This is a genomic window from Streptomyces sp. NRRL F-5630 (assembly GCF_000719475.1).
Lineage (GTDB): Bacteria > Actinomycetota > Actinomycetes > Streptomycetales > Streptomycetaceae > Streptomyces.
In genome coordinates this window covers 1-57671 of the sequence record NZ_JOGO01000022.1, presented here as the reverse complement: position 1 = coordinate 57671, position 57671 = coordinate 1, and the positions used below count along the sequence as shown (strand labels likewise).

Sequence of the window (57671 nt, the reverse complement as noted above, 5' to 3'; positions counted from 1 at the left end):
ATCATCCGCCCGACCGGCCTCGTCGACCCCGAGATCGTCGTCAAGCCCACCGAGGGCCAGATCGACGACCTCGTCCACGAGATCCGCGAGCGCACCGAGAGGGACGAGCGCGTCCTCGTCACGACGCTCACCAAGAAGATGGCCGAGGACCTCACCGACTACTTCCTCGAACTCGGCATCAACGTCCGCTACCTGCACAGCGACGTCGACACGCTGCGGCGCGTCGAGTTGCTGCGCGAGCTGCGGGCCGGGGAGTACGACGTCCTCGTCGGCATCAACCTGCTCCGCGAGGGCCTCGACCTCCCCGAGGTCTCCCTCGTCGCGATCCTCGACGCCGACAAGGAGGGCTTCCTGCGCTCGGGGACCTCGCTCATCCAGACCATCGGACGCGCCGCCCGCAACGTCTCCGGGCAGGTCCACATGTACGCGGACAAGATCACGCCCGCGATGGAACGGGCCATCGACGAGACCAACCGGCGCCGCGCCAAGCAGATCGCGTACAACACCGAGCGCGGTATCGACCCGCAGCCGCTGCGTAAGAAGATCAACGACATCGTCGCCTCGATCGCGCGCGAGGAGGTGGACACCGACTCGCTGCTCGGTACGGGGTACCGGCAGGGCAAGGAGGGCAAGGCCGCCAAGACGCCCGTGCCCGCGCTCGGCGGCAAGGCGACGGCCGACACGGGCAAGGCGGCGAAGGGCAAGGGCAAGAAGGGCAAGGCCGCGAGCGTGCCGACCGACCAGCCGGGTGCCGCTCTCGCCCAGCAGATCGAGGAGATGACAGACCGGATGCGGGCCGCCGCCGCCGACCTCCAGTTCGAGGTGGCCGCCCGGCTGCGCGACGAGGTCTCCGAAATGAAGAAGGAACTGCGGCAGATGAAGGAGGCGGGGGTCGCCTGAGGGATACGGGGCTGCGGGGCCACGACGGGCGAGGGCGTGCCGCCCGTAGGCGCCCCCTCGGGCGTCCGCAGCTCCGAGGGGGCGCCGCCGGGCGGTTCCGTTCCTCGCTGACCGCCGCCGAACCGCGTCCCTCGGGCGGATGATCCGGGCCCTGTGGCTGACCGGGTCATCCGCCCGGGTCACACGGTCCGCCTCCGTGTCCCGGGACGGCCACAATCCGTCGTGCGGGGGCTGCGCCGGGGCCCGCCGTCGTGCGAGGGTCGTGGGGGCGCTCTACGGGGGAGCGCTCTGTGACGCAGCTCGGAAGGTGGGGACACATGACGGTCAACTTGGCCAAGGGACAGGGCATCAGCCTGGAGAAGGGTGACGGAGGAGCGCTGACGGCGGTCCGGATGGGGCTCGGCTGGCAGGCCGCGCCCCGCAAGAAGGGACTGCTCGGGTCGCTCATGCGGCCCCGGGAGATCGACCTGGACGCCTCCGCCGTGCTCTTCAGCGGGAAGAGGTCCGTCGACGTCGTCTTTTTCCAGCACCTGACGAGCAACGACGGCTCGATCCGGCACACCGGGGACAACCTCGTCGGGGGAGCGGGGCAGGGGGACGACGACGAATCGATCCTCGTGGACCTCCAGCGGGTGCCCGCCGAGATCGACCAGATCGTCTTCACGGTGAATTCCTTCACCGGCCAGACCTTCCAGGAGGTCCAGAACGCCTTCTGCCGGCTCGTCGACGAGACGACGGGGCAGGAGCTGGCCCGGCACACCCTGGCGGGCGGCGGCCCGTACACCGCGCAGATCATGGCGAAGGTGCACCGCGCCAACGGCGGCTGGCGGATGACCGCGCTCGGCACGCCCGCCCAGGGCCGCACCTTCCAGGACCTCGTCCCGGCGATCCTGCCGCTGCTCTGAGAGCCCGGCGCCGCGAGCGCGCGCACCCGGTAGCCCCGGCGCCGCGAGCGCGCGCACCCGGAAGCCTAGGCGCCGCGAACGAGCGCACACGGAAGCCCCGGCGCCGCGAGCGTGTACATCCGGAAGCTCCGGTGGCGCGAACGCGTGAATCCGGGAGCCCCTCGCCGAGGGGCTCCCGGAGCGGGAAGCCCCTGCCGCGCGTGCGGGGGAGCGGCGAGGGAACAGGCGGGGGGCCGGCTTTTCAGTACCGCCTCCCACCTGCACCTTTTGGATTCCCTTTACCTAAGCCTTTACATCTCTTGGGTATCCCCGTACCTTGTGAAGAGCGGAGGGGAGTACTCCTCAAGCGGCGTACCCGTCAATACGGACCGTTCAGGTCCCGGGGCGTCGGCCACGCGCCCGAGCGGCTGTGGTGGAAGAGACCTCCGGCAGCGACGAGCTGATCGAATGCCGTGACGTACTGCCGGAGGCGCAGTGAACATCTCTCTCACCGTGTGGCTGATCACGATCGTGGCCCTGCTGGCCATGATCGCGGTCGACTTCCTGATCGGACGCAAACCCCACGAGGTCTCCCTCAAGGAGGCCGGGATCTGGACGGTCGTCTGGATCGCTCTCGCCTGTCTCTTCGGCATCGGGCTGCTCGTCTTCGCCGGGGGTAGCCAAGGCAGCGAGTTCTTCGCCGGGTTCATCACCGAGAAATCGCTCAGCGTCGACAATCTCTTCGTCTTCGTGCTGATCATGGCGAAGTTCGCGGTTCCGGCGAAGTTCCAGCAGCGGGTGCTCCTCGTCGGCGTGCTCATCGCGCTGGTCCTGCGGACCCTCTTCATCCTCGCGGGCGCCGCGATGATCGAGAACTTCTCGTGGATCTTCTACCTCTTCGGCGCCTTCCTCCTCTACACCGCCTGGAAGCTCATCAAGGAGGCGCGCGAGGAGGACGAGACCGAGGAGGAGTTCGAGGAGAACAAGCTCCTCAAGTCCCTGGAGACCCGCTTCGGCGTCGCCGACAGGTACCACGGCACGAAGCTGTTCGTCCGGCAGCACGGCAAGCGGATCATGACGCCGATGCTCGTCGTGATCCTCGCCATCGGCACGACCGACATCCTCTTCGCCCTCGACTCCATCCCGGCGATCTTCGGGCTCACCCAGGACCCGTACATCGTCTTCACGGCGAACGCCTTCGCGCTGATGGGGCTGCGCCAGCTGTACTTCCTCATCGGCGGACTCCTGAAGAAGCTCGTCCACCTCAGCTACGGCCTGTCGATCATCCTCGGCTTCATCGGGGTCAAGCTCGTGCTCCACGCCCTCCACGAGAGCGGTGTGCACGTCCCGGAGATCCCGACGAGCGTCTCGCTCGGCGTCATCGTCGCCGTCCTCGCGGTCACGACCGTCACGAGCCTGCTCGCCACGCGCAGGCAGCGCGAGGCCGACAAGGCCGCAGGGACCGGTGCGGAGCACGCGGCGGTGGGCGCGAGGGCCGAGCGGCACGAGCACACAGACGCGGCCCAGCCGTCCAGGGACGGGGACGACGGGGCCGGACCGAGGCGCTGACCGTACGCGGCACGCCTCGCGCGTGGTCCTCGCCCGCCATGGGGACGGGCGGGGACCACGCTTCTTCACACCCGGGGCCGGCGTGATAGACCTCGGTCCAGCGTCAGCCCCGGACCGGAGGACCACCCCCCATGCGGCACACCTTCACGACCGCCCCGCTCATGGTGCTCAACGGGCCCAACCTGAACCTCCTCGGCAAGCGGCAGCCCGAGGTGTACGGCACCGACACGCTCGCCGACGTCGAGGCGCTGTGCGCCCGTACCGCCGAGAAGCTGGGGGGCCGCACGGACGCCCGGCAGAGCAACCACGAGGGCCAGCTCGTCGACTGGGTGCACGAGGCGCGCGAGCACCACTGCGGGATCGTGATCAACCCCGCCGCGTACTCGCACACCTCCGTGGCCCTCCTGGACGCGCTCCAGGCGTGCGAGGAGCTCCCCGTCGTCGAGGTCCACCTCTCGAACATCCATCAGCGCGAGCCGTTCCGGCACCACTCCTACGTCTCGCTGCGCGCCGACGCCGTCATCGCAGGCTGCGGCCTTCAGGGGTACGGCTTCGCCGTCGAGCGGGTCGCGGCGCTGCTGGGCTGAGCACCGCCGGTAGGGGCGCCTCCCCGTCCCCTACGGGCAGTAGCGCGCGCCGGGCGGCACCCGTGCCTCCGCCCGTAGACGTCACCGGCCCCGCCCGCCGGTTGTCACCAGCCCCGCGCCCGCCACTCCCCGAGGTGGGGGCGCTCGGCGCCGAGCGAGGTGTCGTCCCCGTGGCCCGGGTAGACCCAGGTCTCGTCCGGCAGGGGCGCGAAGAGGCGCTCCTCCACATCGGTGATGAGCTGCTGGAAGGCCGCCGCGTCGCCGCGCGTGTTGCCGACCCCGCCGGGGAAGAGCGAATCCCCCGTGAAGAGGTGCGGGGCGCCCTCCGGGTCGTCGTAGACGAGCGCGACCGAGCCGGGCGTGTGGCCCCGCACGTGCCGTACCCCCAGCTCCACGCGGCCGACCCGCACCACGTCCCCGTCGTCGAGCGGGGCGTCCGTGGGCACGGGGATGCCCGGCACGTCCTCGCGCCCGGCGCAGGTCAGCGCCCCGGTGGCCGCGACGACCTCCGCGAGCGCCTGCCAGTGGTCGGGGTGCTGGTGCGTCGTGACGACCGTGCGCAGCCCGTCGGGGCCGATGAGCCGGAGGAGGGTCCGCGGCTCCGCCGCCGCGTCGATCAGCAACTGCTCGCCCGTCTCCCGGCAGCGCAGCAGGTAGGCGTTGTTCTCCATGGGGCCGACGGCGATTTTGGAGATGATCAGCTCGCCCAGTTCGTGCGCCTCGGCGGGCCCGCCCACCCGCACCTTTCCGCTGTACGTCATGCGGCCCACCCTAGGGCCTGTCTTCCGTCTCGCCTCTGCCCCGCGCGACGCCCGGTACGCGCTCTCGCCGCACCGGCCGAAATCCGAAGTACAGACCCCATGGCGTCCCACCGACAGCCACCGGGAGCGCCCGTGACGGCGGTGTCCCGCGCGCCGTTGTGACGGTGGGCACAGCCCGCGCCGTCGCGAGCGCGGCCCCCGCCGGGGCGCCCTCCGTCAAGCCTTGTCCGCTGCCCCGACTCGTACGAGTGAAGAAGCCCGGAGGCGGCCCAGAATCGAAAGTGCGTGCTATACGCTCGGAGGTGCGGTCACGAGGCATGCTGGAGGGGACGACCGGGACGGGGTGACGAGCCCCGTGGAAGCCGCGTGGAATCAGCACGGTTCCGCCGGTGTTCCCGACAGGGACGGTGGCGGCGCCCTCGCGCAGCGTCCCGTCCCCGTGACAGTCCATCGCCGAGGCGGCGCGCGCGGGCCGGACCGGAAGGTCCCGTACGTGAGCACAGACCCGTCCGTGCCCGATGGCCCAGACATTTTCCGAAGCGGGGTGCGCCCGGCTTCACCGATCAGAAAGGTGCGGACCGGCGTGGCCGACCGTCTCATCGTCCGTGGAGCACGCGAGCACAATCTGCGGAACGTCTCGCTCGACCTCCCCCGGGACTCCCTGATCGTCTTCACGGGACTCTCCGGCTCGGGCAAGTCATCCCTCGCGTTCGACACGATCTTCGCCGAGGGGCAGCGGCGTTACGTGGAGTCCCTCTCCTCGTACGCCCGGCAGTTCCTCGGCCAGATGGACAAGCCGGACGTCGACTTCATCGAGGGGCTCTCGCCGGCCGTCTCGATCGACCAGAAGTCCACCTCGCGCAACCCGCGCTCCACGGTCGGCACCATCACCGAGGTCTACGACTACCTCCGCCTGCTCTTCGCGCGCATCGGCAAGCCGCACTGCCCCGAGTGCGGTCGCCCCATCGCGCGCCAGTCGCCGCAGCAGATCGTCGACAAGGTCCTCGGCCTGCCCGAGGGAAGCCGCTTCCAGGTCCTCTCGCCGCTCGTGCGCGAGCGCAAGGGCGAGTTCGTCGATCTCTTCGCCGATCTCCAGACCAAGGGCTACAGCCGCGCCCGCGTGGACGGCGAGACCATCCAGCTCAGCGAGCCGCCCCAGCTCAAGAAGCAGGAGAAGCACACGATCGAGGTGGTCGTGGACCGCCTCACCGTGAAGGAGAGCGCCAAGCGCCGCCTTACCGACTCGGTCGAGACCGCCCTCGGTCTCTCCGGCGGCATGATCGTGCTCGACTTCGTCGACCTCGACGCCGACGACCCCGAGCGCGAGCGGATGTACTCGGAGCACCTGTACTGCCCGTACGACGACCTCTCCTTCGAGGAGCTGGAGCCCCGCTCCTTCTCCTTTAACTCGCCCTTCGGCGCCTGCCCCGAGTGCACCGGCATCGGCACCCGCATGGAGGTCGATCCCGAGCTGATCGTCCCCGACGAGGACAAGTCCCTCGACGAGGGCGCCCTCCACCCCTGGTCGCACGGGCACAGCAAGGAGTACTTCGGCCGCCTCGTCGGCGCGCTCGCCGACGCCCTCGGCTTCCGCACCGACATCCCCTGGGCCGGACTGCCGCAGCGCGCCAAGAAGGCGCTGCTGCACGGCCACCGCACCCGCATCGAGGTCAGCTACCGCAACAGGTACGGCCGCCAGCGCACCTACACCACCGCCTTCGAGGGCGCCGTGCCCTTCGTCAAGCGACGCCACTCCGAGGCGGAGAGCGACACGAGCAGGGAGCGCTTCGAGGGCTACATGCGCGAGGTGCCCTGCCCGAGCTGCCACGGCACGCGGCTCAAGCCGATCGTGCTCGCGGTCACCGTCATGGGGAAGTCCATCGCCGAGGTCTCCGCGATGTCCATCACCGACTGCGCGGACTTCCTCGCCGAACTGCGGCTCGACGGGCGGGACAAGAAGATCGCCGAGCGGGTGCTCAAGGAGGTCAACGAACGGCTGCGCTTCCTCGTCGACGTCGGCCTCGACTACCTCTCGCTCAACCGGGCGGCGGGCACGCTCTCCGGCGGCGAGGCGCAGCGCATCCGGCTCGCGACGCAGATCGGCTCCGGACTCGTCGGCGTCCTCTACGTACTCGACGAGCCCTCCATCGGGCTGCACCAGCGCGACAACCACCGGCTCATCGAGACCCTCGTGCGCCTGCGCGACATGGGCAACACGCTCATCGTCGTCGAGCACGACGAGGACACCATCAAGGTCGCCGACTGGGTCGTCGACATCGGCCCGGGCGCCGGAGAGCACGGCGGCAAGGTCGTGCACAGCGGGGAACTCCCCGGCCTGCTCAGCAACAAGGAGTCGCTGACCGGGCAGTACCTCTCCGGGCGGCGTGCCATCGCCGTCCCCGAGGCGCGGCGTCCCGCCGACCCGAAGCGGAAGCTCACCGTCTTCGGCGCGAAGGAGAACAACCTCCGCGACATCGACGTCTCCTTCCCGCTCGGTGTCCTCACGGCCGTCACGGGGGTCTCCGGCTCCGGCAAGTCCACCCTCGTCAACGACATCCTCTACACGCACCTGGCCAGGGAACTGAACGGCGCCCGTTCGGTCCCCGGGCGCCACACCCGGGTCACCGGCGACGACCTGGTCGACAAGGTCGTGCACGTCGACCAGTCGCCCATCGGCCGCACCCCCCGCTCCAACCCCGCCACGTACACGGGTGTCTTCGACCACGTCCGCAAGCTCTTCGCCGAGACGACCGAGGCGAAGGTGCGCGGTTACCTGCCGGGCCGCTTCTCCTTCAACGTCAAGGGCGGCCGGTGCGAGAACTGCTCCGGTGACGGCACGATCAAGATCGAGATGAACTTCCTCCCGGACGTCTACGTGCCGTGCGAGGTCTGCCACGGCGCCCGGTACAACCGGGAGACCCTGGAGGTCCACTACAAGGGCAAGTCCATCGCCGAGGTCCTGGACATGCCGATCGAGGAGGCGATGGACTTCTTCGAGGCCGTCCCCGCGATCGCGCGCCACCTGCGCACGCTCAACGACGTCGGCCTCGGCTACGTCCGGCTCGGGCAGTCCGCGCCGACCCTCTCCGGCGGCGAGGCGCAGCGCGTCAAGCTGGCGAGCGAACTCCAGAAGCGCTCCACGGGCTCCACGGTCTACGTCCTCGACGAACCGACCACGGGGCTGCACTTCGAGGACATCAGCAAGCTGATCAAGGTGCTGTCCGGACTGGTCGAGAAGGGCAACACGGTGATCGTCATCGAGCACAACCTCGATGTGATCAAGACTGCGGACTGGGTCGTCGACATGGGTCCCGAGGGCGGCAACGGCGGGGGCATGGTCGTCGCCGAAGGCAGCCCCGAGGAGATCGCCGAGGAGCCCGAGAGCCACACGGGCCGCTTCCTGAAGGAGGTGCTCGGTACCCCGGCGGCCGGCGCGCCCGCGCGCAAGGCGGCCCCGCGCAAGCGGGCCGCGAGCAAGACGGCCGGGCAGATCGTCACGGGCCAGGGCGCCGCGCGCAAGGCGGCGGCCCCGCGCGCGACGAAGGCGGCCAAGACGGCCAAGTCCGCGACGGCGAAGCGGGCGACGGCGAAGGACTGAGGCCCTCGTCGAAGGAGGAAGGCTGCTCCGAAAGCGGGGTGGGAACGGCACACGCGGTATGTGCTCTCCCCACCCCGCTCTCCCATCGGCCCCGGGCGCTCGCGCGCGGGAAAACGCGTCAGTCGAGGCCGAGTTCGCGGGCGTAGGGGGGCTGGGCGCCCGCCCGGGAGCAGGTGAGGGCGGCGGCGCGGGCCGCGAAGCCCAGCACGTCCCGCCAGCCCTCCTCACCGAGCGTCGCCACCGCGTCGCCACGCAGCGCGCCGAGCGCGGCGAGGCGGTGCAGCAGCGCCGCGTTCACGGTGTCTCCCGCCCCGATCGTGTCCACGACCTCGACAGGCACCCCCGGCACGGAAAACCGCTCACCCTTACGGGTGGTGACGTGCAGGCCCTCCCCGCCCCGCGTCACCACGACGGCGGCCGGACCCGCCGCCGCCCACCCCGCCACGTCGTCCCCCAGCCATGCGGCGTCCTCCTCGGAGAGCTTCAGCAGATCGACGTACGGGAGCCAGTCGAGGAAGCGGGCCCGGTAGGCGTCGGGGTCGGGGATGAGCCCGGCCCGGATGTTCGGGTCGAGCAGCGTGAAGACCCCCGCCCGCGACTGCCGCCGCAACAGCTCCTCGTACGCGCTCGCGCCCGGCTCCAGAACGAGCGAACAGGTCCCGAAGGAGATCGCCCGCACTCCCTCGGGCAGCGTCTCCGGCACACTGAAGAGCCGGTCGGCCGTGCCCTCCGCGTAGAAGGTGTAGCCCGCCGAACCCTGCGCGCTGAGCGTCGCCACCGCGAGCGTCGTGGGTTCGGGGCCGCGCTGCACGGGAGCGGTGTCGACGCCGGCCGTGCGCAGCCCTTCGAGCAGGGCCGTGCCGAAGCCGTCCGTCGACAGGCGCGAGCAGAAGGCGACCTCGTCGCCGAGCCTGCCGAGCGCGACCGCGGTGTTGTACGGACCACCGCCGGGACAGGGCACCAGCGGGGCCAGCGGCCCCTCTTCCGCGGGCCCCGAGGGGCGCGGCACGAGGTCGATCAGGGCCTCTCCAGCGACGAGGAACACAGGAAATCCTTTCGCCCGGGACGATGCCGGGGGAGGGAGGTGCGAACGGGCCGCACCGAGTTTTCCACAGCACCAGGTGACTCGTCCGATGATCAACCCGGGTTCTCCACAGGCGGAGCCGGGGCCGCCCGGAGTGTCACAGTGCGCAAGTAGGGTGTGTGACATGGCCGATCCGTCCAGCTACCGACCCGCCCCGGGACAGATCCCGGACTCGCCGGGCGTCTACCGATTCCGCGACGAGCACCGCAGGGTGATCTACGTCGGGAAGGCCAAAAGCCTGCGCCAACGCCTGGCGAACTACTTCCAGGACCTGGCCAACCTCCACCCGCGCACCCGCACGATGGTCACGACCGCGGCCTCGGTGGAGTGGACGGTGGTCTCCACGGAGGTCGAGGCGCTCCAGCTGGAGTACTCCTGGATCAAGGAGTACGACCCCCGGTTCAACGTCAAGTACCGCGACGACAAGAGCTATCCCTACCTCGCCGTCACGATGAACGAGGAGTTCCCGCGCGCGCAGGTCATGCGCGGCGCCAAGCGCAAGGGCGTGCGGTACTTCGGTCCCTACGGGCACGCGTGGGCCATCCGCGACACGGTCGACCTGCTCCTGCGCGTCTTCCCCGTACGCACCTGCTCCGCCGGGGTGTTCAGGAACGCGGCCCGCACCGGACGCCCCTGCCTCCTCGGCTACATCGACAAGTGCTCGGCCCCCTGTGTCGGCCGCGTCTCGCCCGAGGACCACCGCGCTCTCGCCGAGGACTTCTGCCACTTCATGGCCGGTCACACCGGCACCTATCTGCGCCGCCTCGAAGAGCGCATGACCGAGGCCGCCGAGGACATGGAGTACGAGCGCGCCGCGCGGCTCCGCGACGACATCGGCGCCCTCACCCGCGCCATGGAGAAGAGCGCCGTCGTCCTCGCGGACGCCACCGACGCCGACCTCATCGCGCTCGCCCAGGACGAGCTGGAGGCCGCCGTGCAGATCTTCCACGTGCGCGGCGGGCGCGTGCGGGGGCAGCGCGGCTGGGTCACCGACAAGGTCGAGGCCGTCACCACGGGCGACCTCGTCGAGCACGCGCTCCAGCAGCTCTACGGCGAGGAGCGCGGCGACGCCGTGCCGAAGGAGGTCCTGGTCCCGGCGCTGCCCGATCCGGTGCAGCCCGTGCAGGAATGGCTCAGCGAGCGGCGCGGGGCACAGGTCTCGCTGCGCGTGCCCCAGCGCGGCGACAAGCGCGCCCTGATGGAGACCGTCGAGCGCAACGCGCGGCAGTCCCTCGCCCTGCACAAGACCAAGCGCGCCTCCGACCTCACGACCCGCTCCCGTGCCCTGGAGGAGATCGCCGCCGCGCTCGACCTCGACGGCGTTCCGCTGCGGATCGAGTGCTACGACATCTCGCATCTCCAGGGCGATGACGTGGTCGCCTCGATGGTCGTCTTCGAGGACGGGCTCGCCCGCAAGAGTGAGTACCGGCGCTTCCAGATCAAGGGCTTCCAGGGCCAGGACGACGTGCGCTCCATGCACGAGGTCATCACCCGCCGCTTCCGCAGGTACCTCGCCGAGCGGGAGAAGACGGGGGAGTGGACGGCGGAGGAACTGGACGGCCCGGTGGAGCCCGGCGGGCTCGACGAGGACGGGCGTCCCAAGCGCTTCGCCTACCCGCCGCAGCTCCTCGTCGTCGACGGCGGACAGCCGCAGGTCGCCGCGGCGCGCCGGGCCCTCGACGAACTCGGCATCGACGACGTCGCGGTCTGCGGGCTCGCCAAGCGCCTGGAGGAGGTCTGGGTCCCCGGCGAGGAGGACCCCGTCGTCCTCCCGCGCAGCAGTGAGGGCCTCTACCTGCTCCAGCGCGTCCGCGACGAGGCGCACCGCTTCGCCATCACCTACCAGCGCAGCAAGCGCGCCAAGCGGTTCCGGGCCGGCCCCCTCGACGAGGTCCCCGGCCTTGGCCAGGCCCGCAAGCAGGCGCTGCTCAAGCACTTCGGTTCGGTGAGGAAACTGCGGGCCGCGACGATCGAGCAGATCTGCGAAGTCCCCGGCATAGGCCGCAAGACCGCCGAGACGATCCTCGCCACCTTCGCCCGCAGCGAGCCGGGCGCCCCCGCGGTCAACATGACGACGGGCGAGATCCTGGACGACGGCTCCGAAGACGTCACGAGCGAACAGCCCGGTCCGGACGACGAGGACGCGGCGGGGAACGACGACAAGGCGGCGACGGAACACGCGGAGCCGTCGGACGACGAGGCGGGGGACGCGGCAGGCGGGACGGCCCCGGCCGTCGACCACGAACCGGCGGAACCAAGGGAGCCGGAACAACCGCGGGGCCCGGGGCGTACGGACGGCGCACCGCGCGGGGCCGGGGAGTACGGACCTGCCGACGCGGCCGGGAGCGGCGGTGAGCGCGAGCCGGGGACGGACGCGGCCGAGCCGGGGGAGCGGCCGGGGCCGGAGGAGCCGACCGGTGGCGCCATGCCGGAGGAGCGCCCCGGGACGGCGGACGACGGGACCGCCCCTGGCGGGACGCCCGAGACGGGGAGTACGGGGCCGGAAGGCTCCGGAGCCGGCCTCGGCGCACAGAACAGCCTTGCGTCGGGTGACGAGAGCTTCACGCACCGTGAGCGAGGGGGAGAGGGAGCGCGGGAGACCGCTCCGGAGGGCGGCTTCGCGTCGCGGGAGACGCCAGGGCGTTCGACGTGGGAGGCTTCGGCGAGCACGATGGAGTACGGAACTTCTCCGGGAGGACCCGGCGACGAGGACGTCTCCGCGGGCCCCGGCGCCCCCGCGGACCGGAACGGGCCCGCCCCGGAGCACGGCTCCCCGGGCGACCGGCCCGCGACAGAGGCGACGGAGCACCCGCACCCCGCCCCTGACCAGGGCGGACACCCGGACGGCACAGGCGAAGGCACCCCTGGCCCGTCCTCCGGTGAGCGGCGGGACGACGCGGACGACGACGGCCGTACGACGGACGGGGGCAGAACAGATGCAGCAGGAAGAACGGGACGGAGCGCGACAGGTGAGCACGGCCACGAGCAGTGAACCGGGGAAGGCGGAGGAGACCCCGATCCCCGAGCTGGTGATCATCTCCGGCATGTCCGGGGCGGGCCGCAGCACCGCCGCCAAGTGCCTGGAGGACCTCGGCTGGTTCGTCGTCGACAACCTGCCACCCGCGCTCATCCCGACCATGGTCGAACTCGGCGCCCGCTCCCAGGGGAACGTCGCCAGGATCGCCGTGGTCGTGGACGTCCGGGGCAGACGTTTCTTCGACAACCTCCGCGAATCGCTCGCCGACCTGGAGAGCAAGCACGTCACGCGGCGCATCGTCTTCCTGGAGTCCTCCGACGACGCCCTCGTGCGCCGGTTCGAATCGGTGCGCCGCCCCCACCCGCTCCAGGGCGACGGCCGCATCGTCGACGGCATCGCCGCCGAGCGCGACCTCCTGCGCGAACTCCGGGGCGACGCCGATCTCGTCATCGACACGTCGAGCCTCAACGTCCACGAGCTACGCGCGAAGATGGACGCCCAGTTCGCCGGCGAGGAAGAGCCCGAACTGCGCGCCACGGTCATGTCGTTCGGCTTCAAGTACGGGCTTCCGGTCGACGCGGACCTCGTCGTGGACATGCGCTTCCTGCCCAACCCGCACTGGGTCCCCGAGCTGCGCCCGTTCACCGGGCTCAGCGAAGAGGTGTCGAACTACGTCCTCAGCCAGCCCGGCGCCAAGGAATTCCTCGACCGCTACACCGAGTTGCTCCAGCTCGTCGCCGCGGGCTACCGGCGCGAGGGCAAGCGGTACGTGACCATCGCCGTCGGGTGCACCGGCGGCAAGCACCGGTCCGTCGCGATGGCCGAGAAGCTCGCCTCCCGGCTCGTCTCCGAAGGAGTGGAGACCGTGGTCGTCCATCGGGACATGGGCCGCGAATGAACCCACGCCCGCGCCGCGTCCGCCGCCTGCGCCGACAGGAGGGCGGTCCCGCGCCCCGCCCCCGGCGCCGCGGCACCCAGCCGAAAGTGGTCGCGCTCGGCGGCGGCATGGGACTCTCCGCCTCCCTCGCCGCGCTGCGCCGTATCACGGGCGAGCTGACCGCGGTCGTCACGGTCGCCGACGACGGCGGCTCCAGCGGTCGCCTGCGCGACGAACTCGGCGTGCTGCCCCCCGGCGACCTGCGCAAGGCGCTCGCCGCGCTGTGCGGGGACGACGACTGGGGGCAGACCTGGTCGCGGGTGATCCAGCACCGCTTCGCGAGCCAGGGCGAACTGCACGGCCACGCCGTCGGCAACCTCCTCATCGTCGCGCTGTGGGAACAGCTCGGCGACCACGTCGCCGCCCTCGACCTCGTCGGCACCCTGCTCGGTGCCCACGGCCGGGTGCTCCCGATGTCCGCCGTGCCGCTCGAACTCCAGGCCCTGGTACGGGGGCACGATCCCGCGCGGGCCGAGGAGGTCCAGCTGGTGCGCGGTCAGGCGACGGTGGCGCTCACGCCCGGCGAGGTGCAGTCCGTGCACGTCGTCCCCACCGACCCGCCCGCCGTGCCCGAGGCGGTCGAAGCGGTGCTCGACGCGGACTGGGTCGTGGTCGGTCCCGGGTCCTGGTTCTCCTCCGTGATCCCGCACCTGCTCGTGCCCGAACTCCTCGACGCGCTCACCAGGACCAGGGCCAGACGGGTGCTCTCGCTCAACCTCGTTCCGCAACCGGGAGAAACCGAGGGCTTCTCCCCGCAGCGTCATTTGGAGGTTTTGGCCCGACACGCACCTAAACTCACCTTCGACGTGGTGCTGGCCGACGAGGCAGCCGTACCTGACCGCGCCTCGCTCGCCGAGGCCGCAGAGCGGTTCGACGCAACGGTGGAGCTGGCCCCGGTCGCCCGGCCCGACGGCGTTCCGCGGCATGACCCGGAGCTGCTGGCAGCCGCGTACGACCGTATTTTTCGGATGCATGGAAGGATCGGCCCATGGCGATGACGGCGGCGGTCAAGGATGAAATCTCGCGGCTCCCCGTGACCCGGACCTGCTGCCGGAAGGCGGAGGTCTCGGCTGTCCTGCGCTTCGCCGGCGGGCTGCACCTGGTGAGCGGGCGCATCGTGATCGAGGCGGAGCTCGACACGGGCATCGCGGCCCGGCGGCTGCGCAAGGACATCCTGGAGATCTTCGGGCACGCCTCGGACCTCGTGGTGATGGCGCCGTCCGGACTGCGGCGCAGCTCCCGTTATGTCGTCCGGGTGGTCAGCGGCGGCGACCAGCTCGCGCGGCAGACCGGCCTCGTGGACGGCCGGGGGCGCCCCATCCGGGGCCTGCCGCCGCAGGTCGTCTCGGGGGCCACGTGCGACGCGGAGGCCGCGTGGCGGGGGGCCTTCCTCGCGCGCGGCTCGCTCACGGAGCCGGGCCGTTCCTCGTCCCTCGAGGTCACCTGCCCCGGTCCCGAGGCGGCGCTCGCGCTCGTCGGCTCCGCGCGGCGGCTCCAGATCGCGGCGAAGGCGCGCGAGGTGCGGGGCTCGGACAAGGTCGTCGTACGGGACGGGGACGCCATCGGCGCGCTGCTCACCCGCCTCGGGGCGCACGAATCGGTGCTCGCCTGGGAGGAGCGCAGGCTGCGCCGCGAGGTGCGGGCCACGGCGAACCGGCTCGCCAACTTCGACGACGCCAACCTGCGCCGCTCCGCCCGCGCGGCGGTCGCCGCGGGAGCGCGCGTCGGACGGGCCCTGGAGATCCTCGGCGAGGAGGTGCCCGAGCACCTCGCGGCGGCGGGCCGGCTCCGCATGGAGCACAAGCAGGCGAGCCTCGAAGAACTCGGCGCGCTCGCGGACCCGCCGCTCACGAAGGACGCCGTCGCGGGCCGCATCCGCCGGCTCCTCGCGATGGCCGACAAGCGCGCGACCGATCTCGGGATTCCCGGCACGGAGTCGTCGCTGACGGAGGAACTGGCCGACAGCATCGCGGGCTGAAGCGATGGCGGCCCGTCACCACGCGCGGCGGACAAGCTCTGCGAGCCGTCCCGCGCTGGGCGTGTGACGCGCCATCACCGGGCTAGTGGCGCATCGGCGCCGGGCATGTGGCGCCGCCTCACCGGGCCCGGTTCGCCTGAGGCCGCATACGCCCCCGTCGTCGCGCGGCGGAGCCCGGGTCTGCTCACCGGTCTCCTCGACCGGTCCGGCCGCGCCCCGGTCCCACGCCGTCCCGCTGCGAGCGCCCCGGTCCCCGCGTCGTCCCGCGGCGAGCGCGCGGGGACGAGGGGCGGACCGGGGGCGCGCGTACCGGGGGCCAGCGCCTCCCGGCACGTACGCACCCGGAGCCGGCACCTCGGGGCGCGTACGTACGAGGAGCCGGTATCCGGGCGGACGCTCAGGCGTTCCAGCCCCCGTACGGCACGGTGATCAGCTCCATGGCGTGGCCCGAGGGGTCCATGAAGTACACGCCGCGACCACCGTCGTTGTGGTTGATCGTGCCGGGCCGCCGCTTGTGGGGGTCGGCGTAGTGCGTGATGCCGCGCCGCGTGATCCGCTCGTACGCCGCCGTGAACTCCTCATCGGAGACCAGGAAGGCGTAGTGCTGCGGGGTGATCCGGTCCGCCGGGATCGCGGCGAAGTCCAGGGTGACGCCGTTGCTCAGGGCGACGGCGACGAAGGGGCCCCACTCGGCGGTGATCTCCAGGCCGAGCAGGCCGGCGAAGAACTCCGCGGACTCCCGGTTGTACCGGGAGTGGACGATGGTGTGGTTGAGGGCGACAGACAAGGGATGCCTCCGAGGGCGATTCCCGACACCTCCATGCCTCACCCTGCCGGTGACCGGCACGCGATGTCGTCGTAGACCGTAGCCGTGGTCCCGCGCCGCGGCAATGCGGTCGCTCCCGGCTTAAAGCGGACTCCTGACGGTAATCCGTCCGGATGACCCGGCTCTTGCTCCCGCCGGAAATTCGCTGTGCGGGTGCGAGCGGTATTCCAGAAGAGTTCCGTGCTCATTTCCGTATCAGTGGCGCTCCTTTGTGCGCACGAACGAGCGGGAAGCGGAACGAGTGAGCGCAACGTGTTCGGAATTCGGTCACGGGTCCGTTCCTGGAACTCGGAGGCCCGGCATCGGCGCAGGTCGGAAGGGGTGGTGGCGGGAAGGGAATGGCGAGGTTCCGCTTCTTCGGGCGGGACGCAGGTGGCCTGTTCCGCACGTGGCGGGGAATGAGCGGAGGGGGAAGGGTGGCGCGTTACCCGCGGGTAGAAGGCGTCCCGCTCCCCGAGCCATGCTCAATGTCACCCGGCAGGCCCATGCGAGGTAGGGTCGGAGGCGGTCGGGGACATCCCATACAACTCGCCGGCGTCGAAAACCGGCGTACCAACGAGGAGATCGGTTCGTGACGATCCGCGTAGGCATCAACGGCTTCGGCCGCATCGGGCGCAACTACTTCCGCGCGCTGCTCGCGCAGGGTGCGGACATCGAGGTCGTGGCTGTCAACGACCTCGGTGACACCGCGACCACCGCCCACCTGCTCAAGTACGACACGATGCTCGGCACCCTGGGCGAAGAGGTCTCGCACACCGCCGACACCATCACCGTGGGTGCGCGCACCATCAAGGTGCTCTCCGAGCGCAACCCGCAGGACATCCCGTGGGGCGACCTGGGCGTCGACATCGTCATCGAGTCGACCGGCATCTTCACGAAGAAGGCCGACGCCGAGAAGCACATCGCGGGCGGCGCGAAGAAGGTCCTGATCTCGGCCCCGGCCAAGGACGAGGACATCACGATCGTGATGGGCGTCAACGAGGCGCAGTACGACCCGGCGCAGCACAACGTCATCTCGAACGCCTCCTGCACCACCAACTGTGTGGCTCCGATGGCGAAGGTTCTCGACGAGAACTTCGGCATCAAGAAGGGCCTGATGACGACGGTCCACGCGTACACCAACGACCAGCGCATCCTTGACTTCCCGCACAAGGACCTGCGTCGTGCCCGTGCCGCCGCCGAGAACATCATCCCGACCACGACGGGTGCCGCGAAGGCCACCGCGCTGGTCCTCCCGCAGCTCAAGGGCAAGCTCGACGGCATCGCGATGCGCGTGCCGGTCCCGGTCGGCTCGGTCACCGACCTCGTCGTGACCCTCGACCGCGAGGTCACGAAGGACGAGGTCAACGCCGCGTTCGAGAAGGCCGCGCAGGAGGGCCCGCTCGCCGGTCGCCTCGTCTACACCGCCGACCCGATCGTCTCCTCGGACATCGTCGGCACCCCCGCCTCCTGCACCTTCGACTCGGAGCTGACCATGGCCGAGGGCAACCAGGTGAAGATCATCGGCTGGTACGACAACGAGTGGGGCTACTCGAACCGCCTCGTGGACCTCACGGTCTTCGTCGGCGAGAAGCTCTGAGCCGACGAGCAGTACTGATCGCGGGCCGCTGAGGCACCTCGATGCGGACAGGGTCCGGGCGGCGCGACTCGCGCGGCACGGGCCCTGTCCCCGTGCGGGGACCACGGCACCGGGCCCCGCGTCCCGCCGACGGGCCGGAGCCGCCCCGTACGCGCCGCGCCACCGCACAGGCGACGCGGCGGTCCCGGGCCGGGGACCGTCCCGCCCGGCGGCGCGGCGGGGCCCCGCACCTGTGCCGGAGAGAGGGCCAGCACCCCTGCCCGAGCGTCGCCCCCACACCCGTGCCCGAGCGAGGCGCGGGCCCGTAGCGCGACGGGGCGCCGCCCCCGCGCAGTCCGTGCGGCCGGTGCGCCGCCCCCGCGCAGTCCGTGCGGCCGGTGCGCCGCCTCGTACTGTGCCGCCCCGCACCGCGGCGCCCGGAAAGGCGTCCGGTGTCGCTCGTCCGGGGGACCGGGCGGCACGGCGCGGGCGGCGGCGCCCTACGCTGCCTCTCGCGGCCGGCCCCGCCGCCCCGCCCGCCACCGTCGGCGCGCCCTCCGCCACCGCCAGCCAGCCAAGGAGTCTGCAAGTCCCATGAAGACGATCGACGAACTCATCTCGCAGGGAGTGTCCGGCAAGCGGGTCTTCGTCCGCGCCGACCTCAACGTGCCCCTCGCGGACGGTGTCATCACCGACGACGGCCGTATCCGCGCCGTCCTGCCGACCCTCACCGCGCTCGTCGAAGCCGGTGCCAAGGTCGTCGTCGCCTCGCACCTCGGCCGTCCCAAGGGCGAGCCGGACCCCGCCTTCTCGCTGCTGCCCGCCGCCGAGCGCATCGGTGAACTGCTCGGCCGTCCCGTCGCCTTCGCGCAGGACACCGTGGGTCCCGCCGCGCACGAGGCCGTCGACGGCCTGGAGCCCGGTCAGCTCGCCGTCATCGAGAACCTGCGCTTCAACCCCGGCGAGACGAGCAAGGACGACGCCGAGCGCGGCGACTTCGCCGAACGGCTCTCGCACCTCGCGGACGTCTACGTCGGCGACGGCTTCGGCGCCGTGCACCGCAAGCACGCCTCGGTCTACGACCTGCCGAAACTCCTGCCGCACTACGCGGGTTACCTCATCGCCACCGAGGTCGGCGTCCTGAAGAAGCTCACCGAGGACGTCCAGCGCCCCTACGCCGTCGTCCTCGGCGGCGCGAAGGTCTCCGACAAGCTCGGCGTCATCGACCACCTCCTGGAGCGCGCCGACCGCATCCTCGTCGGGGGCGGCATGGTCTTCACCTTCCTCGCCGCCAAGGGCCACGAGGTCGGTGCCTCGCTCCTCCAGGAGGACCAGATCCCGGTCGTCCAGGAGTACCTGAAGCGCGCCGCCGAGAAGGGCGTCGAGTTCGTGCTCCCGAGCGACGTCGTCGTCGCGCGCAGCTTCCCCGACCTGAAGGCCAAGGCGCCCACCGCGCACGAGACGGTCGCCGCCGACGCCATCCCGGGCGACGGCATCGGTCTCGACATCGGCCCCGAGAGCCAGGCGCTCTACGCCGCCAAGCTCTCCGACGCGCGGACCGTCTTCTGGAACGGCCCGATGGGCGTCTTCGAACACCCCGACTTCGCCGCCGGTACCCGCGCCGTCGCCCAGGCGCTCGTCGACAGCGAGGGCTTCACCGTGGTCGGGGGCGGCGACTCGGCCGCCGCCGTCCGTATCCTCGGCTTCGACGAAAGCGCTTTCAGCCACATCTCGACCGGCGGTGGCGCGAGCCTCGAATATCTTGAGGGCGCAAGCCTGCCCGGCCTCGCCGCACTGGAGGACTGAACACCCGTGACCACCCGCACTCCGCTGATGGCGGGCAACTGGAAGATGAACCTCAATCACCTCGAGGCCATCGCGCACGTCCAGAAGCTCGCCTTCGCCCTCTCCGACAAGGACTACGAGACCGTCGAGGTCGCGGTCCTCGCGCCCTTCACCGACCTGCGCTCCGTGCAGACCTTGGTCGACGGCGACAAGCTGAAGATCAAATACGGCGCCCAGGACGTCTCCGCGCACGACTCGGGCGCGTACACCGGCGAGATCTCCGGTGCCATGCTCGCCAAGCTCAAGTGCGCCTACGTCGCCATCGGGCACTCCGAGCGGCGCCAGTACCACCACGAGACCGACGAACTCGTCAACGCCAAGATCAAGGCCGCCTACAAGCACGGCCTGACCCCCATCCTCTGCGTGGGCGAGGAGGAGTCGGTCCGCGAGGCCGGGGAGCACGTCGCGCACACCCTCGGCCAGGTCGAGGCCGCCCTCAAGGACCTGCCCGCCGAGCAGGCCGCCACGATCGTCGTCGCCTACGAGCCCGTGTGGGCCATCGGCACCGGCAAGGTCTGCGGTCCCGATGACGCGCAGGAGGTGTGCGGGGCGATCCGCGGCAAGCTCGCCGAGCTGTACGACCAGGAGCTCGCCGACGCCGTGCGCATCCAGTACGGCGGCTCGGTCAAGGCGGCCAACGTCGCCGAGATCATGGCGCGCCCCGACATCGACGGCGCCCTCATCGGCGGTGCCTCGCTCGACACCGACGAGTTCGTCAAGATCGTCCGCTTCGGCGAGCAGTGAGGGCCCGCCCCGCCGCCCCTCGGACCGCGGCCGTGAGCTGCGGTGAGTAGGCGCCGGGGCGGATCACCAGTACCCTGACGGGGGCCGGACCGCGTCCGCGCGGCGCACCGGCCCCCGTCCTCCGCCAAGAGACGGCTCCGCCCCGGCGGGGACCTCTCCGAGAAGTTCGCTGAAAGTAGGGTCAAGCCGTGGTTATGGGGTTCTCGATCGCCCTGATCGTCTTCAGCCTGCTGCTGATGCTGCTCGTGCTGATGCACAAGGGCAAGGGCGGTGGCCTCTCCGACATGTTCGGCGGCGGCATGCAGTCCTCGGTCGGCGGTTCCTCGGTCGCCGAGCGCAACCTCGACCGGATCACCATCGTGCTCGGGTTGTGCTGGTTCGCCTGCATCGTCGTGCTCGGGCTGCTGATGAAGTTCGACAGCTGAGAGACGAAGTACACCCTCCGGGGAGTGAGCGCTACGTGACCGGTACGGCGTCGAAGGACGCGGCCTATCATGGTGACTCGCGCCCCGGGTGGGTGTAACTCCCTTCCGGGGGTGCGCGTTGGGCCTTGTACGTACACCTCGTACGTGCACGAGGCGCCCGCGGCGGAGCGTGTGACCCGGTGACGGGTGCGGCGCCCCGCGGCACCATCACGCAGGGAGTTACGACCGTGGCAAGTGGCAACGCGATCCGGGGCAGCCGGGTCGGGGCGGGCCCGATGGGTGAGGCCGAGCGCGGCGAGTCGGCCCCGCGCCTGCGCATCTCCTTCTGGTGCGCCAACGGGCACGAGACACAGCCGAGTTTCGCGAGCGACGCGCAGGTCCCCGACACGTGGGACTGCCCCCGCTGCGGTTTCCCGGCGGGGCAGGACCAGGAGAATCCTCCGGACCCGCCGCGCAACGAGCCGTACAAGACCCACCTCGCGTACGTACGCGAACGGCGCAGCGACGCGGACGGCGAGGCGATCCTCGCGGAGGCGCTGGCGAAGTTGCGCGGCGAGATCTGAGGCGGAACGCGGGCGACCGGACGCGGGGAAGCGGGCCGGGGCGGAACGGACGACGACGGCCGGGCACTCCCAGGTGCCCGGCCGTTCCCGTACCCGGGGCCGGGCCTTCGCTGTTTCCGCAGGTCAGGGCGATTGTCAGTGGTGCCCGTTACGGTCTGCGACAGACGAGAGGCCGTGCGTACCGTGGCGCGCGGCCCGGGAGCGGACGGGGGCCGGTGCCGTGGCGGAGACGAGGGTGGGGGGAGCGCGCGAGAGCGCGCCCGCCTGGCGGGGCGGGTTCGGGCGGTTGTGGGGCGCGGCGGCCGTGTCGTCGTTCGGGGACGCCGTACGGGCCGCCGCGCTTCCCCTGCTCGCCACGACACTCACGCGCGATCCGCTGCTCATCGCGGCCGTCTCCGCCTGCGGATACCTGCCGTGGCTGCTCTTCGGGCTGCTCGGCGGGGCGCTCGCCGACCGGCTCGACCAGCGGCGCGCGATGGTCGCCGTGGATCTCGTACGGGGCGTGCTCGTCGCGGCCTTCGCGGTCGTCGTCGCGACGGGGCACGCCTCGATCGGGCTGCTCCTCGTCCTCGCCTTCGCGCTCACGAGTATGGAGACCCTCTTCGACAACGCCGCCACCGCCCTCCTGCCCGCGCTCGTCCCCCCGGAACAACTGGGGCGCGCGAACAGCCGGTTGATGACCGGGCAGCAGCTCGTCAAGACCGTCGTCGGACTCCCGGCCGCGCCCCTGCTCCTCGCCGGAGGCGCCGCGCTGCCCTTCGCCACCGACGCGGCGAGCTACCTCCTCGCCGCCGCGCTCGTCGCCCCGCTGCGCCGCGTCCTGCCCGGACGGCCCCCGAGACCGGCCGGCTCGACGCTGCGCGCCGAGATCGGCGAGGGGCTGCGCACACTCGCCAGGGACCGGGTGCTGCGCGGTCTCTGCGCCGCCACGACGCTCTGCAACGTCGGCGTGGCCTCGCTCGTGGCGACCCTCGTCCTGGTGAGCGGTCGCCATCTGCGCCTCGACGACAGCGGGTACGCCCTGCTCCTCACCGCGTACGGGGTCGGGGGCATCGGCGGCGGCCTGTTCGCCACGCGGCTCGCGCGCCGCCTCGGCCAGGCCCGCGCCGTGCTCCTCGCGGGCACCGGGCAGATCCTGTGCCTCCTCGTCCTCGGCCTCGCTCCCGGCGGGCTCGTGGCCGGGGCCGCCTTCGCCGTCTTCGGCTGCCTCGGCATGGTGTGGAACGTCAGCTCGCGCACCCTCATGCAGCGCGCCGTGCGACGGGAACTGCTCGGCCGGGTCTCCGCCGCCTTCCGCACGTGCGCCGTCGCCGGGGCACCGCTCGGCGCGCTCCTCGGCGGGGCCGCCGTGCGCGGGTGGGGACCGGGGGCCCCGCCCTACCTCGCCGCCGCGTTCTTCGTGCTCGCCGTCCTCGCCCTGCTCCCCGCCGTGCGGAGGGTGGGGGAGGGGCCGGCCGGGGAATCAGCGGACGGCTCGCCGTTGCTGACGAAGAAGGACACCGCCGTTGCCGGGGTACCCGCATCGCGCGGTGGCCAAGACGCCCCTGGCGACACCTGATCGTTTAGGTTGGGGCCGGCGGGGCGGTACGTACGGACGAGAGAAGGCAGAAGTCCCTGATGAACGCGGAAAGCCGGACCCGGCTCAACCAGACGCCCGAGTGGAACGCTCTCGGCAAGCACCGGGAAGCCCTCGGCGAGGTGCGGTTGCGGGAGCTGTTCGACGCCGATCCCGAGCGGGCCTCGCGGTACCGCCTGACGGCCGGTGACCTGTATCTGGACTACTCCAAGCACCTCGTGACGGACGAGACCCTCGACCTGCTGCGTCAGCTCGCGCGGGCCACGGGCGTCGAGAAGCTGCGGGACGCCATGTTCCGGGGCGAGAAGATCAACACGACCGAGGACCGCGCGGTGCTGCACACCGCGCTGCGCGCCCCGCGCGACGCCGTGATCGAGGTCGACGGCGAGAACGTCGTGCCCGCCGTGCACGCCGTGCTCGACAAGATGGCCGCCTTCGCGGAACAGGTCCGCTCCGGGGCCTGGACCGGGCACACGGGCAAGCGCATCAAGAACGTCGTCAACATCGGCATCGGCGGCTCCGACCTCGGTCCCGCGATGGCCCACGAGGTCCTGCGCCCCTACACGGACCGCTCGCTGACCGTCCGCTTCGTCTCCAACGTGGACGGCGCCGACCTGCACGAGGCCGTGCAGGGCCTCGACGCGGCCGAGACGCTCTTCATCATCGCCTCGAAGACGTTCACGACGATCGAGACGATCACCAACGCGACCTCCGCGCGCTCCTGGCTCCTCGACGCGCTCGGCGCCGGGCAGGAAGCCGTCGCGAAGCACTTCGTCGCCCTCTCGACCAACGGCGAGAAGGTCGCGGACTTCGGCATCGACACGGCCAACATGTTCGAGTTCTGGGACTGGGTCGGCGGGCGGTACTCCTACGACTCCGCGATCGGCCTCTCGCTCATGATCGCGATCGGCCCGGACCGCTTCCGCGAGATGCTCGACGGCTTCCACCAGATCGACGAGCACTTCCGCACCGCCCCGATCGAGGAGAACGCGCCCTTCCTCCTCGGCCTGCTCGGCATCTGGTACGGGAACTTCCACGACGCGCAGTCGCACGCCGTGCTCCCGTACTCGCACTACCTCTCGAAGTTCACCGCCTACCTCCAGCAGCTCGACATGGAGTCCAACGGCAAGTCGGTGGACCGCGAGGGCCGTCCGGTGCAGTGGCAGACCGGCCCCGTCGTCTGGGGCACCCCGGGCACCAACGGGCAGCACGCCTACTACCAGCTCATCCACCAGGGCACGAAGCTCATCCCGGCCGACTTCATCGGCTTCGCGCGGCCCGTGGACGAGCTGGAGCCGCAGCTCGCGGAGCAGCACGACCTGCTCATGGCGAACTTCTTCGCGCAGACGCAGGCGCTCGCCTTCGGCAAGACCGCCGAGGAGGTACGGGCCGAGGGCGTCGCCGACGACCTCGTCCCGCACAAGACCTTCCGGGGCAACCACCCGACCACGACCGTGCTCGCCCCCGAGCTGAGCCCCTCCGTGCTCGGGCAGCTCATCGCGCTCTACGAGCACAAGGTGTTCGTGCAGGGTGCCGTGTGGGACATCGACTCCTTCGACCAGTGGGGCGTCGAGCTGGGCAAGGTCCTCGCCAAGCGCGTCGAGCCCGCCCTCACCGAGGGGGCCGAGGTCCCGGGGCTCGACGCCTCGACGAAGACGCTCGTCGCGAAGTACCGGGAGCTGCGCGGGCGCTGAGCGACCGCCTGTGTGCCGACACGCCGGGGCGGCTGCCCGCACGGGTGCCCCGGCGTCTGGCCGGGCGCGTCGGCGAGGACCGCCTCAGCTCCGTAGCCGCGAAGCAGCGGGTCCGCGCCGCACTGCTGACGCGTCTGGCCGAGGCCGCGGGCGTGCCCGGCCGGGCCTCCGCGAAGGACGAGGTGCGCGAGACGCTCGCGCGCTTCAGCGGGGGCTCGTCGGCGCCGCGCCGCTACCGCGCCGAGCACCGGGTGCTGACGCGCGAGCGGGACGGTGGTGGGTACGGCCTGGGCGAGGCGGAAACGCGCGCGGCGCACCGGCGGCGGCGTCCGGGCTCGCCCGCCCCCGGGGACGGTGCCCCCGCTGACCGACGAGCAGGTGGCCCCGGGCCCGCGTACGCCGAAGGCCCGCGCCGGTGTCCGGGGCGGGCCTTCGATGGTGCGGATGGCTCAGGCCACGTCCCTCGGGTACAGCTCGGGCGGCAGCTTGGACGCCGCGTCCGTGTCGAGGAGCCACAGGGTGCGGCGGGTGCCGTAGGCGCCCGCCGCGGGGGCCTGGAGCTCGCCCGTCCCCGAGAGGGCGATGCGGACCGCCTCGGCCTTGTCCTCGCCCGCAGCCAGGAGCCAGACCTCGCGGGCCGCGCGGATCGCGGGGAGGGTCAGCGAGAGGCGGGTCGGCGGGGGCTTCGGGGCGCCGTGGACCGCGATGACCGAGCGGTCCCGCTCGCGCACGCCGGGCTGCTCGGGGAAGAGCGAGGCCACGTGCGTGTCCGGGCCGACGCCGAGCAGGAGCACGTCGAAGGCCGGGACGGCGCCGTGCGAGCCGGCGCGCGAGGCCGCGTCGGCGAGTTCGGCCGCGTAGACCTGGGCCGCCGCGTCCGGCTCGTACGGGCCGTCCGAGGCGGGCATCTCGTGGACCTGGCCCGGGTCGAGCGGCACCCGCGCGAGCAGCGCCTCGCGCGCCTGCGTCGCGTTGCGCTCGGGGTCGCCGTCGGGCAGGTAGCGCTCGTCGCTCCACCAGATCTCCAGGCGGCCCCAGTCGATCGCGTCACGCCCCGGCTCCTCGGCGAGGGCCTCGAGCAGCCCGTTGCCGTTGCGGCCTCCCGTGAGGGCGACCGAGGCGCTGCCGCGCTCGGCCTGGGCCTCGACGATCAGGGTGACCAGCCGTGCGGCGGCCGCCGCGGCCATCTCGGTCTTGTCCTGGTGGACGACGAGTTCGGGCGTGGTGCTCATGACGTGGTCGCCTTCCTCGCGGAAGCGGTGGACTTGGCGGACTTGCGCGCCGCCGTCTTCTTCGCCGCCCCCGTGCGGGCCTCGGTGCCGCCCTGCGGCGTCCCCGTCCCCGTCTCGGCCGTCTCGGCCGCCTCCGCCGCCGCCTCCTGGGGCGTCGGCGCGGTCTGTGCCCCGGCCGGCTCGTCGAGCCGGTCGACGCCGAACTTCAGCGCCGCGGCGTAGGTGTCGTCCGGGTCGAGCCTGCGCAGCTCCTCGGCGATCAGCTCCGCCGTCTCGCGGCGCTTGAGCGCCACCGCGCGGTCCGGCTGGCCCTCGACGGACAGCGTCGCGAGCGAGCCGTCGTTGCGGTCGAGCACGACCGGTCCGCAGTCCGACTCCATGTGCACCGAGGTGAGCCCGGGGCCCTCCGAGGCGGTGCGCTTGACGGGGACGGCGAGGCGGTGGCCGAGCCACATCGCGAGGAGTTCCACGCTCGGGTTGTACTCCTCGCCCTGGACCTCGACCGAGGTGACCTCGCAGGCCACCTGGTCGAGCGCCGCCGCGAGCATCGAGCGCCACGGCGTGATCCGCGTCCAGGCCAGGTCGGTGTCCCCCGGCGTGTACGTCTCGGCGCGGGCCTTCAGCTCGTGGATGGGCTGCTCGGCCGCGTAGGAGTCGGTGACCCTGCGCTGCGCGAGGGCGCCCAGCGGGTCCTTCGCCGGGTTCTCCGGCGCGTTGACCGGCCACCACACGACGACGGGCGCGTCCGGGAGCAGCAGCGGGAGCACGACGGACTGGGCGTGGTCGCCCACCTCGCCGTACAGCCGCAGCATGACCGTCTCGCCGGTGCCGTTGCCGGTGTCGCCACCGAGCTGGACCTCGGCGTCGAGGCGGGTCGTGGCGCGATCGCGGGGGCCCCGGGAGACGCGCTTGATGACGACGAGGATGCGCGAGGGGTGCTCGCGCGAGGCGTCGTGCGCGGCGCGCAGCGCGTCGTAGGCGTTCTCCTCGTCGGTGACGATGACGAGGGTGAGCACCATGCCGACGGTGGGCGCGCCGAGCGAGCGGCGGCCCTGGACGAGCGCCTTGTTGATCTTGCTGGACGTGGTGTCCGTGAGATCGATCTTCATGGCCGCCTCCAGCTCCGTCCGTCGCGTCGGAGCATGTCGTCCGCCTCGGTGGGGCCCCAGGTACCCGAGGGGTACTGGGCGGGCCTGCCGTGGCGGTTCCAGTGCTCCTCGATGGGGTCGAGGATCTTCCAGGACAGCTCGACCTCCTCCGTGCGCGGGAAGAGGTTCGCGTCGCCGAGGAGGACGTCGAGGATGAGCCGCTCGTACGCCTCGGGGCTCGACTCGGTGAAGGACTCGCCGTAGGCGAAGTCCATCGACACGTCCCGTACCTCCATCGAGGTGCCGGGGACCTTCGAGCCGAAGCGCACCGTCACGCCCTCGTCCGGCTGCACGCGGATGACCAGGGCGTTCTGCCCCAGCTCCTCCGTGGCGGTCTGGTCGAAGGGGGAGTGCGGGGCGCGCTGGAAGACGATCGCGATCTCGGTGACGCGGCGGCCGAGCCGCTTGCCGGTGCGCAGGTAGAACGGCACCCCGGCCCAGCGCCGGTTGTCGACGCCGAGCTTGATCGCCGCGTAGGTGTCGGTCTTCGACTTGGGGTCGATGCCGTCCTCTTCGAGGTAGCCCACGGCCCGTTCGCCGCCCTGCCAGCCCGCCGCGTACTGGCCGCGCACGGTGTCGCGGCCGAGGTCGGCCGGGAGGCGCACGGCGCGCAGCACCTTCGTCTTCTCCGCGACGAGCGCGTCGGCGTCGAAGGAGGCGGGCTCCTCCATGGCGGTGAGCGCCATGAGCTGGAGCAGGTGGTTCTGGATGACGTCGCGGGCGGCGCCGATGCCGTCGTAGTAGCCGGCGCGACCCCCGATGCCGATGTCCTCGGCCATCGTGATCTGCACGTGGTCGACGTACGAGCGGTTCCAGATCGGCTCGAACATCTGGTTGGCGAAGCGGAGCGCCAGGATGTTCTGGACGGTCTCCTTGCCGAGGTAGTGGTCGATGCGGAAGACCTGGTCGGGGTCGAAGACCTCGTGGACGATCGCGTTCAGCTCCTTGGCCGAGGCGAGGTCGTGCCCGAAGGGCTTCTCGATGACCGCGCGCCGCCAGGCGCCCTCGGGGGCGTCGGCGAGGCCGTGCTTCTTGAGCTGCTGGACGACGTCGGGGAAGAACTTCGGCGGCACCGAGAGGTAGAAGGCGAAGTTGCCGCCCGTGCCCTGCGCCTTGTCGAGTTCGTCGATCGTGGCCTTGAGGGTCTCGAACGCCTGGTCGTCGTCGAAGGCGCCCTGGACGAAGCGCATCCCCTGGAAGAGCTGCTGCCAGACCTCCTCGCGGAACGGCGTGCGGGCGTGCTCCTTCACCGCGTCGTGCACGACCTGGGCGAAGTCCTCGTCCTCCCAGTCGCGGCGCGCGAAGCCGATGAGGGAGAAGCCCGGCGGCAGCAGGCCGCGGTTGGCCAGGTCGTAGACGGCGGGCATCAGCTTCTTGCGCGAGAGGTCCCCCGTGACGCCGAAGATGACCAGGCCCGACGGCCCCGCGATACGCGGGAGCCGTCGGTCCGCGGCGTCACGGAGCGGGTTGGCTCCGTGCTGAGCGGTCAAGGTGATCAGCCCTCCGAGGGGGCGAGGCGCTTGAGCTCCGCCTCGGTCGACTTGAGCAGGTCGTTCCAGGAGACCTCGAACTTGTCGACGCCTTCCCTCTCCAGGAGCTCCACGACCTCGTCGTACGAGATGCCGAACGTGGCGAGCCCGTCGATGACGGCCTGCGCCTCCTCGTACGACCCGGCGATTGTGTTCCCGGTGATCTCGCCGTGGTCGCCCACGGCCTCCAGGGTCGCCTCCGGCATGGTGTTCACCGTGTTCGGCGCGACGAGCGCGTCGACGTACAGCGTGTCGGGCAGCGAGGGGTCCTTGACGCCGGTCGAGGCCCACAGCGGACGCTGCTTGTTCGCGTGCGCCTTGTCGAGGGCGGCCCAGCGCTCGGAGGAGAAGACCTCCTCGTACGCCTGGTAGGCGAGACGCGCGTTGGCGACGGCGGCCTTGCCCTTGGCGGCCTTGGCCTCGTCGGTGCCGATCGCGTCGAGGCGCTTGTCGATCTCGGTGTCGACGCGCGACACGAAGAAGGAGGCCACCGAGTGGATCTCGGAGAGGTCGAGCCCCGCGGCCTTCGCCTTCTCCAGGCCCGCCAGGTAGGCGTCCATCACGAGGCGGTAGCGCTCCAGGGAGAAGATCAGCGTCACGTTGACGCTGATGCCCCGGCCGATGGTCTCGGTGATCGCCGGCAGGCCGGCCTCGGTCGCCGGGATCTTGATGAAGGTGTTGGGGCGGTCGACCAGCCACGCGAGCTGCTTGGCCTCGGCGACCGTGGCCCGGGTGTTGTGGGCGAGCCGCGGGTCCACCTCGATCGAGACCCGGCCGTCGGTGCCGCCGCTCGCGTCGAAGACGGGGCGCAGCACGTCGGCGGCGTCACGGACGTCGGCGGTGGTGATCATGCGGATCGCCTCCTCCACCGTGACGCGGCGCGCGGCGAGGTCGGTGACCTGGGTGTCGTAGCCGTCGCCCTGCGAGATCGCCTTCTGGAAGATCGACGGGTTGGTCGTGACCCCGACGACGTGCCGGTCGTCGATCAGCTCGCTCAGGTTGCCGGACGTGATGCGCTTGCGCGACAGGTCGTCCAGCCAGATCGCGACGCCTTCGTCGGAGAGGCGCTTGAGTGCGTCTGTCATGGGAATTGCATCTCCTTAGAGTGTCTGTTCGCGTCAGCGCCGGGCGGCGTCGAGGGATTCCCGCGCGGCGGCGGCGACCGCCTCGCCGGTGAAGCCGTACTCGCGGAAGAGCAGCTTGCCGTCCGCCGAGGCACCGAAGTGCTCCAGCGAGACGATGCGGCCCGCGTCGCCCACGAAGCGGTGCCAGGTCAGGCCGATACCGGCCTCGACCGCGACCCGCGCCGTGACGGCGGCCGGCAGCACCGACTCCCGGTACCCCGCGTCCTGCTCCTCGAACCACTCGACCGAGGGCATCGACACGACGCGCGCGGCGACCCCCTGGGCGCGGAGCAGTTCCCGCGCCTCGACGGCGAGCTGGACCTCGGAGCCGGTGCCGATGAGGACGACGTCCGGAGTGACCGTCCGCCCCTCGGCGTCCTCGGCGTCGAGCAGCACGTAGCCGCCCTTCGCCGCGTCCTCGTTCGGCGCGTACGTGGGCACGCCCTGGCGGGTGAGGATCAGCGCGTGCGGGTGGCCCTCGCCGTACACCTTCGTGTAGCGGCGCAGGATCTCCCGCCAGGCGAGGGCGGTCTCGTTCGCGTCGGCCGGACGGACCACGTGGAGGCCCGGGATGGCGCGCAGCGAGGCGACGTGCTCGACCGGCTGGTGGGTCGGGCCGTCCTCGCCGAGGCCGATCGAGTCGTGCGTGAAGACGTAGGTGACCGGCAGCGTCATGAGCGCGGACAGGCGGACCGCGTTGCGCATGTAGTCGGAGAACGTCAGGAACGTTCCGCCGAAGGCGCGCGTGTTGCCGTGCAGCGTGATGCCGTTCAGCTCGGCGGCCATCGCGTGCTCGCGGATGCCGAAGTGCACCGTGCGGCCGTACGGGTCGGCCTCGGGGAGCGGGTTGCCCTCGGGGAGGAACGACGACGTCTTGTCGATCGTCGTGTTGTTCGAGCCCGCGAGGTCGGCGGAGCCGCCCCACAGCTCGGGGATCACCGGGCCGAGCGCCTGGAGGACCTTGCCGGAGGCGGCGCGCGTGGCGAGCGAGGTGCCGGTCTCGAAGACGGGGAGGTGCTCCTCCCAGCCCTCGGGCAGCTCGGTCGCGGCGACGCGGTCGAAGCGCGCGGCGTGCTCGGGGTGGGCGGCACGCCAGTCGGCGAAGCTCTTCTCCCACTCCGCGCGCTGCGCCTTGCCGCGCTCCAGGGCCCGGCGCGTGTGCGCGAGGACCTCGTCCGCGACGTCGAAGTGCTTCTCGGGGTCGAAGCCGAGCACGCGCTTCGTCGCGGCGACCTCCTCCTCGCCGAGCGCCGAGCCGTGCGCGGCCTCGGTGTTCTGCGCGTGGGGCGCCGGCCAGGCGATGATCGAGCGCATCGCGATGAAGGAGGGGCGCTCCGTCTCGGCCTTCGCCGCCTGGATCGCGGCGTAGAGCGCGGCCGGGTCCAGGTCGCCGTCGGCCTTCGGCTCGACGCGCTGCACGTGCCAGCCGTACGCCTCGTACCGCTTGGTGGTCTCCTCGGAGACCGCAGTCTCGGTGTCGCCCTCGATCGAGATGTGGTTGTCGTCCCACAGCAGGATCAGGTTGCCGAGCTTCTGGTGCCCGGCGAGCGAGGACGCCTCGGCGGAGATGCCCTCCTGGAGGCAGCCGTCCCCGGCGATCGCGTAGATGTGGTGGTCGAACGGGGAGGTGCCCCGCGGCGCCTCGGGGTCGAAGAGCCCCCGCTCGTAGCGCGCGGCCATCGCCATGCCCACGGCGTTGGCGACGCCCTGGCCGAGCGGTCCGGTCGTCGTCTCGACGCCCTTGGTGTGCCCGTACTCCGGGTGCCCGGGGGTCTTCGAGCCCCAGGTGCGGAAGGCCTCCAGGTCCGCGAGCTCCAGGCCGAAACCGGCCAGGTAGAGCTGCGTGTAGAGCGTGAGCGAGGAATGTCCCGCGGACAGCACGAATCGGTCGCGCCCGGTCCAGTCCGGGTCGGACGGGTCGTGCCGCATCACCTTCTGGAAGAGGGTGTACGCGGCCGGGGCCAGGCTCATCGCCGTACCGGGATGGCCGTTGCCGACCTTCTGCACGGCGTCCGCGGCCAGTACACGCGCGGTGTCTACGGCCCGCTGATCCAGTTCGGTCCACTCGAAATCTGTGGTGGTCGGCTTGGTGCTCACCCTGAGTCAGGGCTCCTCTCCACATGTCGAATGCCGGTGACTTTGCGTACACCGGACGGCGTCGAGCCTACCCCTGGAAACGTCCGCGTCTCCGCGCCTGATTCCCAGGGTGCCGAAGACGGGCCCGTTCCGCCTCCCGAAGGCCCACAACCCTTGTCCCGCCTGCCCGGAAAGCCTCCGTGGCACACCGCGACATCTGTGCCGGAGCACGCTCATTCCAGCGCCCGCACGTGCGCCCCCGCGCTCATCCGCGCCGGGCCTCGCGGAGCGCGACCGAGCGTCACCGAAGGGGCCGCTCCGTACGCGTGCGGACGGTGCGGCGGGACCCGTTCCCCGCCGCCGGGGGAGCCCGCTCGCACACGCGCGCGGGGCGCCCAACACGAGCGACCCCCGCGAAGGGGCGAAGAGAGGGGCCGTCTAGAGTGGCGTGGTACGCGTGAGCCCCCCTTTCCGGCGCCAATCCGGACACTCTTGTGGGCTCGCTTGAGAAAAGTCTCTGTCAGGGGTGTGCGTGACGGCCGTTGAATCCCGTCCAGCGGGAGCGCTCGGGACGAGCACGGGCCGGCGGCCGACCGGGGCCCGGCTCAAGGGCTTCGTGGCGCTGACCAAACCGCGGATCATCGAGTTGCTGCTCATCACGACCGTCCCGGTCATGTTCCTCGCGGAACAGGGTGTGCCCGATCTGTGGCTCGTCTTCGTGACGTGCTTGGGCGGCTACCTCTCCGCGGGCGGCGCCAACGCGCTCAACATGTGGTACGACCGCGACATCGATGCCCTGATGGACCGGACCTCGCAGCGCCCCCTGGTCACGGGGCTCATCTCGCCGCGCGAGGGCCTCGCCTTCGGCCTCGGCCTCGCGGTGGTCTCCACGCTGTGGTTCGGCCTCCTCGTCAACTGGCTCTCGGCCGCCCTCTCGCTCGGCGCGGTCCTCCTGTACGTCGTCGGCTACACGATGATCCTCAAGCGCCGCACCGCGCAGAACATCGTGTGGGGCGGGATCGCGGGCTGCATGCCGGTCCTCATCGGCTGGTCCGCCGTGACGAACTCGGTCTCCTGGGCCGCCGTCATCCTCTTCCTCGTCATCTTCTTCTGGACGCCGCCGCACTACTGGCCGCTGTCGATGCGGGTCAAGGACGACTACGCCCGCGTCAACGTGCCGATGCTCCCGGTCATCGCGGGGAACAAGGTCGTCGCCCGGCAGATCGTGCTCTACAGCTGGGTCATGGTCGGGGTCTCGCTCCTGCTCACGGTGCTCGGCTACACCGGCTGGTTCTACACGGTCGTCGCCCTCCTGTCCGGCGGCTACTGGCTGTGGGAGGCACACGGGCTCCTCCACCGCGCCAAGGGCGAGATCACGGGCGCGAAGCTCAAGGAGATGCGCCTCTTCCACTGGTCGATCACGTACGTGTCGATCCTCTTCGTCGCCGTCGCGATCGACCCGTTCCTGCGCTGAACCCGCGCGCGTACGGCGGTACGCGCCACGGTGCCTCGGCCCCGTCGTCCTCCTCCGGACGGCGGGGCCTCTTGTCATACCGGGGCCTACTCGTGGGTAGCATGCCTGGCATGGCAGACAACACCGAGCAGAGCGCCGAGCCCACCGCCGCCGGGAGTCCCGCGAGTCCCGCGAGCGCCGCCGACAAGCGGCGGGCCGCGCGCCGGGAGCGCAGGGCCGCGAGGCTCGCCAAGCAGATCGGCGCCTTCGCCCGCCGCCACGGCGGTGCCGAGGGGCAGCTCGCCTACGTCGGGCAGCGCGGCACCCGCATCGTCCTCGTCGGCGAGGACGGGGGCTGGGGCGACCTCTTCGCGCACGACGCGGCGGTCGCGCGGGACGCGGTCGGGCGGGCCGGGATCACCCTGCACGACGCCTTCGACGGGGACCTGGCGGCGAAGGTGCGGACGGGACCGTACGAATGGAAGCGGATGGCGGGAATCCAGGTCGGCGGCTGAGCCCGTCCGCGAGAAGGCCACCTCCCGGGCTCCCGGACTCCGCCCCGGACCCCCGCTCCCCGCGCGCCCGAGGGGCTGGGCGTCGGCCGGGTTCGCGGGGCGGCTGAAAACCACGTGTCCGGCGACACCCGCGGAGCCCGCGCCGCGTTAGACCCCGAGACGGCCGCTCCGGACAGTCCGGGGGGCAGGACGTGGCCGGGGGCCCGGATGATCGAAACGCCGCCGCTGGTGGACCAGTACTGCCAGGGTGTCCGCCGTGAGGAGCTGGGCCTCGGGACGTTCGAGGCCCTGCTCGGTCCCGGGGGCGGGGCGCCCGCCGCAGGGACCACCTTCTTCGACACGCAGACGGGCTTCGCGCTGCGCCGCTGGTGCCCGCCGCTGCTCGGCCTCGCCCCGCACAGCCCGCCCGCCCACTACCTCGCCAGGCGCAGGGAGTTGGGGGCGCTGGAGACGGAGCGGCGCCTGCTGCGCGGCAGCGGCACGGATACGTACCTCGTGGACACCGGGCCGCCCCTGGGCCTCACCCCGCCGGGCGAGCTCGCGGCGACCGCCGACGCGCGCGCCCGCGAGATCGTGCGGCTCGAACAGCTCGCCGAGCAGACCGCCGACACCTCGGGCAGCGTCGCGTCCTTCCTGCGCCACCTCGCCGAGTCCGTGCACGGCGCCGCCGCGACCGCCGTCGCCTTCGCCTCCGTGACCCCGCCCCTGCGCCGCGTCCCGCTGCTCCCCGAGCCGCCCTCTCCCGCCGAGGTGGGGGCCGCGGCGGGCGCCTGGCTCGCCGCCCGGCAGCGCCCGCCCGGCAGCGCGGGCCCCCTCGACGCGGCGGGGCCGCCTCCGCTGCTCGGGGCGCACCTGCTGTGGCTCGCGCTCTCCTCGGGCCGGCCGCTCCAGCTCCACACCGGCGAGGCTCCGCCCGAACCGGGCGCGCTCGCCGCCTTCGCCGCCGCCACGGCCGGGCTCGGCACCCCGCTCGTCCTGCTCCCCGGCTACCCCTACCACCGTCCCGCCGCCCGCCTCGCGGGCCTGCACGCGCACGTCCACGTGGACCTGGGACCCGCGCTCAGCGGCACGGGGGCACGGGCCGCCGGGCTCCTCGCGGAGTTCCTGGAACTCGCGCCCTTCGGGAAGCTCCTCTACTCCAGCGGCGCGCGCGGTCTGCCCGAACTCCACGTCGTCGCGGCCCGGCAGTTCCGTGAGGCGCTGGGGCGCGTACTCGGGGCGTGGGTCGTCGAAGGCGCGTGGAGCGCCCGCGACGGGGAACGGGTCGCGGGGCTGCTCGCGGCGGGGAACGCCCGGCGGGTCTACGGACTGGAGGAGTGACCAGGCCCTACGCCGCCGTCAGCTGCGAGGTGCCCGTCGTGTCCTGGCGCGGCAGCGGCTCGCCGCCCGGCTCTTCGAGGGGGCGTTCGCGCAGGGCGAGGAGGACGCGCAGAGCGCCGATCCAGACCAGCGTCGAGCCCAGCATGTGGGCGCCGACGAGCAGTTCGGGCAGGTCCGTGAGGTACTGCACGTAGCCGATGGCGCCCTGGGCCATGAGGACCAGGAAGAGGACGCCCGTCTTGGCGCGCGGCCCCGCGGGCGCGTCGACCGCCTTCAAGACGCCCCACAGGGCGGCCGTCAGCAGGCACGTGGCCCAGGCGAGGGCCGCGTGGACGCGGGCGGTGCCCGTCCAGCCGCCGAGCCACTCCAGGGACATGCGCGGCACGTCCTTGGAGTCGCCCGCGTGCGGACCGGTCCCCGTGACGAGGGTGCCCACCGCGATGAGGAGCGCCGTCACGACGACGAGGACCCACGCGAGGCGGACGACCTTGGGCCCGGCGAGCGGGCGCGGAGCCGCGTCGCCCTCGCGGCTGCGCTGCCACATGAGCGCGGCGATCGCGATGAGCGCCGAGGAGAGCAGGAAGTGCGCGGCGACCGTGTACGGGTTGAGGCCGACGAGCACGACGATCCCGCCGAGGACCGCGTTGCCCATCACGAGCCAGAACTGCGCCCAGCCGAGCCGCGTGAGCGCGCGGCGGCGCGGCTTCGCCGCGCGCGCGGCGATGATCGCCCAGCCGACGGCGGCGCACAGCACGTAAGTCAGCATCCGGTTGCCGAACTCGATGACCCCGTGGACCCCCATCTCGCGGGTCGTCGTGAGCGAGGTGTCCGTGCACCGCGGCCAGGTCGGGCAGCCGAGCCCGGACCCGGTGAGCCGCACCGCGCCGCCGGTCACGACGATGACCACGGTCATCATCAGGGCGAGCAGCGCGGCCCGCTCCACGGTCCGCCGGCGCGGCGTGTAGCGGGCGGCGATGAAGGCGAGCGGATTGCGCGCGGCCTCGGCGAGGTGCGCGGCGGTCATTTTCGGCACGGCGCTCATGCTAGGCGGTCGCTTGTGCACGGATTCACGTGGGTCGCGTCCCGGGTGGCCCGGTACGTCCTCCCGCGCCCGTCAGCAGGTCCGCGAGGGCGGTGGCGTTGGGGCGCGCGTCGCCGTACGTGAAGACGATCCGCCGGGCGCGCGGCAGGTCGTCGGGCCCGGCGGGCCAGCCGAGGCACACGACGAGCGCGTCCGGGTGGGCGTCGAGGAGCGCGTCGAGCGCCTTCGCCTGCTCGGGGTCGGCGTGCGGGGTGGCGACGAGGACGACGTCGGCGGCGTCCGGCAGCGTCGGCCCGCCCGCCGCCTCCTCGGTGACGCGTCCCTCGGTCGCCGCCCCGCGCGCGAAGACCGTCGCGAGCGTCGAGCCGGGCAGCCGGGCGAGGAGCGTGTCGGCGACGTGGTCGCCGAGCCAGCCGCTCGCGATGTTGCGGCGGCGGCGCGCGTCCACGAGGCGCACGGGGCCGCGCAGGGAGCCCGCGACCTCGCCGCGCACGCTCAGCGCCAGACGCGCGGCGGTCGCGCTCGCCTCGTGGCCCGCGGCGAGCACCGCCTCGTCCACCGGGGCGGTGCGGCGCCGGGCGCTCCACGCCGCCAGGTCCCGCACCCGCGCGGCCGCCTCCTCCAGGCGGGCGCGGGGCAGGCGCCCGTCCGCGACGGCCGCGAGGACCGCGTCGAGCGCCGTGCGGAAGTCGCGCTCCCCGTCGTCGCTGTCGGCGGCGTCACCGCCGAGCGGCATCCCCGGGTTCCCGAGGCAGACGAGGTCGACACCGGCCGCGAGCGTGCGGACGACGCCCTCGGCGAAGCCGACGGTGCGGCTGATGGCGCGCATGTCAATCGCGTCCGAGACGACGACCCCGGTGAAGCCGAGGTCCTCGCGCAGCAGGCGCAGGAGGGCCGGGCTCAGGGTCGCGGGCACGTCGTCGAGGGCGGGGAAGACGATGTGCGCGGTCATGACCGCCTTCGCGCCCGCGGCGACGGCGGCGGCGAAGGGGACGAGTTCACGGGTGCGCAGGGTCTCGGGGCTCACGTCGACGACCGCGAGTCCCGCGTGCGTGTCGGTCCTCGTGTCGCCGTGGCCCGGGTAGTGCTTGGCGCACGCGGCGACGCCCTCGGCCTGCGCGCCCTCGACGAACGCGGCGACGTGCCGCCCCACGAGGTGCGGGTCCGCGCCGTAGGAGCGCACGCCGATGACGGGGTTGGCCGGGTCGGCGTTGACGTCGGCGACGGGGCCGAGGACGAGGTCGGCGCCGTACGCCCGTACCTCCTGCGCGATCGACCGCGCGACGGCGGCGGTCAGCGCGGGGTCGTCGGCGTGCCCGAGGCTCGCGGCCCCGGCGTGCGGGGAGCCCTCGGCGACGTGCAGGCGCGTGACGGCGCCGCCCTCCTCGTCGAGGGCGATGAGCACGTCCCCGGCCGCGTGCAGGCGCGCCGCGAGCGCGGCCGTCTCCGCGCGGCCCGTGATGTTGTGCCCGAACCAGCAGACCGAGCCGAGGCCCTCGCCGATCGCGGTGAGCAGCCACGCGGGCGGCCCGCTCCTCCCCGTCCCGCCGAAGCCCGGCATGAGGACGGTGTGCGCGAGGCGGCGCACCGCCTGGTCGGCCCGGGTCACTTCACCGCTCCGGAGACGAGGCCGGAGGTCAGCCGGCGCTGGGCGAGCACGAAGACGACCATGACCGGGATCGTCACGAGCGTGGACGCGGCCATGAGGCCGCCCCAGTCGTTGGTGTTCTTGCCGAGGAACTGCTCCAGGCCCACCCCCACGGTCATCCTGTTCTCGTCCGACATGAAGGTCAGCGCGAAGGTGAACTCCTCCCACGCCATGACGAAGGCGAAGGCGCTCGTCGCGATGAGCCCCGGGGTCACGAGCGGCAGCAGCACGGAGCGGAACATCCGCCACCACGAGGCGCCGTCCACGTACGCGGCCTCCTCGACCTCGACCGGGACCGCCGCGACGAAGCCGCGCAGGTTCCAGATCGCGAAGGGCAGCGAGAAGGCGGTGTAGACGATCGCGAGCCCGAGGAGCGAGTTGAGCATCTGGAGGTCCTTCATCTGAAGGAACAGCGGGATGACCAGGGCCTCGGCGGGGAGCATCTGCACGACGAGGATCAGGACCATGATCGTCGTGCGCATCCGGAAGCGGAAGCGGGCCATCGCGACCGCGCCGAGCAGCGCGAGCAGGCCCGAGGCGACGACCGTGATGAGCGTGACGAGCGCCGAGTTCAGCATGAACGTGCCGAAACCGCCGTCGCCCAGGGCCTCCGTGAAGTGCGTGAAGGTGAAATGGGTCGGGAAGAGGCTGTCGGTGCCGGAGCTCGCACGGCCGTTGAGGGCCGTCGAGAGCATGAACCAGACGGGGAAGAGGGTGAAGACCAGCAGGGCGGCGACCGCCACGTACTTGCCGGTCTTCGCCCAGCCGCGCCCCGGGGCCTTCGCCCCGGCGGGACCGGCTGTCTTCGGGGGCCGCGGGACGGCGAGCTGAGCGCTCATCGCAGCTCATCCTCCTTGAACAGCATCCGCAGGTACACCGCGGTGATCAGCAGCAGGACAGCGGTGAGCAGGACGGCGATCGCCGCGCCGAGCCCGTACTCGTTCTGGGTGATGGCCTTCATGTACGACCACACGCCGAGGTTGAGGATCTCCGGGTTGGTCCCGGAGCCGCCCGGCATGAGGTAGATCTGCGTGAAGACCTTGAAGTCCCAGATGGTGGAGAGGATCGTCACGACGGCGAAGGCCGGGCGCAGCACCGGGAAGGTGATGTGCCAGAAGCGCTGCCACGCGCTCGCCCCGTCGAGCCGCCCCGCCTCGTGCAGCTCCGGCGGCACCGTGGTGAGCGCGGCGAAGAGCGTGATGGCGATGAAGGGGAAGCCGTGGTGGATGACGTTCAGCTCGGCGATCCCGTAGAACGAGAGCCGCTCGGTGAACCAGTTGAAGCCGTCCGGGCCGAGGATGCCGACGTCCTGGAGGACGCGCCGGACGAGGCCCGAGTCCGGGTCGAAGATCCACACCCACACGTAGGTCCCGGTGACGGCGGGCATCGCCCAGGCGACGAGCGAGGAGCCGATGACGACGGCGCGCAGCCGGGGGCCGAGGTTCTGCAGCAGCAGCGCGACGAGCGTGCCGAGGACGATCGTGCCGAGCACCGCGAAGACGGCGAAGAGGACGGTGTTGGGCAGGACCGTCTTCCACAGGTACGAACCGCCGAGGACCTCGCGGTAGTTGTCGAACCCGACGAAGCGGGGCTTGCCGGAGATGATCTCCTTGAGCCCGTACGTCTGGAAGGACAGGTAGACGACCCGGATGATCGGGTAGAGCAGCAGGATCGCGATGACGAGGAGCGGCGCGGCGAGCAGCAGCCAGGGGCGCAGCCGCTTCACCAGTTGCGGCCTGCGCGGCGCGGGCGGGCGCGCGCCCGGCAGCTCCGCCGCGGGGGCGGGCTGGGCCGGACGCGCGCCCGAGAGGGCGACGTTCCCCACGTCACTTCTCCTGGAGCGTCTTGGTGACGGAGTCGGACGCGGTCTTGGCGGCCTTGTCGACCGAGGTGCCGGTCAGGATCGACTGGACCATCTGCGGGATGGTCTTGTTGCCCTCGACGGTGCCCCAGCCCGGGGCGCTCGGCGGGGTCTTGCCGGCCTTGAGCATCGTCTCGGCGAAGGGCTTGACGAGCGGGTCGGTGCTCTCGGCGAAGGGCTTGAGCGCCGAGTCGGTGCTCGGGAAGTAGCCCGCCTGGTCGGCCCAGTCCTTGGCGAGCTTGCTCGTCGTCATCATGTTGACGAACTGCCAGGCGAGGTCCTGGTTCTTGCTCGTCTTGAGGATGGCGAGGTTGGAGCCGCCGAGGACGGCCGGGTTGATGCCGCCGTCCTTGCCGGGGATCGGGAAGGCGCCGATCTTGTCCTTGAGTGAGGGGTCGCCCGCGATCGCCGTCTTCGGGGTCCAGTTGCCCTGGATCACCATGGCCGACTTGCCCTTGACGAAGGAGTCGAGGACGTCGGTCTCGCGCCAGGTGGTGGCGCCGACGCTGGAGGACTTGTCCTTGAGCGCGAGGCCCGTGTAGAAGTCCAGGCCCGCCTTCGACTCCTTCGAGTCGAGGCCGCCGGTCCACTTGCCGCCCTGCTCGGTGGCCAGTTCGCCGCCCGCGCCCCACACGAAGGGGACCGTCGCGTACGCCGCGTCGCCCGCGATGGGCAGCGGCATGAGCTTCGGCTCCTCCTTCTTCAGCGTCTTGACGGTCTGCTCCAGCTCGTCCCAGTTCTTCGGGACCGACAGCTTGTGCTTCTCGAAGACGTCCTTGCGGTAGACGATGGCCCGCACGCCCGCGTACCAGCCGACGCCGTACTGCTTGCCGTCGTAGGTGGCCGATTCCTTGAGCGCCGGAACGAGGTCCTTGCCGAGGCCGGACTTGTCGAGCTTCGCGGTGACGTCGGTGAGACCGCCGGCCGCGGCGAACTCGGGGGTCCACGTCGTGCCGATCTCGGACACGTCGGGGCCGTCGCCGGAGGCGAAGGCGCGGACCAGGCGGTCGTGGGCGTCGGCCCACTGGATCTCCTGGACCTTGAGGCTCGCGCCCGTGCGCTTCTTGAACTCCTTCTTCGCGGCGGCGTAGAAGGTCGAGGCGTCCGGGTTGGTGCCCTTCATGACCCACCAGGTCAGCGTCTTGCCGCCCTTCGAGTCCGAGGAGGAGCCACCGGAACTTCCGTCGTTCCCGCAGGCGGTCAGCACCAGGGCGGAGGCGGCGAGGGCGGCGACGCCTGCCGTGCGTATGAGTCTCATCGAGGTGTGTCTCCCTTGACGCGGCGAGAGGGCGGGCTCTGGCGGAAGCCGGTGAGGACGGGTCTGCCACGGGCACGGGGAAGTCCCCCGAAACCGGGCGTGCCCGGGGGCTGCCCCCTCGAACGACCGCATATGAGCTGCGGTGATGCGCCAAGTATGGAGAGGGGTAACGAGCGCGTCAATAAGTAACAGTCGATGTGATGCGAGCGTTAGTTTTTGACATGGAGGCGGTTACGCTGACCCCCACAGCCACCAGGAGGAATCCATGAGCGAACGGCCCCGGCACGCCCCGGAGTCCGCCGAGCAGGCGGGGCGGGCGGCGGACGTACTGGTACGTATCCGGGCGGCCGTGCCGACGCTCCAGCCCGCCGAACAGCGCGTCGCCGCCGCGGTCCTGGACGATCCCGCCGCCGCCGCGCGCATGTCGTCGACGCACCTCGCGGGCCAGGCGCACACCTCCGTCACGACCGTCATGCGCTTCTGCCGTGCCATCGGGCTGCGCAACTACCCCCAGCTGCGGATCGCGCTCGCCTCGGCCGCCGCGCGCGAGGACGTGCGCAAGAAGGACTCGCAGTGGGCGACGAAGGGGGACATCAGCGAGGAGGACTCGCTCGCCCAAGTCGTCGACAAGATCATCTACAACGAGTCGGGGACCTTGGAGGACACCAGGGCCCAGCTCGATCTCGACGTCCTCGGGCGGGCCGTGGACGCGGTGGCGCGGGCGCGGCGCATCGACATCTTCGGGCTCGGGGCGAGCGGTTTCGTCGGCGGGGACCTCCACCAGAAGCTGCACCGCATCGGGCACATGGCCTTCGTCTGGACGGACGGCCACGCGGCGCTGACCGCGAGCGCGCTGCTCGGCGAGGAGGACGTGGCGATCGGGATCTCGCACACGGGCTCCACCGTCGACACCCTGGAGCCCCTGCAGGCGGCGGGGGAGCGGGGGGCGACGACGATCGCGCTGACGAACTTCGCGCGCTCGCCGATGGCCGAGTGCGCGGACCTGGTGCTCACGACGGCGGTGCGCGAGATGCCCTTCCGGTCGGGGGCGACCGCCTCCCGGATAGCGCAACTGGCCGTGGTGGACTGCCTTTTCGTGGGAGTGGCGCAGAAGTCGTACGCGGAATCGACGGCGGCGCTGGCGCGGACGTACGGCGCCGTGAGGCATCTGCGCGGCCGGTAGCGCGGCGTCGCGCCGGGGGCTGATGAGGCGCTGTCCCCGAACCCCCGCTCCGCGGACGCCGGAGGGGCTGTTCTTCGGTACAGGTGGTGGGAGAGAACTGATGATTGTTGTCGGGTTGATGTCCGGGACGTCCATGGACGGGCTCGATGTCGCCGTCGCCGAGCTGAGCCTGGGGGAGGACGGGACCCTCACTCTCGTGCCGCTCGCCGCCGAGGAGCATCCCTGGTCCCCCGGGATGCGCGCGCGGTTGCTCGCCGTCCTGCCCCCGGCGCGCGTCTCCCTCGGGGACGTGTGCGAGCTGGACACGCTCGTCGGGCGGGAGAGCGCCGCCGTCGTCCGCGATGTCGTGCGGCGGTACGGGGGCGACCTCGTCGGCTCGCACGGGCAGACCGTCTTCCACTGGGTGGACCCGGAGGGCCGGGCGCGCGGGACGCTGCAACTCGGGCAGCCCGCGTGGATCGCCGAGGAGACCGGGCTGCCCGTGGTCTCCGACATCCGCGCCCGGGACATCGCCGCCGGTGGGCAGGGGGCGCCGCTCGCGAGCACGCTCGACGCGCTGTGGCTCGCCGCCGCGCCCGGGACGAGGCGCGTGGCGCTCAACCTGGGCGGCATCGCCAACGTCACCGTGGTCGGGGCCCCGGGCGAACCGGTGACCGCCTTCGACACCGGCCCGGCGAACTGCCTGCTCGACGCGGCGGCCGCGCGCCTGAGCGGGGGACGGCTCGCGAGTGACCTCGACGGCCGCATGGCGCGCGCGGGCGCGGTCCGCGCGGATCTGCTCGGCCGCCTGCGCGAGGAGCCGTACTACCGCCTTGCCGCGCCGAAGTCGACCGGGCGCGAACTCTTCACGACGGAGTACGTGGCGGGACGGCTCGCCGGGCTGCCCGAGGTGGCCCCCGAGGACCTGATGGCGACGCTCACGGAACTCACCGCGGTGACGGTCGCCGACGCGGTGCGCCCGTACGCGCCGAGCGAGGTGGTCGCCTCGGGCGGCGGCGTGCGCAACCCGGCCCTGCTGGACCGGCTCCGGGCGCACCTGGCGCCCGCGACGCTGACCACGAGCGACACGTACGGGCTGCCCGCCGGGGACAAGGAGGCGTACCTCATGACGCTCCTCGCCTTCCTGAGCTGGCACCAGATCCCGGGCGTCGCCCCCGGCGCGACCGGCTCCGCCGCCCCGCGCGTCCTCGGCCGCCTCTCACCCGGAACGGGCCCGCTGCGCCTGCCGGAGCCGGGGAGGGCACCGAAGCGGCTGGTGGTCGTCCCGGCCGGGTGAGGGCCGCGGGCGGCGATGCGCGCGGGGGCGTCCGTCGCGGAGGCAGACCCCGCGGAGCCGGGGTCAGACGAGCACGGCGGCCCGGGGGGAGACGCGCCCCGAGGCCCGCCGCTCCCGCGAGACCGGCAGGAACCGGCCCCGAGGCCCGCCGCTCGGCGAGCGGCCCCGGCGCCGTCCCTCACTCCCAGCGGAAGAAGCGTCCCGCCGCTCCCAGCCCGAGCACGGTCCACACCGCCAGCACGAGCAGGTCCTTCACCGGCACTCCCGCGCCGTGCCGGAGAACTTCGCGCAGGCCGTCCGAGAGGGCCGCGATCGGGAGGAGTTCGAGGACGGAGCGGACCGCGTCGGGGAACTTGTCGAGGGGCACGATCACGCCGCCCGCGACGAGCAGCAGCAGGAAGACCAGGTTCGCCGCCGCGAGCGTCACCTCGGCCTTCAGGGTGCCCGCCATCAGCAGGCCGAGGCCCGAGAAGGCCGCCGTGCCGAGGAGCAGGAGCAGCACGACCCAGACCGGGTTGCCGTGCGGGGACCAGCCGAGCGCGAAGGCGATGACGGTCAGGAGCACGACCTGGAGGACCTCGGTGACCAGGACCGACAGGGTCTTCGCCGTCATGAGGGCCCAGCGCGGCAGCGGCGAGGCGCCGAGGCGCTTGAGCACCCCGTACCTGCGCTCGAAGCCCGTCGCGATCGCCTGGCCCGTGAAGGCCGTGGACATGACCGCGAGGGCGAGGACCCCCGGCGCGAGGAAGTCGACGCGCTCGCCGTCGCCCGTGTCCACGACATCGACGGCGGAGAAGAGCACGAGCAGCAGCGCCGGGATGATCACGGTGAGCAGCAGTTGTTCGCCGTTGCGCAGGAGCATCCTCGTCTCCAGCGCCGCCTGCGCCGCGATCATCCGCCCGACGGGAGCGGCGCCCGGCCGCGGTGCGTACGTACCGGCGCTCATGCGCGCAGCTCCTTACCGGTCAGTTCGAGGAAGACGTCCTCCAGCGTGTGCCGCTCCACGGCGATGCCCTCCGGCATGACGCCGTTCTGCGCGCACCACGAGGTGACGGTCGCGAGGAACCGCGGGTCCACGGCGCCCCCGACGCGGTACGTGCCGGGCGCCGTCTCGGCCGCCTCGCTGCCCGGCGGCAGCGCCTTGACCAGCGAGGACATGTCGAGTCCCGGCCGTCCGGTGAAGCGCAGCGTGTTCTCGGCGCCGCTCCGGCACAGCTCCTCGGGGCTGCCGTGCGCGACGACCTTGCCCCTGTCGACGATCGCGACCTCGTCCGAGAGCTGCTCGGCCTCCTCCATGTGGTGCGTCGTGAGGATCACCGAGACGCCGTCGGCGCGCAGCTCGCGGACCAGGTCCCACGTCGCGTGGCGGGCCTGCGGGTCCAGCCCGGCGGTCGGCTCGTCGAGGAAGACCAGCTCGGGGCGTCCCACGACGGCCATGGCGAGCGCGAGGCGCTGCTGCTGGCCGCCGGAGAGGCGCCGGTAACTCGTCCGGCCGCACGAGGCGAGACCGAGGCGCTCGATGAGCGCGGGGACGTCGAGCGGCCGCGCGTGCAGCTTCGCCATGTGGCGCAGCATCTCCTCGGCCCGCGCTCCCGAGTAGACGCCGCCCGACTGGAGCATCACGCCGACGCGGGGACGCAACCGGGCCGCGTCCGCGAGCGGGTCGAGCCCGAGGACACGCACCCGGCCCGCGTCGGGGCGCCGGTAGCCCTCGCACGTCTCGATCGTCGTGGTCTTGCCCGCCCCGTTGGGCCCGAGCACGGCGGTGACGCCGGGGGCCGCGACGAGATCCAGCCCGTCCACGGCCGTCTTCGTCCCGTACCGCTTCACCAGTCCCTCGATCCGGAGTACGGGGGCCGCCGGCTCGGGTCCTGACGACGGGCGGGGGATGCCCGGCTGGTCACTGCGCATGGGCGAAGTCTAGAAAGCCGCGGCACGGGAGCGGCGCGCGGGGCCACGCCCGAGCGAAACGGGCAAAGCGGGTGCGGCGTGCTCCCTTCGTGCCCGACGGGGCCTCCGGGGCCGCGAGGGGACGGCCTGCGACGGCATACCCTTGCTGAGCTGCGCTTTTCCGCTCACCCGGGACGCGTACGCACCTCTAATGAGGTCACCCTAAGTGACTGAGGCCACCCCGGGCCCCTGACCAGCTCGCTTGTCCGCGCCCGAGGAATTACGCAACAATGGCGTTGTGAAATACGAGGGTGAGGTCTCCGAGGCCGCGACCGGCGAGCGCTCCACGCGCAACCGCGTCGTGCGCTCGATCCTGCACCACGGCCCCTCCACCGTCGCCGAGCTGGCCGAACGCCTCGGGCTCACCCAGGCCGCCGTCCGCCGGCACCTCGACGCCCTCCTCGCCGACACCGTCGTCGAGGCCCGCGCCCGCCGGGTCTACGGAGCCCGCGGCCGGGGCCGCCCCGCCAAGGTCTTCGCACTCACCGACTGCGGCCGCGACGCCCTCGACCAGTCCTACGACCAGCTCGCCACCGAGGCGCTGCGCTTCATCGCCGCGCAGGGCGGCGAGAGCGCCATCGCCGCCTTCGCCCGCTCCCGTATCGAGGCCCAGTGCGAGGGGTACCGGGACGAGATCGAGGCCGCCGAGCCCGCCGAGCGGGCCCAGGTCCTCGCCAGGGCGCTGAGCGCCGACGGGTACGCTGCCACGGCGCGCGAGGCGCCCGGCCAGGGCCAGGGCGAGCAGCTCTGCCAGCACCACTGCCCGGTGGCGCACGTGGCGGAGCGGTTCCCGCAGCTGTGCGAGGCGGAGACCGAGTACTTCTCGCGGCTCCTCGGCACGCATGTGCAGCGGCTCGCCACCATCGCCCACGGGGACGGGGTCTGCACGACCTTCATCCCGCGCGGCAAGGCGCCCCCCGGACCCGGGGAGCCCCCGCTCCCCGCGCGGCCCGAGGACACCACCACGACCACCCACACATCAGCAAGCACGGCCGGGAGGAACCCCGCATGACTCTCCCCACGGAGACTGCCCACCCCGAACTGGAGGGCCTGGGTAAGTACGAGTACGGCTGGGCCGACTCCGACGTCGCGGGCGCGAGTGCCCGGCGTGGCCTGAACGAGGACGTCGTCCGGGACATCTCCGCGAAGAAGAACGAGCCGGAGTGGATGACCAAGCTCCGCCTCAAGGGCCTGAAGCTCTTCGAGAAGAAGCCCATGCCGAACTGGGGCTCCGACCTCTCCGGCATCGACTTCGACAACATCAAGTACTTCGTGCGCTCCACGGAGAAGCAGGCGGAGTCCTGGGAGGACCTGCCCGAGGACATCAAGAACACGTACGACAAGCTCGGCATCCCCGAGGCGGAGAAGCAGCGCCTCGTCGCGGGTGTCGCCGCGCAGTACGAGTCCGAGGTCGTCTACCACCAGATCCGCGAGGACCTGGAGGAGCAGGGCGTCATCTTCCTCGACACCGACACCGCGCTCAAGGAGCACCCGGACCTCTTCAAGGAGTACTTCGGGACCGTCATCCCCGTCGGTGACAACAAGTTCGCCTCGCTCAACTCGGCCGTGTGGTCGGGCGGCTCCTTCATCTACGTGCCGAAGGGCGTGCACGTAGAGATCCCGCTCCAGGCCTACTTCCGGATCAACACCGAGAACATGGGCCAGTTCGAGCGGACGCTGATCATCGTCGACGAGGACGCCTACGTCCACTACGTCGAGGGCTGCACCGCGCCGATCTACAAGTCGGACTCGCTGCACTCCGCGGTCGTCGAGATCGTCGTGAAGAAGGGCGCCCGCTGCCGCTACACGACGATCCAGAACTGGTCGAACAACGTCTACAACCTCGTCACCAAGCGTGCCGTGGCCTACGAGGGCGCGACCATGGAGTGGGTCGACGGCAACATCGGCTCCAAGGTGACGATGAAGTACCCGGCCGTCTACCTCATGGGCGAGCACGCCAAGGGCGAGACGCTGTCCATCGCCTTCGCGGGCGAGGGCCAGCACCAGGACGCGGGGGCCAAGATGGTCCACATGGCACCCCACACCTCCTCGAACATCGTCTCCAAGTCGGTGGCGCGCGGCGGTGGCCGCACCTCCTACCGCGGTCTCATCGAGGTCGGCGAGGGCGCCCAGGGGTCGAAGTCGAACGTGCTGTGCGACGCGCTGCTCGTCGACACCATCTCCCGCTCCGACACCTACCCCTACGTGGACGTCCGCGAGGACGACGTGTCCATGGGCCACGAGGCGACCGTCTCCAAGGTCTCCGACGACCAGCTCTTCTACCTCATGAGCCGCGGACTCACCGAGTTCGAGGCCATGGCGATGATCGTGCGCGGCTTCGTCGAGCCGATCGCCAAGGAGCTGCCCATGGAGTACGCGCTCGAACTCAACCGGCTGATCGAGCTCCAGATGGAGGGCGCGGTCGGCTGACGCCGGCCCCCGTCCGGGGCACGGTACGGGTACGGGCCCGCGGGTCACGCACCGCCCGGCCCGGCCCGTACCGCCCCGGACCCCTTCCCCGTTCCCCCCATCCCCTGATCGCAGGAAGAGAGCACAACGACAGCCATGGCTGAGAGCATTCCGGTGGGTTCCACCACCGCCGGCCAGATCGCGGTGGCCGCGGAGTCGACCGTCGCCACCCGGATGAGCGCCCCGCCGTCCTTCGACGTGGCGGACTTCCCGGTGCCGCACGGCCGCGAGGAGGAGTGGCGCTTCACGCCGCTCGCGCGGCTGCGCGGCCTCCACGACGGCACCGCGAAGGCGGACGGCCGCGTGGAGATCGAGGTGAGCCTGCCCGCCGGGGTCACCCAGGAGACCGTGGACCGCGAGGACCCGCGCGTCGGCAAGGGCGGCACCCCCGTCGACCGCGTCGCCGCGCAGGCGTACAGCGCCTTCGAGAAGGCCAACGTCATCACGGTCCCCAAGGAGGCCCGCCCCGCCGAGCCGATCCGGATCGCGGTGCGCGGCCACGGTGGCGTCGCCTACGGCCACCAGGTCATCGAGCTGGGCGCCTTCGCCGAGGCCGTCGTCGTCCTCGACCACACCGGGGACGCGGTCCTCGCCGCCAACGTCGACTACCTCCTCGGCGACGGCGCGAAGCTCACCGTCGTCTCCGTGCAGGACTGGGGCACCGAGACCGTCCACGTCGGCCAGCACAACGCGCTGATCGGCCGCGACGCCTCCTTCAAGTCCGTCGTCGTCACCTTCGGCGGCGACCTCGTGCGCCTGCACCCCCGCGTGAGCTACACCGCCCCCGGCGGCGAGGCCGAACTGCTCGGCCTCTACTTCACCGACAAGGGCCAGCACCACGAGCACCGCCTCTTCGTCGACCACAACGCCCCGCACTGCACCTCGAACGTGAGCTACAAGGGCGCGCTCCAGGGCGAGGGCGCGCACGCCGTGTGGATCGGCGACGTCCTCATCGAGGCCGCCGCCGAGGGCACCGACACCTACGAGATGAACCGCAACCTCGTCCTCACCGACGGGGCGCGCGTCGACTCGGTGCCGAACCTGGAGATCGAGACCGGCGAGATCGTCGGCGCCGGGCACGCCTCCACCACCGGGCGCTTCGACGACGAGCAGCTCTTCTACCTCATGGCCCGCGGCATCGCCGAGGAGGACGCCCGCCGGCTCGTCGTGCGCGGCTTCTTCGCCGAACTCGTCCAGCGGATCGGGCTGCCCGACGTCGAGGAGCGCCTCCTCGCGAAGATCGGCGAGGAGCTGGAAGGAGCGGTCGGATGACCGCCTTCCAGCGCGCCTGCGGCCTCGCCGAACTCGACGAGGACACCCCGAAGCGCGTCGAGATCGACGGCACCCCCGTCGCCGTCGTCCGCACCGGGGGCGAGGTGTTCGCGATCAACGACATCTGCTCGCACGCGAACGTCTCGCTCTCCGAGGGCGAGGTCGAGGACTGCCAGATCGAGTGCTGGCTGCACGGCTCGGCCTTCGACCTGCGCACCGGGAAGCCCTCCGGACTGCCCGCGACGCGACCCGTCCCCGTATACCCCGTACAGATCGATGGGGACGACGTGCTCGTCTCCCTCTCCCAGGAGTCCTGAAGCACCCATGGCTACGCTTGAAATCCGCGACCTGCACGTCACCGTCGAGGCGGACAACGCCACGAAGGAGATCCTCAAGGGCGTCGACCTGACCGTGAGGCGGGGCGAGACGCACGCCATCATGGGCCCCAACGGCTCCGGCAAGTCCACGCTCGCCTACTCGCTCGCCGGGCACCCCAAGTACACGATCACGGGCGGCACCGTGACGCTCGACGGCGAGGACGTCCTGGAGATGACCGTCGACGAGCGCGCCCGCGCCGGCGTGTTCCTCGCCATGCAGTACCCGGTCGAGGTCCCCGGCGTCTCCGTCTCCAACTTCCTGCGCACCTCGGCGACCGCCGTGCGCGGCGAGGCCCCCAAGCTGCGCACCTGGGTGAAGGAGGTCAAGGAGGCCATGGAGCGCCTCCAGATGGACCCCGCCTTCGCCGAGCGCAACGTCAACGAGGGCTTCTCCGGCGGTGAGAAGAAGCGCCACGAGATCCTCCAGCTCGAACTGCTCAAGCCGAAGATCGCGATCCTGGACGAGACCGACTCCGGGCTCGACGTCGACGCGCTGCGCATCGTCTCCGAGGGCGTCAACCGCGTCCGCGAGTCCGGCGAGGTCGGCACCCTGCTGATCACGCACTACACGCGCATCCTGCGCTACATCAAGCCCGACTTCGTCCACGTCTTCGTCAACGGCCGCGTCGCCGAGTCCGGTGGCCCCGAGCTCGCCGACAAGCTGGAGAACGAGGGCTACGAGTCCTACGTGAAGGGTGGCGTATCCGCGTGACTGACCCCCACAAGGGGCTGACCGGTCTGCTCGACACCGAGGCGATCCGCAAGGACTTCCCGATCCTCGACCGCCGGGTCCACGACGGCAAGCCCCTCGTGTACCTCGACAACGCGGCCACCTCGCAGACGCCGCGCCAGGTCATCGACACCCTCAGTACGTACTACGAGCGGTACAACGCCAATGTCCACCGCGGCGTGCACGTGCTCGCCGAGGAGGCCACGGAGCTCTACGAGGGCGCGCGGGACAAGGTCGCGGAGTTCGTCAACGCGCCGAGCCGCGACGAGGTGATCTTCACGAAGAACGCCTCGGAGTCGCTCAACCTCGTCGCGAACATGCTCGGCTGGGCCGACGAGCCCTACCGCGTCGACCGCGAGACCGAGATCGTCATCACGGAGATGGAGCACCACTCCAACATCGTGCCGTGGCAGCTGCTCGCGCAGCGCACCGGCGCGAAGCTGAAGTGGTTCGGCCTCGACCCCGCCGACGGCACCCTCGACCTGTCGAACATCGAGGAGGTCATCACCGAGAAGACGAAGATCGTCTCCTTCGTGCTGGTCTCCAACATCCTCGGCACGCACAACCCGGTCGAGCAGATCGTGCGCCGCGCCCACGAGGTCGGCGCGCTCGTGCTCATCGACGCCTCGCAGGCCGCGCCGCACATGCCGCTCGACGTGCAGGCGCTCCAGGCGGACTTCGTCGCCTTCACCGGGCACAAGATGTGCGGTCCGACCGGTATCGGCGTGCTGTGGGGCCGGCAGGAACTCCTGGAGGACCTGCCGCCCTTCCTCGGCGGCGGCGAGATGATCGAGACCGTCTCGATGCACTCCTCGACGTACGCGCCCGCCCCGCACAAGTTCGAAGCGGGCACCCCGCCGATCGCGCAGGCCGTCGGGCTCGGCGCGGCGGTGGACTACCTCACGTCGATCGGCATGGAGAAGATCGCCGCGCACGAGAAGGCGATCACCGAGTACGCGGTGCGCCGCCTCATGGAGGTCCCGGACCTGCGCGTCATCGGCCCGACCACGGCCGAGGAGCGCGGCTCCGCGATCTCCTTCACGCTCGGCGACATCCACCCGCACGACGTGGGGCAGGTGCTCGACGAGCAGGGGATCGCGGTCCGGGTCGGGCACCACTGCGCCCGCCCCGTGTGCCTCAGGTACGGAATTCCCGCGACCACGCGCGCGTCTTTCTATCTGTACTCCACGCCCGCCGAGGTCGACGCCCTGGTGGACGGCCTGGAGCACGTCCGCAACTTCTTCGGATGAGGGACGAGAGCCGGTGAAGCTGGATTCGATGTACCAGGACGTCATCCTGGACCACTACAAGCACCCGCACGGGCGGGGCCTGCGTCCGGGCGACGCGGAGGTGCACCACGTCAACCCGACGTGCGGCGACGAGATCACGCTGCGCGTCAGGTACGAGGGCTCCCGGATCGCCGACGTGAGCTACGAGGGCCAGGGCTGTTCGATCAGCCAGGCCAGCGCCTCCGTCCTCAACGACCTCCTGGTCGGCAAGGACGTCGAGGAGGCGCAGCGCATCCAGGGCACCTTCCTGGAGCTCATGCAGTCCAAGGGCAGGATCGAGCCCGACGACGCGATGGAGGAGGTGCTGGAGGACGCGGTGGCCTTCGCCGGGGTCTCCAAGTACCCCGCGCGCGTCAAGTGCGCGCTCCTGAGCTGGATGGCCTGGAAGGACGCGACCGCGCAGGCGCTGGGCGACACCGAGGCGCCCGCGTCCGCTGAGCCCGTTGAGAGGAAGACGGCATGAGCGAGAACGAGACGGCGACGCTGAGCCCCGCCTCCGAGGAGGAGGTCCGCGAGGCCCTCATGGACGTCGTCGACCCCGAGCTGGGGATCGACGTGGTCAACCTGGGCCTCATCTACGGGCTGCACATCGACGAGTCCAACGTCGCCACCGTGGACATGACGCTGACCTCGGCGGCCTGCCCGCTCACCGACGTCATCGAGGACCAGGCCAGGTCCGCGACCGAGGGCATCGTGAGCGAGCTGCGCATCAACTGGGTGTGGATGCCGCCGTGGGGACCGGACAAGATCACGGACGACGGGCGCGAGCAGCTGCGCGCGCTGGGCTTCAACGTCTGAGCCACCGGACCCGGCAGGACCTCCGGGCGAAAGGGCCTCCGCCGTGCGCGGGGGCCCTTTCGCATGCCCGCCCGCAGCCTTGTGTACGCCCGTACGCAACGATGTGTACCCTCGTACACATGGGATACCTGCTGCTGGCCGGGGCGATCCTGTGCGAGGTCGCCGCCACCACCGCCATGAAGTACAGCGAGGGCTTCACCCGGCTGTGGCCCTCCCTCCTGACCGCGGGCGGCTACATCGTCTGCTTCGCCCTGTTCGCGCGGGCCCTCAAAACCCTTGAGGTGGGCACCGCCTACGCCATCTGGGCCGGGGCGGGCACCGCGCTGATCGCGCTCATCGGCATGGTGTTCCTCGGCGAGTCCGTGACCCCCGCCCGGCTCGCGGGGACAGCCCTCGTCATCGGCGGGGTCGTCCTGCTCAACCTGGGAGGGGCCCACTGATGGCGGCCGTGCGGCGCTACGACCCCGACCGCAGGCAGCGGATCATCGACGCGGCGATCCGCGTCGTCGGCCGCTCCGGGATCGCCGGGCTCTCGCACCGCACCGCCGCCGCCGAGGCCGGGGTCCCGCTCGGCTCGACCACGTACCACTTCGCGACGCTCGACGACCTGCTCGTGGCCGCGCTGCGCCAGGCCAACGAGAACTTCGCGCGGCTCGTCCGCGAGCGGGGCGCCCTCGAGGCCCCGCCGGAGGGGCTCGCCGCGGCCCTTGCCGGGGCGATGGGGGCGTGGCTCTCGGCTGACCGGGCGCGCGCCGAGCTGGAGTGCGAGCTGTACCTCGCCGCCGTGCGCAAACCGGCCCTGCGCCCGGTCGCCGCGGAGTGGAGCCGCGCCCTGGAGGAACCCCTCGCGGCGCGCACCGACCCGGCGACGGCCCGCGCCGTCGCGGCGCTCATGGACGGGCTGTGCCTCCAGGTGCTGCTCACGGACAGCCCGTACGACGAGGACTACGCGCGGGAGATGCTGGGACGGGTGCTGGGGGAGTGAGGGCCGGCCGCCGACGGCGCGGTGTCCTCGGCGGCCGGTCGGCGTGACCGCCCGCCGGGGCCGGTGGACCGCCGCTGCGGACACGACCTAGGCTCCCGCCCGCTCCCGGACCGCCGTGAGCGCCGCCCGCACGCTCGCCACCACGTCCGGGACCGGGTACCAGACCTCCTGGACGACCCGCTCCCTGTCCACGAGCAGGGTCAGCCGCTTGAGGCGCCGGGTACCGGAGGTGCTGAAGACCGGCAGCCGCAGTGCCGCGGCGAGTTCGCCCGCCGCGTCCGACAGGAGCGGGAAGGGGAGGCGCTCCTTGGCCGCGAAGGCGCGCTGCTCGTCGGGGCGTTGCGTCGAGACGCCCCGCACCGCCGTGCCCTGGGCCACGAAGGCCGGCCACTCGTCGCGGTACGTGCACGATTCGAGCGTGCAGCCGCGCGCGCCCGGGATCTCCGCCCAGCCCGGCGGGTACGCGGCGGGGTCGGCGAAGGCCGCCGGGAAGAAGTAGAGGACGGTGAACTCCGCGTCGTCCGCGACCGGATCGAGCGGTGTGCCCGTCGCGTCGGGCAGCAGCAACCGGGGCACCACCGCCCCGCGCAGCCCGTGCACTCGCTCCGCCTCGCGCGATTCCCTGTCCGCCATCGCCCTCGTCTCCCCCTCGCCGAGCACCCAGGCATCGCCCCAGTCCTGGAGCGCGAGCAGCACGGGCAGCAGCGCGCGCCCGCGCGCCGTGAGCCGGTATTCGTGGCGCGGCGGGCGCTCCTGGTACGGGACCTTCTCCAGGACCCCCGCGCCGGTCAGCAGGCGCAGCCGTTCGGCGAGCACCTTGCGCGAGAGGCCGAGCCCCGCGCGCAGGTCCTCGAAGCGGTGCGCGCCGCGCGCCACATCCCGTACCAGGAGCAGCGTCCACGCGTCGCCGACGACGCCGAGCGCCTGCGCCATCGCGCAGTTCTCGTCCTCGGGACCACCCCGTACCGGCACGAGCACCCACCTCCCCACCTGCTGAGTTCCTTTGGGGAACGTACCACGGGGCCGGGAGGGCGCGCGGGCCGTGAGACCGGTTGGCCTCGTGGGCGGCCCGACCGTTAGGTTGCCCTCATGACCGACACGACTGCTCCTCGCGCCACCGGCGCCGTCGCCGCCGGGCTCGCGACCCTCGCGAGCGACGGTTCCGTACTCGACACCTGGTTCCCGGCGCCCGAACTGAGCGCGGACCCGGGCCCGGCGGGGACCGAGCGCCTCGACGCCGAGCGCGCCGCCGCCCTCCTCGGCCAGGACGTGGCCGGCGCTCTCGGCGCGGACCCGGTGCGCGACACGACGACCGTCGCCGTCCGCACGGTCATCTCCTCGCTCGACGACAAGCCGCTCGACACGCACGACGTCTACCTGCGGCTGCACCTGCTCTCGCACCGCCTCGTCAAGCCGCACGGCCAGAACCTCGACGGCATGTTCGGCCTGCTCCCGAACGTCGCCTGGACCTCGCTGGGCCCGGTCGCGGTGCCCGCGCTGGAGGCGGTCCGGCTGCGGGCCCGCGCGGCGGGCAAGCACCTCGCGGTCACCTCGGTGGACAAGTTCCCGCGCATGACCGACTACGTCGCACCCGCCGGGGTCCGCATCGGCGACGCGGACCGGGTCCGCCTCGGCGCGCACCTCGCCGCGGGCACGACCGTCATGCACGAGGGCTTCGTCAACTTCAACGCGGGCACGCTCGGCACCTCGATGGTCGAGGGCCGTATCTCGGCGGGCGTCGTCATCGGCGACGGCTCCGACATCGGCGGCGGCGCCTCCACGATGGGCACCCTCTCGGGCGGCGGCAGCGTCCGCATCACGGTCGGCGAGCACTGCCTCATCGGCGCCGAGGCGGGCATCGGCATCGCGCTCGGCGACCACTGCGTCGTCGAGGCGGGCCTCTACCTGACCGCGGGCACCCGTGTGACCCTCCCGGACGGCGAAATCGTCAAGGCCCGCGAGCTCTCCGGCTCCTCGCACATCCTCTTCCGCCGCAACTCGGTCACGGGCGCGGTCGAGGCCCGTCCGAACAACGCCGTGTGGGGCGGCCTGAACGACATCCTGCACGCGCACAACTGACGGCCCCCGCGCCCTCGGCGCCGCCCACGGGGTCCCCCGGGGGCGGCGGTGCCGCGTTCCGGGGCTCGCGGGGTGCGTGCTTTCCCGTGCGCGGGCGGGCCGGGCGGGGGAGCATGACCGCATGACAGGAAAAGCGCCGGGGAAGGCGCGCTATTCGATCGCCTCGAAGGACTCGTTTCTCTCCCTCGCCTCCGAGGGCTCCGTGCTGTCGATCGGCTCGGTCGGCTCGGTCCTGTCGATCGGCTCGGTGGGTTCCGTGCTCTCGGCCGGGTCCGTGGGGTCGGCGCTCAGCGCGCTGTCGTTCGGCTCCGCGCTCTCGGCCTGCTCGGGACTCTCGGTGCTCTCGGCGGGTTCGTTCGGCTCGCTGCGGACGAACGGGGCCGTGTTCAACCGGCGGGCGGGTGCCGCTGTCGCCGCGCTCGCGGTGTCGGGGTTCCTCGCCGTGCGGACACGGCGGTGACCGGAGGGGGTACGGGGCGTCCCGCGCCCGTACCCCCTGTGCCTCTCACGGCCTGAAGCGCAGCAACTGGGGGTCGTGGTCGCTGTTCTGCTGGGCGAACTCGGCGTTGATGTGGACGCTGTCGTAGCGGAAGGACGTGATGCCCTTGCTCACCAGGATCTGGTCGAGGACCTGGCTGTTGCCCTGGTAGACGTAGGTGTAGCGCTCGTCGGCCGGAAGCCGCTCGATGCCGGAGCGCAGGACCTTGCCCTTCGTCAGGATCTTCGTCGTCTCGGAGAACTCGAAGTCGTTGAGGTCCCCGAGGACGACGACGCGGGCCTTCTTGTCGAGCGCCGTGAGCTGGCGGACGAAGGCGTTGACCGAGGCGGCCTGCGCGTGGCGCTGCGTCTCGGAGCCGCGTACGGGAGGCTGCCGCGCCGCCGTCAGAGGCTGGTCGCCGCCCTTGGAGTTGAAGTGGTTGGCGACGACGAAGACGGTCTCGCCGCGGAAGACGAACTCGCCCGCGAGCGGCTTGCGGCTGTCCTCCCACGCCGGGTTCGCCGGGTCCACGCGGCCCGGTGAGGTGGCGAGCGCCGGGGCCCCGTCGCGCTCCACGACGGCCGTCGCCGTCGCCGCGTCGCCGCCCGGGCGGTCGGTGAAGGAGACGCGGTCCGGGTTGTAGAGGAAGACCTGCCGGATGTTGCCGCCCGGCTCGCCGCCGTCCTCGCCGTTCCGCGGGTCGATGCCGCGCCACGCGTAGCGCGGTCCGCCCGCCGCCACGATCGCGTCGGTGAACTTCTTCAGGGTCTGCTCCGCCGAGACCGTCCCGTCGTCCTTCGGGCCGTTGTCGTCCTGCACCTCCTCGATCGAGACGATGTCGGGCGAGGCGAGGTGCGTGACGACGCCGTCGGCGAGCGCGTCGAACTTCTCTCGCGGGTCGGTGGGGTCGAGGTTCTCGACGTTGTACGTGGCGACGGACAGCTCGTCGTCACGGCCCGGTTTCGCGGACTCCCGGACGAGACCGCCGTCCTGGACCTTCCCGATCGTCCTGGCCGCGATCGTGTAGCCGCCGTACTGGTTGAAGTCCATGGGGCCCTCGGTCGTGCCCGCGAGGGTGTCGCCGACGTTCGCGACGGGGAAGGGCTGCTGGGCGGCGGGCGCGAGCTGCTGGATCTGGAGGCGCCCGCCGTTCTGCGCGGCGTAGCCGCCGTACCGCGTCCCGCCGCGCTCCGTCGCGTTCTCGCGGGGCTTCACCGTGACCCACAGCTCCGCGTACGGATCGGTCGCGCCGACGACGCGCGAGGAACCGATGCGGACGTTCATGCCCTCCAGGGACTCGTAGTAGTCCGTGGCGAACTTCGTGGGGCGCAGCGTGAGGCCGTTGACGTAACCGTCGTCGCTCGCCTTGCCCTGGGGAGTGAAGGTGCCGGGCACGGTCCCGGCCGAGATCGCGACGGGTGCGGGGACCTCGTTGCCCGAGGAGACGACGGTGACGGCCGGCTTCTCGATCTCGGTGACGGACTGGTTGCCCGAGGCGGCGCCGCCCGGCACGTACTCGACGACGGTGCCGTCCACCCGTACCGCGTCCCCCACCGCGACCTTCGGCGCGGAGGAGGTGAAGACGAAGACGCCCTCGCTCGTCGCCGGGTTGTCGTCCGGTTTCGTCTCCTGGAACCAGAAGCCGCGGGAGCCGTTCACGCGCACGCCCGTCACGACGCCGCTCACGCCGGTGACGTGCTGCCCCGCGTAGGGCGAGACGCGGGTCGTGCCCTGGAGGGTGTGGATGCTCGGGCCGTCGGTGGGAGCGGCCGACGCGGGGGCGGTGAGCAGCATGCCGGCCGCCAGCGCGGTCGCGGTGGCGGAGGCCACGGTGAGCGCCGTGTGACGGCGGAAGGGAACGGGCATGGGGCGCGACTCCAGGTCTGAGGGCGGCCTTCGGGGGAAAACCGTGAGGGCGGATGCGTACCGCGGGGTTCTACGCGCGTCAATGTCCTTCCTGGGCCGGGGAGTTGTCAAGGTCGCGCCGGTGGCGCGCGGGCGAAGCGGAGATGAAGGCCGAGGGGCGCGTACGGGGGCGGGCTGGGGGTGCGGCGAGGGGGCGCGGCGAGGGCG

At 71.9% G+C, this 57671-nt stretch carries 49 protein-coding genes and 1 pseudogene (1 of these 50 running past the window's edge); 33 read left to right on the top strand and 17 right to left on the bottom strand.

The window, feature by feature from the left end:
* The 4 genes from uvrB to aroQ form a co-directional block, all read left to right on the top strand.
* Positions 1 to 900, top strand: partial view of an excinuclease ABC subunit UvrB gene (uvrB, locus tag IF99_RS0113445; protein WP_030996677.1) — the 3' end only. The gene continues 1254 nt to the left of window position 1, outside the view; 900 of the gene's 2154 nt are visible here — the last part of the coding sequence; its start codon lies off the left edge, out of view; the stop codon is at positions 898 to 900.
* A 317-nt stretch (positions 901 to 1217) separates the two neighbouring features.
* The gene (locus IF99_RS0113440; protein WP_030996676.1) at positions 1218 to 1805 is read left to right on the top strand and encodes a TerD family protein; all 588 of its coding nucleotides are present in this window, start codon (positions 1218 to 1220) and stop codon (positions 1803 to 1805) included.
* A gap of 474 nt (positions 1806 to 2279) precedes the next feature.
* Entirely contained in the window at positions 2280 to 3353 is a 1074-nt protein-coding gene (locus tag IF99_RS0113435) for a TerC family protein (RefSeq protein ID WP_030996675.1), read from the top strand.
* 131 nt (positions 3354 to 3484) lie between these two features.
* Complete coding sequence (gene aroQ, locus IF99_RS0113430) at positions 3485 to 3940, top strand: type II 3-dehydroquinate dehydratase (RefSeq protein WP_030996674.1); 456 nt, start codon at positions 3485 to 3487, stop codon at positions 3938 to 3940.
* Positions 3941 to 4044: 104 nt separating this feature from the next.
* On the opposite strand, the gene IF99_RS0113425 is transcribed toward aroQ, so the two are convergent.
* Positions 4045 to 4701 (bottom strand): MBL fold metallo-hydrolase, encoded by a 657-nt coding sequence (locus IF99_RS0113425; RefSeq protein WP_030996673.1) that lies wholly within the window; start codon positions 4699 to 4701, stop codon positions 4045 to 4047.
* Between the two features lie 583 nt (positions 4702 to 5284).
* On the opposite strand from IF99_RS0113425, the gene uvrA reads away from it, so the two are divergent.
* Positions 5285 to 8299, top strand: a complete 3015-nt coding sequence (gene uvrA / locus IF99_RS0113420; RefSeq protein ID WP_030996672.1) for an excinuclease ABC subunit UvrA — start codon at positions 5285 to 5287, stop codon at positions 8297 to 8299.
* A 118-nt stretch (positions 8300 to 8417) separates the two neighbouring features.
* Here the strand turns inward: uvrA and IF99_RS0113415 are convergent, their stop codons facing one another.
* Positions 8418 to 9344 (bottom strand): carbohydrate kinase family protein, encoded by a 927-nt coding sequence (locus IF99_RS0113415; RefSeq protein WP_030996671.1) that lies wholly within the window; start codon positions 9342 to 9344, stop codon positions 8418 to 8420.
* Between the two features lie 163 nt (positions 9345 to 9507).
* Here IF99_RS0113415 and uvrC point away from each other — a divergent pair.
* The 4 genes and pseudogenes from uvrC to whiA all read left to right on the top strand — a co-directional run.
* Positions 9508 to 11479: pseudogene (gene uvrC, locus IF99_RS30780) on the top strand (excinuclease ABC subunit UvrC); the annotation flags it as partial.
* 840 nt (positions 11480 to 12319) lie between these two features.
* Positions 12320 to 13258: an RNase adapter RapZ gene (gene rapZ / locus IF99_RS0113405; protein WP_078655076.1), complete on the top strand. Its 939-nt coding sequence runs from the start codon at positions 12320 to 12322 to the stop codon at positions 13256 to 13258.
* The gene (locus tag IF99_RS0113400; protein ID WP_030996668.1) at positions 13255 to 14295 is read left to right on the top strand and encodes a gluconeogenesis factor YvcK family protein; all 1041 of its coding nucleotides are present in this window, start codon (positions 13255 to 13257) and stop codon (positions 14293 to 14295) included. Before rapZ ends, IF99_RS0113400 begins: the two co-directional genes overlap by 4 nt.
* The gene (gene whiA, locus IF99_RS0113395; protein WP_009064182.1) at positions 14286 to 15275 is read left to right on the top strand and encodes a DNA-binding protein WhiA; all 990 of its coding nucleotides are present in this window, start codon (positions 14286 to 14288) and stop codon (positions 15273 to 15275) included. Before IF99_RS0113400 ends, whiA begins: the two co-directional genes overlap by 10 nt.
* Before the next feature lie 397 nt (positions 15276 to 15672).
* On the opposite strand, the gene IF99_RS0113390 is transcribed toward whiA, so the two are convergent.
* Positions 15673 to 16062, bottom strand: a complete 390-nt coding sequence (locus IF99_RS0113390; protein ID WP_030996667.1) for a VOC family protein — start codon at positions 16060 to 16062, stop codon at positions 15673 to 15675.
* 610 nt (positions 16063 to 16672) lie between these two features.
* Here IF99_RS0113390 and gap point away from each other — a divergent pair.
* The 7 genes from gap to pgi all read left to right on the top strand — a co-directional run bounded on the left by gap (position 16673) and on the right by pgi (position 24506).
* Positions 16673 to 17680 (top strand): type I glyceraldehyde-3-phosphate dehydrogenase, encoded by a 1008-nt coding sequence (gene gap, locus IF99_RS0113385; protein ID WP_030996666.1) that lies wholly within the window; start codon positions 16673 to 16675, stop codon positions 17678 to 17680.
* A 573-nt stretch (positions 17681 to 18253) separates the two neighbouring features.
* On the top strand, positions 18254 to 19465 hold the full coding sequence (locus IF99_RS34895) for a phosphoglycerate kinase (protein WP_030996665.1): 1212 nt from the start codon (positions 18254 to 18256) through the stop codon (positions 19463 to 19465).
* Positions 19466 to 19471: 6 nt separating this feature from the next.
* Positions 19472 to 20248 (top strand): triose-phosphate isomerase, encoded by a 777-nt coding sequence (gene tpiA, locus IF99_RS34890; protein ID WP_030996664.1) that lies wholly within the window; start codon positions 19472 to 19474, stop codon positions 20246 to 20248.
* A 194-nt stretch (positions 20249 to 20442) separates the two neighbouring features.
* On the top strand, positions 20443 to 20673 hold the full coding sequence (gene secG / locus IF99_RS0113370; protein WP_030996663.1) for a preprotein translocase subunit SecG: 231 nt from the start codon (positions 20443 to 20445) through the stop codon (positions 20671 to 20673).
* 275 nt (positions 20674 to 20948) lie between these two features.
* A complete protein-coding gene (locus IF99_RS0113365; RefSeq protein WP_030996662.1) occupies positions 20949 to 21236 on the top strand; it encodes an RNA polymerase-binding protein RbpA in 288 nt (95 codons plus the stop codon).
* A gap of 220 nt (positions 21237 to 21456) precedes the next feature.
* Positions 21457 to 22794, top strand: a complete 1338-nt coding sequence (locus tag IF99_RS0113360; RefSeq protein WP_234340684.1) for an MFS transporter — start codon at positions 21457 to 21459, stop codon at positions 22792 to 22794.
* A gap of 59 nt (positions 22795 to 22853) precedes the next feature.
* Complete coding sequence (pgi, locus tag IF99_RS0113355; RefSeq protein WP_030996660.1) at positions 22854 to 24506, top strand: glucose-6-phosphate isomerase; 1653 nt, start codon at positions 22854 to 22856, stop codon at positions 24504 to 24506.
* Positions 24507 to 24955: 449 nt separating this feature from the next.
* On the opposite strand, the gene pgl is transcribed toward pgi, so the two are convergent.
* Genes pgl through tkt form a run of 5 tightly spaced genes read right to left on the bottom strand, consistent with a single transcriptional unit; the run spans position 24956 to position 31636 of the window.
* Complete coding sequence (pgl, locus tag IF99_RS0113350; protein ID WP_030996659.1) at positions 24956 to 25738, bottom strand: 6-phosphogluconolactonase; 783 nt, start codon at positions 25736 to 25738, stop codon at positions 24956 to 24958.
* The gene (opcA, locus tag IF99_RS0113345) at positions 25735 to 26847 is read right to left on the bottom strand and encodes a glucose-6-phosphate dehydrogenase assembly protein OpcA (RefSeq protein WP_030996658.1); all 1113 of its coding nucleotides are present in this window, start codon (positions 26845 to 26847) and stop codon (positions 25735 to 25737) included. The genes pgl and opcA overlap by 4 nt, the downstream gene beginning before the upstream one ends.
* Entirely contained in the window at positions 26844 to 28376 is a 1533-nt protein-coding gene (gene zwf, locus IF99_RS0113340; RefSeq protein WP_030996657.1) for a glucose-6-phosphate dehydrogenase, read from the bottom strand. Before zwf ends, opcA begins: the two co-directional genes overlap by 4 nt.
* A 5-nt stretch (positions 28377 to 28381) precedes the next feature.
* Complete coding sequence (tal, locus tag IF99_RS0113335) at positions 28382 to 29500, bottom strand: transaldolase (protein WP_030996656.1); 1119 nt, start codon at positions 29498 to 29500, stop codon at positions 28382 to 28384.
* Positions 29501 to 29533: 33 nt separating this feature from the next.
* On the bottom strand, positions 29534 to 31636 hold the full coding sequence (gene tkt, locus IF99_RS0113330) for a transketolase (RefSeq protein ID WP_030996655.1): 2103 nt from the start codon (positions 31634 to 31636) through the stop codon (positions 29534 to 29536).
* 511 nt (positions 31637 to 32147) lie between these two features.
* Here tkt and IF99_RS0113325 point away from each other — a divergent pair.
* From IF99_RS0113325 to IF99_RS0113315, 3 genes are all read left to right on the top strand, one after another.
* Positions 32148 to 33089: a heme o synthase gene (locus IF99_RS0113325; RefSeq protein WP_030996654.1), complete on the top strand. Its 942-nt coding sequence runs from the start codon at positions 32148 to 32150 to the stop codon at positions 33087 to 33089.
* Between the two features lie 110 nt (positions 33090 to 33199).
* Entirely contained in the window at positions 33200 to 33583 is a 384-nt protein-coding gene (locus IF99_RS0113320) for a hypothetical protein (protein ID WP_030996653.1), read from the top strand.
* Positions 33584 to 33790: 207 nt separating this feature from the next.
* Positions 33791 to 34903: an amidohydrolase gene (locus IF99_RS0113315; protein WP_030996652.1), complete on the top strand. Its 1113-nt coding sequence runs from the start codon at positions 33791 to 33793 to the stop codon at positions 34901 to 34903.
* Between the two features lie 7 nt (positions 34904 to 34910).
* On the opposite strand, the gene IF99_RS0113310 is transcribed toward IF99_RS0113315, so the two are convergent.
* Genes IF99_RS0113310 through IF99_RS0113290 form a run of 5 tightly spaced genes read right to left on the bottom strand, consistent with a single transcriptional unit; the run spans position 34911 to position 40712 of the window.
* On the bottom strand, positions 34911 to 35945 hold the full coding sequence (locus tag IF99_RS0113310; RefSeq protein ID WP_030996651.1) for a COX15/CtaA family protein: 1035 nt from the start codon (positions 35943 to 35945) through the stop codon (positions 34911 to 34913).
* Between the two features lie 25 nt (positions 35946 to 35970).
* On the bottom strand, positions 35971 to 37554 hold the full coding sequence (locus tag IF99_RS0113305; RefSeq protein ID WP_037826875.1) for a glycoside hydrolase family 3 protein: 1584 nt from the start codon (positions 37552 to 37554) through the stop codon (positions 35971 to 35973).
* Positions 37551 to 38432, bottom strand: a complete 882-nt coding sequence (locus IF99_RS0113300; protein ID WP_030996649.1) for a carbohydrate ABC transporter permease — start codon at positions 38430 to 38432, stop codon at positions 37551 to 37553. Before IF99_RS0113300 ends, IF99_RS0113305 begins: the two co-directional genes overlap by 4 nt.
* Entirely contained in the window at positions 38429 to 39418 is a 990-nt protein-coding gene (locus tag IF99_RS0113295) for a carbohydrate ABC transporter permease (protein ID WP_030996648.1), read from the bottom strand. The genes IF99_RS0113300 and IF99_RS0113295 overlap by 4 nt, the downstream gene beginning before the upstream one ends.
* Before the next feature lies 1 nt (position 39419).
* Positions 39420 to 40712, bottom strand: coding sequence for a sugar ABC transporter substrate-binding protein (locus IF99_RS0113290; protein WP_030996647.1), 1293 nt, complete (start codon positions 40710 to 40712; stop codon positions 39420 to 39422).
* A 265-nt stretch (positions 40713 to 40977) separates the two neighbouring features.
* Between IF99_RS0113290 and IF99_RS0113285 the strand changes: the two genes are divergently transcribed.
* Positions 40978 to 41895, top strand: coding sequence for a MurR/RpiR family transcriptional regulator (locus IF99_RS0113285; RefSeq protein ID WP_030996646.1), 918 nt, complete (start codon positions 40978 to 40980; stop codon positions 41893 to 41895).
* 100 nt (positions 41896 to 41995) lie between these two features.
* Positions 41996 to 43171, top strand: a complete 1176-nt coding sequence (locus IF99_RS0113280; RefSeq protein ID WP_030996645.1) for an anhydro-N-acetylmuramic acid kinase — start codon at positions 41996 to 41998, stop codon at positions 43169 to 43171.
* A 178-nt stretch (positions 43172 to 43349) separates the two neighbouring features.
* On the opposite strand, the gene IF99_RS0113275 is transcribed toward IF99_RS0113280, so the two are convergent.
* The gene (locus IF99_RS0113275) at positions 43350 to 44117 is read right to left on the bottom strand and encodes an ABC transporter permease (protein WP_030996644.1); all 768 of its coding nucleotides are present in this window, start codon (positions 44115 to 44117) and stop codon (positions 43350 to 43352) included.
* Entirely contained in the window at positions 44114 to 45082 is a 969-nt protein-coding gene (locus IF99_RS0113270) for an ABC transporter ATP-binding protein (protein ID WP_030996643.1), read from the bottom strand. Before IF99_RS0113270 ends, IF99_RS0113275 begins: the two co-directional genes overlap by 4 nt.
* A gap of 277 nt (positions 45083 to 45359) precedes the next feature.
* Here IF99_RS0113270 and IF99_RS0113265 point away from each other — a divergent pair, with 277 nt between their 5' ends.
* The 10 genes from IF99_RS0113265 to IF99_RS0113220 all read left to right on the top strand — a co-directional run bounded on the left by IF99_RS0113265 (position 45360) and on the right by IF99_RS0113220 (position 53041).
* Positions 45360 to 46133: a helix-turn-helix transcriptional regulator gene (locus tag IF99_RS0113265; protein WP_030996642.1), complete on the top strand. Its 774-nt coding sequence runs from the start codon at positions 45360 to 45362 to the stop codon at positions 46131 to 46133.
* A complete protein-coding gene (gene sufB, locus IF99_RS0113260; protein ID WP_030996641.1) occupies positions 46130 to 47551 on the top strand; it encodes a Fe-S cluster assembly protein SufB in 1422 nt (473 codons plus the stop codon). The genes IF99_RS0113265 and sufB overlap by 4 nt, the downstream gene beginning before the upstream one ends.
* Positions 47552 to 47686: 135 nt before the next feature.
* Positions 47687 to 48862 (top strand): Fe-S cluster assembly protein SufD, encoded by a 1176-nt coding sequence (sufD, locus tag IF99_RS0113255; RefSeq protein ID WP_030996640.1) that lies wholly within the window; start codon positions 47687 to 47689, stop codon positions 48860 to 48862.
* Positions 48859 to 49179, top strand: a complete 321-nt coding sequence (locus IF99_RS0113250; protein WP_030996639.1) for a non-heme iron oxygenase ferredoxin subunit — start codon at positions 48859 to 48861, stop codon at positions 49177 to 49179. Before sufD ends, IF99_RS0113250 begins: the two co-directional genes overlap by 4 nt.
* Positions 49180 to 49186: 7 nt before the next feature.
* A complete protein-coding gene (gene sufC, locus IF99_RS0113245) occupies positions 49187 to 49951 on the top strand; it encodes a Fe-S cluster assembly ATPase SufC (RefSeq protein ID WP_030996638.1) in 765 nt (254 codons plus the stop codon).
* Entirely contained in the window at positions 49948 to 51219 is a 1272-nt protein-coding gene (locus IF99_RS0113240; RefSeq protein ID WP_030996637.1) for a cysteine desulfurase, read from the top strand. Before sufC ends, IF99_RS0113240 begins: the two co-directional genes overlap by 4 nt.
* A 13-nt stretch (positions 51220 to 51232) precedes the next feature.
* Positions 51233 to 51721, top strand: coding sequence for a Fe-S cluster assembly sulfur transfer protein SufU (gene sufU / locus IF99_RS0113235; protein WP_030996636.1), 489 nt, complete (start codon positions 51233 to 51235; stop codon positions 51719 to 51721).
* The gene (locus IF99_RS0113230; protein WP_008748606.1) at positions 51718 to 52056 is read left to right on the top strand and encodes a metal-sulfur cluster assembly factor; all 339 of its coding nucleotides are present in this window, start codon (positions 51718 to 51720) and stop codon (positions 52054 to 52056) included. Before sufU ends, IF99_RS0113230 begins: the two co-directional genes overlap by 4 nt.
* Before the next feature lie 119 nt (positions 52057 to 52175).
* Entirely contained in the window at positions 52176 to 52496 is a 321-nt protein-coding gene (locus tag IF99_RS0113225; RefSeq protein WP_030996635.1) for a DMT family transporter, read from the top strand.
* Positions 52496 to 53041 carry a TetR/AcrR family transcriptional regulator gene (locus tag IF99_RS0113220; protein ID WP_030996634.1) on the top strand — a complete coding sequence of 182 codons (546 nt, stop codon included), beginning with the start codon at positions 52496 to 52498 and terminating at the stop codon, positions 53039 to 53041. The genes IF99_RS0113225 and IF99_RS0113220 overlap by 1 nt, the downstream gene beginning before the upstream one ends.
* 87 nt (positions 53042 to 53128) lie before the next feature.
* Here the strand turns inward: IF99_RS0113220 and IF99_RS0113215 are convergent, their stop codons facing one another.
* A complete protein-coding gene (locus IF99_RS0113215) occupies positions 53129 to 54019 on the bottom strand; it encodes a winged helix-turn-helix transcriptional regulator (protein ID WP_030996632.1) in 891 nt (296 codons plus the stop codon).
* 111 nt (positions 54020 to 54130) lie between these two features.
* Here IF99_RS0113215 and dapD point away from each other — a divergent pair, with 111 nt between their 5' ends.
* Together dapD and IF99_RS0113205 are read left to right on the top strand one after the other, a co-directional pair.
* On the top strand, positions 54131 to 55120 hold the full coding sequence (gene dapD / locus IF99_RS0113210; protein ID WP_030996631.1) for a 2,3,4,5-tetrahydropyridine-2,6-dicarboxylate N-succinyltransferase: 990 nt from the start codon (positions 54131 to 54133) through the stop codon (positions 55118 to 55120).
* Positions 55121 to 55241: 121 nt separating this feature from the next.
* Positions 55242 to 55580, top strand: coding sequence for a hypothetical protein (locus IF99_RS0113205; RefSeq protein ID WP_030996630.1), 339 nt, complete (start codon positions 55242 to 55244; stop codon positions 55578 to 55580).
* Between the two features lie 45 nt (positions 55581 to 55625).
* Here IF99_RS0113205 and IF99_RS0113200 read toward each other — a convergent pair whose 3' ends face one another.
* Positions 55626 to 57464 (bottom strand): endonuclease/exonuclease/phosphatase family protein, encoded by a 1839-nt coding sequence (locus tag IF99_RS0113200; protein ID WP_030996629.1) that lies wholly within the window; start codon positions 57462 to 57464, stop codon positions 55626 to 55628.
* Positions 57465 to 57671: the final 207 nt, after the last annotated feature.

Excerpts from the sequence above, each read along its gene's own strand:
- IF99_RS0113310 (WP_030996651.1), bottom strand. The coding sequence starts at position 35,945 with ATGAGCGCCGTGCCGAAAATGACCGCCGCGCACCTCGCCGAGGCCGCG.
- whiA (WP_009064182.1), top strand. The coding sequence starts at position 14,286 with ATGGCGATGACGGCGGCGGTCAAGGATGAAATCTCGCGGCTCCCCGTG.
- IF99_RS0113200 (WP_030996629.1), bottom strand. The coding sequence starts at position 57,464 with ATGCCCGTTCCCTTCCGCCGTCACACGGCGCTCACCGTGGCCTCCGCC.
- IF99_RS0113425 (WP_030996673.1), bottom strand. The coding sequence starts at position 4,701 with ATGACGTACAGCGGAAAGGTGCGGGTGGGCGGGCCCGCCGAGGCGCAC.
- sufB (WP_030996641.1), top strand. The coding sequence starts at position 46,130 with ATGACTCTCCCCACGGAGACTGCCCACCCCGAACTGGAGGGCCTGGGT.
- sufD (WP_030996640.1), top strand. The coding sequence starts at position 47,687 with ATGGCTGAGAGCATTCCGGTGGGTTCCACCACCGCCGGCCAGATCGCG.
- IF99_RS0113315 (WP_030996652.1), top strand. The coding sequence starts at position 33,791 with ATGATCGAAACGCCGCCGCTGGTGGACCAGTACTGCCAGGGTGTCCGC.
- IF99_RS0113270 (WP_030996643.1), bottom strand. The coding sequence starts at position 45,082 with ATGCGCAGTGACCAGCCGGGCATCCCCCGCCCGTCGTCAGGACCCGAG.
- pgl (WP_030996659.1), bottom strand. The coding sequence starts at position 25,738 with ATGAGCACCACGCCCGAACTCGTCGTCCACCAGGACAAGACCGAGATG.
- IF99_RS0113300 (WP_030996649.1), bottom strand. The coding sequence starts at position 38,432 with ATGAGCGCTCAGCTCGCCGTCCCGCGGCCCCCGAAGACAGCCGGTCCC.
- IF99_RS0113320 (WP_030996653.1), top strand. The coding sequence starts at position 33,200 with ATGGCAGACAACACCGAGCAGAGCGCCGAGCCCACCGCCGCCGGGAGT.
- IF99_RS0113225 (WP_030996635.1), top strand. The coding sequence starts at position 52,176 with ATGGGATACCTGCTGCTGGCCGGGGCGATCCTGTGCGAGGTCGCCGCC.
- aroQ (WP_030996674.1), top strand. The coding sequence starts at position 3,485 with ATGCGGCACACCTTCACGACCGCCCCGCTCATGGTGCTCAACGGGCCC.
- dapD (WP_030996631.1), top strand. The coding sequence starts at position 54,131 with ATGACCGACACGACTGCTCCTCGCGCCACCGGCGCCGTCGCCGCCGGG.
- IF99_RS0113220 (WP_030996634.1), top strand. The coding sequence starts at position 52,496 with ATGGCGGCCGTGCGGCGCTACGACCCCGACCGCAGGCAGCGGATCATC.
- IF99_RS34895 (WP_030996665.1), top strand. The coding sequence starts at position 18,254 with ATGAAGACGATCGACGAACTCATCTCGCAGGGAGTGTCCGGCAAGCGG.
- sufC (WP_030996638.1), top strand. The coding sequence starts at position 49,187 with ATGGCTACGCTTGAAATCCGCGACCTGCACGTCACCGTCGAGGCGGAC.
- IF99_RS0113440 (WP_030996676.1), top strand. The coding sequence starts at position 1,218 with ATGACGGTCAACTTGGCCAAGGGACAGGGCATCAGCCTGGAGAAGGGT.
- IF99_RS0113285 (WP_030996646.1), top strand. The coding sequence starts at position 40,978 with ATGAGCGAACGGCCCCGGCACGCCCCGGAGTCCGCCGAGCAGGCGGGG.
- IF99_RS0113205 (WP_030996630.1), top strand. The coding sequence starts at position 55,242 with ATGACAGGAAAAGCGCCGGGGAAGGCGCGCTATTCGATCGCCTCGAAG.
- IF99_RS0113400 (WP_030996668.1), top strand. The coding sequence starts at position 13,255 with ATGAACCCACGCCCGCGCCGCGTCCGCCGCCTGCGCCGACAGGAGGGC.
- IF99_RS0113365 (WP_030996662.1), top strand. The coding sequence starts at position 20,949 with ATGGGTGAGGCCGAGCGCGGCGAGTCGGCCCCGCGCCTGCGCATCTCC.
- secG (WP_030996663.1), top strand. The coding sequence starts at position 20,443 with ATGGGGTTCTCGATCGCCCTGATCGTCTTCAGCCTGCTGCTGATGCTG.
- IF99_RS0113250 (WP_030996639.1), top strand. The coding sequence starts at position 48,859 with ATGACCGCCTTCCAGCGCGCCTGCGGCCTCGCCGAACTCGACGAGGAC.
- tal (WP_030996656.1), bottom strand. The coding sequence starts at position 29,500 with ATGACAGACGCACTCAAGCGCCTCTCCGACGAAGGCGTCGCGATCTGG.
- IF99_RS0113275 (WP_030996644.1), bottom strand. The coding sequence starts at position 44,117 with ATGAGCGCCGGTACGTACGCACCGCGGCCGGGCGCCGCTCCCGTCGGG.
- IF99_RS0113230 (WP_008748606.1), top strand. The coding sequence starts at position 51,718 with ATGAGCGAGAACGAGACGGCGACGCTGAGCCCCGCCTCCGAGGAGGAG.
- rapZ (WP_078655076.1), top strand. The coding sequence starts at position 12,320 with ATGCAGCAGGAAGAACGGGACGGAGCGCGACAGGTGAGCACGGCCACG.
- IF99_RS0113290 (WP_030996647.1), bottom strand. The coding sequence starts at position 40,712 with ATGAGACTCATACGCACGGCAGGCGTCGCCGCCCTCGCCGCCTCCGCC.
- pgi (WP_030996660.1), top strand. The coding sequence starts at position 22,854 with ATGAACGCGGAAAGCCGGACCCGGCTCAACCAGACGCCCGAGTGGAAC.
- IF99_RS0113280 (WP_030996645.1), top strand. The coding sequence starts at position 41,996 with ATGATTGTTGTCGGGTTGATGTCCGGGACGTCCATGGACGGGCTCGAT.
- opcA (WP_030996658.1), bottom strand. The coding sequence starts at position 26,847 with ATGAAGATCGATCTCACGGACACCACGTCCAGCAAGATCAACAAGGCG.